General features: G+C 71.3%; 56 protein-coding genes (1 of these 56 only partly in view). 29 read left to right on the top strand and 27 right to left on the bottom strand.

Going from position 1 to position 55,218, the window contains the following annotated elements:
• The 4 genes in view from ABD932_RS33110 to ABD932_RS33095 are tightly spaced (at most 9 nt apart) and all read right to left on the bottom strand, a layout consistent with a single transcriptional unit that may run on beyond the window.
• Positions 1-379, bottom strand: the 5' end (the start) of a protein-coding gene (locus ABD932_RS33110; RefSeq protein ID WP_345018470.1) for an ABC transporter substrate-binding protein. It extends 554 nt beyond the left edge of the window; only the first 379 of its 933 coding nucleotides appear in the window; its start codon is at positions 377-379; its stop codon lies off the left edge, out of view.
• Positions 380-388: 9 nt separating this feature from the next.
• Positions 389-1,051: an ABC transporter permease gene (locus ABD932_RS33105; RefSeq protein WP_345018468.1), complete on the bottom strand. Its 663-nt coding sequence runs from the start codon at positions 1,049-1,051 to the stop codon at positions 389-391.
• Between the two features lies 1 nt (position 1,052).
• Positions 1,053-1,694, bottom strand: a complete 642-nt coding sequence (locus tag ABD932_RS33100) for an ABC transporter permease (protein ID WP_345018466.1) — start codon at positions 1,692-1,694, stop codon at positions 1,053-1,055.
• Entirely contained in the window at positions 1,691-2,725 is a 1,035-nt protein-coding gene (locus tag ABD932_RS33095) for an ABC transporter ATP-binding protein (protein ID WP_345018464.1), read from the bottom strand. The genes ABD932_RS33100 and ABD932_RS33095 overlap by 4 nt, the downstream gene beginning before the upstream one ends.
• A 141-nt stretch (positions 2,726-2,866) precedes the next feature.
• Between ABD932_RS33095 and ABD932_RS33090 the strand changes: the two genes are divergently transcribed.
• From ABD932_RS33090 to ABD932_RS33080, 3 genes are all read left to right on the top strand, one after another.
• On the top strand, positions 2,867-4,384 hold the full coding sequence (locus ABD932_RS33090) for an aromatic amino acid ammonia-lyase (RefSeq protein WP_345018462.1): 1,518 nt from the start codon (positions 2,867-2,869) through the stop codon (positions 4,382-4,384).
• A complete protein-coding gene (locus ABD932_RS33085) occupies positions 4,381-5,241 on the top strand; it encodes a MurR/RpiR family transcriptional regulator (protein WP_345018460.1) in 861 nt (286 codons plus the stop codon). Before ABD932_RS33090 ends, ABD932_RS33085 begins: the two co-directional genes overlap by 4 nt.
• Before the next feature lie 155 nt (positions 5,242-5,396).
• On the top strand, positions 5,397-5,951 hold the full coding sequence (locus ABD932_RS33080; RefSeq protein ID WP_345018813.1) for a hypothetical protein: 555 nt from the start codon (positions 5,397-5,399) through the stop codon (positions 5,949-5,951).
• 24 nt (positions 5,952-5,975) lie between these two features.
• On the opposite strand, the gene ABD932_RS33075 is transcribed toward ABD932_RS33080, so the two are convergent.
• The 5 genes from ABD932_RS33075 to ABD932_RS33055 all read right to left on the bottom strand — a co-directional run bounded on the left by ABD932_RS33075 (position 5,976) and on the right by ABD932_RS33055 (position 9,731).
• A complete protein-coding gene (locus tag ABD932_RS33075; protein ID WP_128431362.1) occupies positions 5,976-6,350 on the bottom strand; it encodes a roadblock/LC7 domain-containing protein in 375 nt (124 codons plus the stop codon).
• Positions 6,351-6,364: 14 nt separating this feature from the next.
• Positions 6,365-6,865, bottom strand: coding sequence for a roadblock/LC7 domain-containing protein (locus ABD932_RS33070; RefSeq protein ID WP_345018455.1), 501 nt, complete (start codon positions 6,863-6,865; stop codon positions 6,365-6,367).
• Between the two features lie 79 nt (positions 6,866-6,944).
• Positions 6,945-7,733 (bottom strand): transcriptional regulator, encoded by a 789-nt coding sequence (locus ABD932_RS33065; RefSeq protein ID WP_345018453.1) that lies wholly within the window; start codon positions 7,731-7,733, stop codon positions 6,945-6,947.
• A complete protein-coding gene (locus tag ABD932_RS33060; protein WP_345018452.1) occupies positions 7,730-8,122 on the bottom strand; it encodes a hypothetical protein in 393 nt (130 codons plus the stop codon). Before ABD932_RS33060 ends, ABD932_RS33065 begins: the two co-directional genes overlap by 4 nt.
• Before the next feature lie 181 nt (positions 8,123-8,303).
• Positions 8,304-9,731, bottom strand: coding sequence for a type III PLP-dependent enzyme domain-containing protein (locus ABD932_RS33055; protein WP_425587557.1), 1,428 nt, complete (start codon positions 9,729-9,731; stop codon positions 8,304-8,306).
• A 146-nt stretch (positions 9,732-9,877) separates the two neighbouring features.
• Between ABD932_RS33055 and hutU the strand changes: the two genes are divergently transcribed.
• The 4 genes from hutU (at position 9,878) to hutI (ending at position 15,571) form a co-directional block, all read left to right on the top strand.
• Positions 9,878-11,542, top strand: a complete 1,665-nt coding sequence (hutU, locus tag ABD932_RS33050) for a urocanate hydratase (RefSeq protein WP_345018448.1) — start codon at positions 9,878-9,880, stop codon at positions 11,540-11,542.
• Positions 11,543-11,697: 155 nt separating this feature from the next.
• Positions 11,698-12,900 carry an allantoate amidohydrolase gene (locus tag ABD932_RS33045; RefSeq protein WP_345018446.1) on the top strand — a complete coding sequence of 401 codons (1,203 nt, stop codon included), beginning with the start codon at positions 11,698-11,700 and terminating at the stop codon, positions 12,898-12,900.
• Positions 12,897-14,258: a formimidoylglutamate deiminase gene (locus ABD932_RS33040; RefSeq protein ID WP_345018444.1), complete on the top strand. Its 1,362-nt coding sequence runs from the start codon at positions 12,897-12,899 to the stop codon at positions 14,256-14,258. Before ABD932_RS33045 ends, ABD932_RS33040 begins: the two co-directional genes overlap by 4 nt.
• On the top strand, positions 14,255-15,571 hold the full coding sequence (hutI, locus tag ABD932_RS33035) for an imidazolonepropionase (RefSeq protein ID WP_345018442.1): 1,317 nt from the start codon (positions 14,255-14,257) through the stop codon (positions 15,569-15,571). Before ABD932_RS33040 ends, hutI begins: the two co-directional genes overlap by 4 nt.
• Here hutI and ABD932_RS33030 read toward each other — a convergent pair whose 3' ends face one another.
• Both ABD932_RS33030 and ABD932_RS33025 read right to left on the bottom strand, forming a co-directional pair.
• Positions 15,572-17,137: a ricin-type beta-trefoil lectin domain protein gene (locus ABD932_RS33030; RefSeq protein ID WP_345018440.1), complete on the bottom strand. Its 1,566-nt coding sequence runs from the start codon at positions 17,135-17,137 to the stop codon at positions 15,572-15,574. It abuts the gene before it with no gap.
• A 211-nt stretch (positions 17,138-17,348) separates the two neighbouring features.
• Entirely contained in the window at positions 17,349-18,302 is a 954-nt protein-coding gene (locus tag ABD932_RS33025; RefSeq protein ID WP_345018438.1) for an RNA polymerase sigma factor SigF, read from the bottom strand.
• Between the two features lie 239 nt (positions 18,303-18,541).
• On the opposite strand from ABD932_RS33025, the gene ABD932_RS33020 reads away from it, so the two are divergent.
• The 7 genes from ABD932_RS33020 (at position 18,542) to ABD932_RS32990 (ending at position 25,563) form a co-directional block, all read left to right on the top strand.
• A complete protein-coding gene (locus ABD932_RS33020) occupies positions 18,542-18,928 on the top strand; it encodes an STAS domain-containing protein (protein ID WP_345018436.1) in 387 nt (128 codons plus the stop codon).
• 254 nt (positions 18,929-19,182) lie between these two features.
• Positions 19,183-19,737 (top strand): ATP-binding protein, encoded by a 555-nt coding sequence (locus ABD932_RS33015; protein WP_345018434.1) that lies wholly within the window; start codon positions 19,183-19,185, stop codon positions 19,735-19,737.
• 350 nt (positions 19,738-20,087) lie between these two features.
• Positions 20,088-21,389 carry a serine--tRNA ligase gene (gene serS / locus ABD932_RS33010; RefSeq protein ID WP_345018432.1) on the top strand — a complete coding sequence of 434 codons (1,302 nt, stop codon included), beginning with the start codon at positions 20,088-20,090 and terminating at the stop codon, positions 21,387-21,389.
• Between the two features lie 163 nt (positions 21,390-21,552).
• A complete protein-coding gene (locus tag ABD932_RS33005) occupies positions 21,553-22,242 on the top strand; it encodes an LPXTG cell wall anchor domain-containing protein (RefSeq protein ID WP_345018430.1) in 690 nt (229 codons plus the stop codon).
• Positions 22,243-22,271: 29 nt separating this feature from the next.
• Entirely contained in the window at positions 22,272-23,108 is an 837-nt protein-coding gene (locus ABD932_RS33000) for a hypothetical protein (RefSeq protein WP_345018428.1), read from the top strand.
• A gap of 14 nt (positions 23,109-23,122) precedes the next feature.
• Positions 23,123-24,181 (top strand): hypothetical protein, encoded by a 1,059-nt coding sequence (locus ABD932_RS32995; protein WP_345018426.1) that lies wholly within the window; start codon positions 23,123-23,125, stop codon positions 24,179-24,181.
• Positions 24,182-24,183: 2 nt separating this feature from the next.
• A complete protein-coding gene (locus ABD932_RS32990) occupies positions 24,184-25,563 on the top strand; it encodes a hypothetical protein (RefSeq protein WP_345018424.1) in 1,380 nt (459 codons plus the stop codon).
• A 133-nt stretch (positions 25,564-25,696) separates the two neighbouring features.
• On the opposite strand, the gene ABD932_RS32985 is transcribed toward ABD932_RS32990, so the two are convergent.
• Both ABD932_RS32985 and ABD932_RS32980 read right to left on the bottom strand, forming a co-directional pair.
• Entirely contained in the window at positions 25,697-25,891 is a 195-nt protein-coding gene (locus ABD932_RS32985; RefSeq protein WP_345018422.1) for a hypothetical protein, read from the bottom strand.
• A gap of 160 nt (positions 25,892-26,051) precedes the next feature.
• Complete coding sequence (locus ABD932_RS32980) at positions 26,052-26,204, bottom strand: hypothetical protein (RefSeq protein ID WP_345018420.1); 153 nt, start codon at positions 26,202-26,204, stop codon at positions 26,052-26,054.
• A gap of 188 nt (positions 26,205-26,392) precedes the next feature.
• Here ABD932_RS32980 and ABD932_RS32975 point away from each other — a divergent pair, with 188 nt between their 5' ends.
• Together ABD932_RS32975 and ABD932_RS32970 are read left to right on the top strand one after the other, a co-directional pair.
• A complete protein-coding gene (locus ABD932_RS32975; protein ID WP_345018418.1) occupies positions 26,393-27,229 on the top strand; it encodes a helix-turn-helix domain-containing protein in 837 nt (278 codons plus the stop codon).
• Entirely contained in the window at positions 27,217-27,429 is a 213-nt protein-coding gene (locus ABD932_RS32970) for a DUF397 domain-containing protein (protein WP_345018416.1), read from the top strand. The genes ABD932_RS32975 and ABD932_RS32970 overlap by 13 nt, the downstream gene beginning before the upstream one ends.
• A gap of 79 nt (positions 27,430-27,508) precedes the next feature.
• Here ABD932_RS32970 and ABD932_RS32965 read toward each other — a convergent pair whose 3' ends face one another.
• Positions 27,509-29,020, bottom strand: coding sequence for a peptide MFS transporter (locus ABD932_RS32965; RefSeq protein ID WP_345018414.1), 1,512 nt, complete (start codon positions 29,018-29,020; stop codon positions 27,509-27,511).
• 420 nt (positions 29,021-29,440) lie between these two features.
• On the opposite strand from ABD932_RS32965, the gene ABD932_RS32960 reads away from it, so the two are divergent.
• Together ABD932_RS32960 and ABD932_RS32955 are read left to right on the top strand one after the other, a co-directional pair.
• Positions 29,441-30,118 (top strand): response regulator transcription factor, encoded by a 678-nt coding sequence (locus ABD932_RS32960; protein WP_345018412.1) that lies wholly within the window; start codon positions 29,441-29,443, stop codon positions 30,116-30,118.
• Between the two features lie 93 nt (positions 30,119-30,211).
• Complete coding sequence (locus ABD932_RS32955) at positions 30,212-31,486, top strand: ATP-binding protein (protein WP_345018410.1); 1,275 nt, start codon at positions 30,212-30,214, stop codon at positions 31,484-31,486.
• 173 nt (positions 31,487-31,659) lie between these two features.
• On the opposite strand, the gene ABD932_RS32950 is transcribed toward ABD932_RS32955, so the two are convergent.
• On the bottom strand, positions 31,660-32,226 hold the full coding sequence (locus tag ABD932_RS32950; protein ID WP_345018408.1) for a GtrA family protein: 567 nt from the start codon (positions 32,224-32,226) through the stop codon (positions 31,660-31,662).
• 162 nt (positions 32,227-32,388) lie between these two features.
• On the opposite strand from ABD932_RS32950, the gene ABD932_RS32945 reads away from it, so the two are divergent.
• From ABD932_RS32945 to ABD932_RS32920, 6 genes are all read left to right on the top strand, one after another.
• Positions 32,389-33,528: a 5-(carboxyamino)imidazole ribonucleotide synthase gene (locus ABD932_RS32945; protein WP_345018406.1), complete on the top strand. Its 1,140-nt coding sequence runs from the start codon at positions 32,389-32,391 to the stop codon at positions 33,526-33,528.
• Positions 33,525-34,064: a 5-(carboxyamino)imidazole ribonucleotide mutase gene (gene purE / locus ABD932_RS32940; protein WP_175647432.1), complete on the top strand. Its 540-nt coding sequence runs from the start codon at positions 33,525-33,527 to the stop codon at positions 34,062-34,064. Before ABD932_RS32945 ends, purE begins: the two co-directional genes overlap by 4 nt.
• A 5-nt stretch (positions 34,065-34,069) precedes the next feature.
• A complete protein-coding gene (locus ABD932_RS32935; protein ID WP_345018403.1) occupies positions 34,070-35,254 on the top strand; it encodes a dipeptidase in 1,185 nt (394 codons plus the stop codon).
• 36 nt (positions 35,255-35,290) lie between these two features.
• On the top strand, positions 35,291-35,563 hold the full coding sequence (locus ABD932_RS32930; RefSeq protein ID WP_345018401.1) for a type II toxin-antitoxin system Phd/YefM family antitoxin: 273 nt from the start codon (positions 35,291-35,293) through the stop codon (positions 35,561-35,563).
• On the top strand, positions 35,560-35,823 hold the full coding sequence (locus tag ABD932_RS32925; RefSeq protein WP_345018399.1) for a Txe/YoeB family addiction module toxin: 264 nt from the start codon (positions 35,560-35,562) through the stop codon (positions 35,821-35,823). The genes ABD932_RS32930 and ABD932_RS32925 overlap by 4 nt, the downstream gene beginning before the upstream one ends.
• A gap of 204 nt (positions 35,824-36,027) precedes the next feature.
• Positions 36,028-37,155 (top strand): dipeptidase, encoded by a 1,128-nt coding sequence (locus ABD932_RS32920; protein WP_345018397.1) that lies wholly within the window; start codon positions 36,028-36,030, stop codon positions 37,153-37,155.
• Between the two features lie 91 nt (positions 37,156-37,246).
• Here ABD932_RS32920 and ABD932_RS32915 read toward each other — a convergent pair whose 3' ends face one another.
• Complete coding sequence (locus ABD932_RS32915) at positions 37,247-37,633, bottom strand: VOC family protein (protein ID WP_345018395.1); 387 nt, start codon at positions 37,631-37,633, stop codon at positions 37,247-37,249.
• Positions 37,634-37,683: 50 nt separating this feature from the next.
• On the bottom strand, positions 37,684-38,043 hold the full coding sequence (locus ABD932_RS32910) for a VOC family protein (protein ID WP_345018393.1): 360 nt from the start codon (positions 38,041-38,043) through the stop codon (positions 37,684-37,686).
• Positions 38,044-38,160: 117 nt separating this feature from the next.
• Between ABD932_RS32910 and ABD932_RS32905 the strand changes: the two genes are divergently transcribed.
• Positions 38,161-38,661: a CGNR zinc finger domain-containing protein gene (locus ABD932_RS32905; protein ID WP_345018391.1), complete on the top strand. Its 501-nt coding sequence runs from the start codon at positions 38,161-38,163 to the stop codon at positions 38,659-38,661.
• 94 nt (positions 38,662-38,755) lie between these two features.
• On the opposite strand, the gene ABD932_RS32900 is transcribed toward ABD932_RS32905, so the two are convergent.
• The 6 genes from ABD932_RS32900 to ABD932_RS32875 all read right to left on the bottom strand — a co-directional run bounded on the left by ABD932_RS32900 (position 38,756) and on the right by ABD932_RS32875 (position 44,873).
• Positions 38,756-39,457, bottom strand: a complete 702-nt coding sequence (locus ABD932_RS32900; RefSeq protein ID WP_345018389.1) for a cupredoxin domain-containing protein — start codon at positions 39,455-39,457, stop codon at positions 38,756-38,758.
• Positions 39,454-39,978 (bottom strand): hypothetical protein, encoded by a 525-nt coding sequence (locus tag ABD932_RS32895; protein WP_345018387.1) that lies wholly within the window; start codon positions 39,976-39,978, stop codon positions 39,454-39,456. The genes ABD932_RS32900 and ABD932_RS32895 overlap by 4 nt, the downstream gene beginning before the upstream one ends.
• Positions 39,979-40,096: 118 nt before the next feature.
• Positions 40,097-41,155 carry a cupredoxin domain-containing protein gene (locus ABD932_RS32890; RefSeq protein ID WP_345018385.1) on the bottom strand — a complete coding sequence of 353 codons (1,059 nt, stop codon included), beginning with the start codon at positions 41,153-41,155 and terminating at the stop codon, positions 40,097-40,099.
• Between the two features lie 27 nt (positions 41,156-41,182).
• Positions 41,183-42,508 (bottom strand): copper resistance CopC/CopD family protein, encoded by a 1,326-nt coding sequence (locus ABD932_RS32885; protein ID WP_345018383.1) that lies wholly within the window; start codon positions 42,506-42,508, stop codon positions 41,183-41,185.
• Positions 42,505-43,158 carry a hypothetical protein gene (locus ABD932_RS32880; protein ID WP_345018381.1) on the bottom strand — a complete coding sequence of 218 codons (654 nt, stop codon included), beginning with the start codon at positions 43,156-43,158 and terminating at the stop codon, positions 42,505-42,507. Before ABD932_RS32880 ends, ABD932_RS32885 begins: the two co-directional genes overlap by 4 nt.
• Positions 43,159-43,529: 371 nt before the next feature.
• Positions 43,530-44,873 (bottom strand): UDP-glucose dehydrogenase family protein, encoded by a 1,344-nt coding sequence (locus ABD932_RS32875; RefSeq protein ID WP_345018380.1) that lies wholly within the window; start codon positions 44,871-44,873, stop codon positions 43,530-43,532.
• Positions 44,874-45,058: 185 nt separating this feature from the next.
• Between ABD932_RS32875 and ABD932_RS32870 the strand changes: the two genes are divergently transcribed.
• On the top strand, positions 45,059-46,216 hold the full coding sequence (locus ABD932_RS32870) for an acyl-CoA dehydrogenase family protein (protein WP_345018379.1): 1,158 nt from the start codon (positions 45,059-45,061) through the stop codon (positions 46,214-46,216).
• A 218-nt stretch (positions 46,217-46,434) separates the two neighbouring features.
• Entirely contained in the window at positions 46,435-46,797 is a 363-nt protein-coding gene (locus ABD932_RS32865; RefSeq protein WP_345018378.1) for a four-helix bundle copper-binding protein, read from the top strand.
• 107 nt (positions 46,798-46,904) lie between these two features.
• Here the strand turns inward: ABD932_RS32865 and ABD932_RS32860 are convergent, their stop codons facing one another.
• Positions 46,905-48,194 (bottom strand): LCP family protein, encoded by a 1,290-nt coding sequence (locus ABD932_RS32860; protein ID WP_345018377.1) that lies wholly within the window; start codon positions 48,192-48,194, stop codon positions 46,905-46,907.
• 119 nt (positions 48,195-48,313) lie between these two features.
• Here ABD932_RS32860 and ABD932_RS32855 point away from each other — a divergent pair, with 119 nt between their 5' ends.
• A complete protein-coding gene (locus tag ABD932_RS32855) occupies positions 48,314-48,871 on the top strand; it encodes an acyl-CoA thioesterase (protein WP_228473091.1) in 558 nt (185 codons plus the stop codon).
• Positions 48,872-48,961: 90 nt separating this feature from the next.
• On the opposite strand, the gene ABD932_RS32850 is transcribed toward ABD932_RS32855, so the two are convergent.
• Positions 48,962-50,416, bottom strand: coding sequence for an LCP family protein (locus tag ABD932_RS32850; RefSeq protein ID WP_345018374.1), 1,455 nt, complete (start codon positions 50,414-50,416; stop codon positions 48,962-48,964).
• Positions 50,417-50,559: 143 nt separating this feature from the next.
• On the opposite strand from ABD932_RS32850, the gene ABD932_RS32845 reads away from it, so the two are divergent.
• The gene (locus ABD932_RS32845) at positions 50,560-51,588 is read left to right on the top strand and encodes a glycosyltransferase family 2 protein (protein WP_345018372.1); all 1,029 of its coding nucleotides are present in this window, start codon (positions 50,560-50,562) and stop codon (positions 51,586-51,588) included.
• A 23-nt stretch (positions 51,589-51,611) separates the two neighbouring features.
• On the opposite strand, the gene ABD932_RS32840 is transcribed toward ABD932_RS32845, so the two are convergent.
• Together ABD932_RS32840 and ABD932_RS32835 are read right to left on the bottom strand one after the other, a co-directional pair.
• The gene (locus ABD932_RS32840; protein WP_345018812.1) at positions 51,612-53,201 is read right to left on the bottom strand and encodes an LCP family protein; all 1,590 of its coding nucleotides are present in this window, start codon (positions 53,199-53,201) and stop codon (positions 51,612-51,614) included.
• Positions 53,202-53,634: 433 nt separating this feature from the next.
• The coding region (locus tag ABD932_RS32835; protein WP_425587551.1) for an LCP family protein at positions 53,635-55,218 on the bottom strand (1,584 nt) is incomplete at its 5' end.

The raw sequence follows: 55,218 nt of genomic DNA, 5'->3' as shown, positions 1-55,218 counted from the left end.
TGGTGAGGGCGTTCTGCATCTCGCCCTCCTCGGTGGCGGTCGCCTTGGGGGCGACGTAGTGGAGCAGGGCGCCCTGGTACTCGGGGAGCAGGTCGATGTCGCCGCCCTTGAGGGCGGGGATGAGGATCTCGCGGGTGCCGAGGTTGGGGCGGACCGTCACCTTCACGCCGGCCTTCTGGAGCACGGCGGCGTACAGGTACCCGAGGACCTGGTTCTCGGTGAAGTTGGCGGTGCCGATGGTGATGCCGCCCTTGCTGGAGCCACCGCCGGAGCCGGAGCCGCCCTGGCCTTCCAGGGAGGTGATGCCGCTGGAGCAAGCGGCGAGGGCGGGGACGGAGGCCGCTGCGAAGAGGCCGCCGAGGAGAGTACGTCGGTTCATCGAGGGGTCCTAAGCGGTGCGGTGGCGGAAGAGGAAGCGCTGGAGGCCGGACAGGGCCAGGTCGAGGGCTACGGCGACCACGGCGACCAGCACCGCACCGCCGAGCACCTGCACGAGGTCGCGCTGGGCGAGGCCGTCGAAGACGTAGCGGCCCAGGCCGCCGAAGGAGACGTACGCGGCGATGGTCGCCGTGGCCACGACCTGGATCAGTGCCAGGCGCAGGCCCGTCATGATCAGGGGGAGCGCGAGCGGGAGTTCGACCTGGAACAGGACCTGGTGGCCGCGCATGCCCTGCCCGCGCGCCGCGTCCTTCACGTCCGGGTCGACGGCCGTCATCCCGGCGTAGGTGTTGGTGACGATCGCCGGGACCGCGAGGGCGACCAGGGCGACGTAGACCGGGAGCATGGACAGTCCGCCGGCCAGGAAGACCAGGACGACCAGGCCGACGGTCGGCAGGGCGCGGCCGAAGGACGCGAGGTTGATCGCGAGGAAGGCGCCCTTGCCGGTGTGGCCGATCAGCAGGCCGAGGGGGAGGCCGATCGCGGTCGCGATGAGGGTGGCGAGGAGGGAGTACTGGAGGTGCTCGGACAGGCGGTGCGCGATGCCGTCCGGGCCGGCCCACTGCTCGCCGCCGACCAGCCATGCGCCGAGGTTCTTGATGAGTTCGTACATGTCAGGCTCGCCGCCTCCGCCACGGGGTCAGGACGTACTGGAGGGCGACCAGAGCCGCGTCCGCGACCACGGCGAGCAGGAGGGTGAGGACCACTCCGACGATCACCGGGGTCGGGAAGTTGCGCTGGAAGCCGTCGGTGAAGAGCTGGCCGAGGCCGCCGTCGCCGATGTAGGTCGCGACCGAGACCAGGGAGATGGACATGACGGTCGCGATCCGGACGCCGGCCATGATCACGGGGAGCGCGAGCGGGAACTCGACGGTGAGGAGGGTGCGCAGGGGGCGTGTGCCCATCGCCTTCGCGGCCTCCTTCGCCTTCACGGGGACCGAGTCGAGGCCCTCGACCGTGTTCCGGAGAAGGACGACCAGGGTGTAGATCGTCAGGCCGATCACGGTCGTGGTGCGGGTGAGGCCGGAGACCGGCAGCAGGAGCACGAAGATCGCGATCGACGGGATGGTGAACAGGACGTTCGAGAGGCCGAGCAGGAAGCCGCGCAGGGGGCGGACCCGGTGGGCGATCACCGCGAGGGGGAGGGAGATCAGGACGCCCAGGAAGACGGCGGTGAGCGCGGCCTGGAGGTGGGAGATCGTCAGGGTGGTGAGGTCGTCGGTGTGGTCGCCGATCCACGACCAGTCGATCGTCATGCCGCCACCCGCGCCTCGGTGTGGGCCTGGCCCGCGTGCTCGTGGATGTCGTCGCGGGAGGAGACGCCGGTGAGGACACCTTCGGAGTCCACGCGGGCTATCAGGCCGGTGGGGGAGGCGATGGACTCGTTGAGCGCCGAGAGGAGGGAGTCCTCGTCCTTCAGCGGTCGTACGGGGATCTCGGCGTCCTTCGAGGCCCAGTGCAGCGGCTTGTCCGCCGCGTCGAGTACGAGGCTCCAGTCGCCGCCCTCCGGCGCCGGGCCCTTCGGGACGTCCGCCAGGGTCCTCAGCGACAGCAGCTTCAGGCCGCGCTCGGCGCCGAGGAAGTCGGCCACGAAGTCGTCGGCCGGGCGGGCGAGGAGTTCGGTGGGGGAGGCGCACTGGACGAGGTGGCCGCCGGTGCGGAAGATCGCGATCTGGTCGCCGAGCCGTACGGCCTCGTCGACGTCGTGGGTGACGAAGACGATGGTCTTGCTCAACTCCTTCTGGAGGCGGAGGAGTTCGTCCTGGAGCTGGGTGCGCACGACGGGGTCGACCGCGCCGAACGGCTCGTCCATCAGCAGCACGGGCGGGTCGGCGGCGAGCGCGCGGGCGACGCCGACGCGCTGCTGCTGGCCGCCGGAGAGCTGGTGCGGGTAACGCTTGCCGGCGTCGGCCGTGAGACCGACGGTCTCCAGCAGCTCCGCCGCGCGGGAGCGTGCCTTGCGGCGGCTCCAGCCGAGCAGCAGCGGCACGGTGGCGATGTTGTCGAGCACCGTGCGGTGCGGGAACAGGCCCGCCTGCTGGATGACGTACCCGATGGAGCGGCGCAGCTCGGCGGCGTCCTGGCGGGTGACGTCCTTGCCGCCGACGCGGATGGTGCCGGAGGTCGGCTCCACCATCCGGTTGATCATCCGCAGGGTGGTCGTCTTGCCGCAACCGGAGGATCCGACCAGGACGGTCACGCCGCCCTCCGGCATCTCCAGGGAGAGATCGTGGACTGCTGTCGTGCCGTTGGGGAAGCGCTTGTGGACCGCGTCGAACTGGATCATGAGATGTCCCTTGCCCGGCTGTATAACGTCATGCAGAGTTGTTGGTGCCTGAATAGGTTGTCAACGGGTTGGTGTAAATCCGAAGTAACGGATGACTGACGTGCGAGATCGGATGTCCGGATTGAGGGGTGTTTGGGCTTGATGTCGTCTCGAATCGTGGACGTGCCGGGTGTGGTGACCGCCGGGCACACCGGGCTGGTCGTCCTCGACGGGATCGGGCTCGGCGTCGAGGACGTCGCACGTCTCGCCGACGGGACCGCGCGGCCGGTGCCCGCGACCGACGCGATGAAGCGCGCCGAGGAGTCCTGGGACGCGGCCCGCCTCATCGCCGCGACCGGCCGCGTCTACGGCCGCTCCACCGGCGTGGGCGCCAACCGGAACGAGGACGTGCCCACCGAGGCCGCCGCCGAACACGGCCTGCGCCTGCTGCGCAGTCACGCCGGCGCCATCGGCGAGGAGCTGCCCGCCCGGCAGGTGCGGGCCATGCTCGCCGTACGGGCCAACCAGCTGCTGGCGGGCGGCGCGGGCCTGCGCCCCACCGTCATCACGGCGATGTGCGAGGCGCTGGAGAGCGGGGCCCACCCGGTCGTGAACGAGTTCGGCTCGGTCGGCACCGGCGACCTCGCGGCGCTGGCGCAGGCCGGCCTCGCGCTGGCCGGCGAGCATCCGTGGCGCGGCTCCGGCGCCCCCGAGGCGCAGCCGCTCGACAACAACGACGCCCTCGCGTTCATCAGCAGCAACGCCCTCACCCTCGGCCAGGCCGCCCTCGCCCTGCACGAACTGCGCGGCCTGGTCGCCGCCACCCAGGTCGTCGCCGCCCTGTCGCTGTTCGCCGTGGACGGCTCCCACGAGGCGTACGCCGCCCCCGTGCACGCCGCCCGCCCGCACCGGGGCAGCGCCGAGGTCGCCCGCCGGATGCGGGAGTTGATCGGTGCCGAGGACCGGCCGACCCCGCCGCTGGGCCGCATCCAGGACCCGTACGGCTTCCGCTGCCTGCCCCAGATCCACGGCCCCGCGCACGACGCCGCCGACGCCCTGGAGGAGGTGCTCGCGGTCGAGATCAACGCGGCCGCCGAGAACCCCCTCATCTCCCCCGAGGACATGGCCGCCTACCACCACGGCGGCTTCTACCAGGCCCAACTCGCCCTCGCCCTGGACCACTTCAGGCTGGCCCTGACCCAGGTGGCCCGCCTGTCGACGTCCCGCCTGTCCACCCTGAACGAGCCCGCCTACACCCGCCTCAAGCCCTTCCTCGCCGACCACGAGCCGGCCTCGTCCGGCGTGATGATCCTGGAGTACGCCGCCGCGGCCGCCCTCGGCGACCTGCGGGCCTTCTCCGCCCCCGCCTCGCTCGGCCACGCTGTACTCTCCCGGGGCGTGGAGGAGCAGGCCAGCTTCGCCTCGCTCGCCGCGCGGCAGACACTGCGCGCGTGCGGCGCGTACCGTCTCGTCGTCGGCTGCGAACTCGTCGCCGCCGTACGGGCGTTGCGCCAGCGCGACCTCAGGCCCGACCCTGAGCTGCCGGCGGGGCGGGCGATGGAGCTGGCCGAGTCGGTGCTCGACGACGACCTGGCCGACCGCCCGCTCACCGATGACGTGACGGCGGCGGCCGCACTGCTGGACCGGTTCACGGAGATCTGGAGGGGAAGCGCGGAATGAGCGCGGACAGGAACACGAACGGGACGGACAGCCCCGCCGCGCGACTTCAGGCGCTCTTCGAGGGGCACCGGCTCACCCCGACCCAGCGGCGCATCGCGCACAGCATGGTGCGGCGGGCCGCCGACGTGCCGTTCCTGTCCAGCGTGGAGCTGGCCGAGCTGGCCGGGGTCAGCCAGCCGTCCGTGACCCGCTTCGCCGTCGCCCTCGGCTTCGACGGCTACCCGGCGCTGCGCAAGCACCTGCGGGAGGTCGCGCCCGTCGAGCCGGCGGCCGACGCCGGTTCGTACAACGAGTACCAGCAGGCCGTCGAGGCCGAGATCGAGAACCTCAGGCATCTGGCCGAGGTGCTCGCCGACCCGCGCCCGGTGCAGAAGGCGGGGCGCCTGCTCGCGGCCTCGCGCCCGCTACCGGTGCTCGGCCTGCGCGCCGCGGCCTCCCAGGCATACGGCTTCTCGTACTTCGCCGCCAAGGTCCACCCGGACGTACGGCTGCTGCACGAGGGCGGCACGATGATCCACGACCGTATCGACGCCGCCGTCCGGGCGGGCGCCACGGCCCTGCTCTGCTTCGCGCTGCCCCGGCATCCCCGCGAGGTCGTGGACACGCTGGCGTACGCCAAGGAGTCCGGGCTGGCCGTGGTGACGGTGGCCGACTCCGCCTTCGCGCCGGTCGCCAAGGTCTCCGACCTGCTGCTGCCCGCCGCCGTCGGCACCGGCCTCGCCTTCGACACGGCCTGCGCGCCGATGCTGCTGGGCCGGGTGCTGCTGGAGGCGATGTGCGACGACCTGCCGGACGCGCAGGCGCGGCTGGAGGAGTTCGACGCGCGGGCGGTGGCGCGCGGGCTGTTCGTCGAGTGACTTCCTGAGGTCCGGGCAGCACATCCGCGCGGCGGGGCCGGGCGGCTTCTTAAGGCTTGTCTCACGTTGAGTGGCTAGCGTGCGCTCACAGCATCTGGACAGACGTGGACGGGAGGCCGGACGTGGTGCGCGCAGGAGGACAGGGGCTGGCTCGGGTGGCCGTCGTCGTACGGGCCGGGGCGGGGCCGTTGTGGTGGCTCGGGGTGTTCGCGGCGGGCATCGGGGTGCTGGTGCCGGGGCTGACGGGACGCCGGATCGGGGTGCTGGCCGGGGCGGCGCTCTTCATCGTCGCCGCGGCGGTCGTGGCGTACGCCCGCCGCAAGCGGTACACCGCCCTGACCCGCTCGGCCGCCCGCGCCGGCAAGCACGACGTGCTCCAGGACCGCGCGGTGACCGCCCGCAACTGGCGCCGGGGCCACCGCTGGTGGCTCGCGTTGGCCTTCGCCGCCGCGCTGGGCGGCGCGTTCGCCGTGCCCGCCGCGGGCGGGATGCTGCTGGCCGGGTGCGGGGCGGGGCTGTGGCTCAAGGCCGGGTGGCTCGGGCGGCGGGAGCGGGCGGAGAACGCCCTGCTGTGGGTGCGGGTCGACTGGCTCGACGGACGGGCCGGCCGGCCGGCGGGCAAGGCGGTGAAGGCCTACCGCAGTACGGGCATCGCGGCGGGCGACGCGGCCCCGGGCGGGGCCCGCCGCCGCACCGCGGCGCTGGTGTAGCTCAGCCCTCCCGGCCGGTGCGGGTCAGACCTCCAGGTCCTCCTCGATCTTCTTCAACTGGTGCCTGGCCATGGCCAGGTTGGCCCGCTTGGCGTCGAGCACCAGGTACAGGAAGAGGCCGTTGCCCCCGCGCCCGGTGATCAGCCGGATCAGGTGGTACTGGTCGGAGAGCGTGATCAGGATGTCCTCGATGCCGCCCTTGAGGCCGAGGTGCTCCATCGTGCGCATCTTGGCGCGGACGACGTCGGTGTTGCCGGCGGCGGCGACATTGAGGTCGAAGGTCTTGCTGCCGCCCAGCGTGCCGAGCGCCATCCCGCTGGTGTAGTCGACGAGCGCGGCCCCGGTCGCCCCCTCGATCGAGGCGAGGCATTCCTTCAGAGTGGTCTCGGTGTTGGCCATGACGTGTGTTCCTCTCAACTCTCGGTAGTGGTACGCGCGTTGGCCGTGGTGGTGCGTGCGGAACGCGCGTTTCTCGTGCGGGTGGGCATGGGTTTGGCGGGCTCCTTGGCGGAGCTCTTGGCAGGGCTCCGCCTGGGCGGCTCCGCGTTCGCGTCGACGAGCTCGCCGATGCGGGCACCGGCGCGGCGGCCCTCCAGATGCAGCCGGCCGACGTTGACGCCGTCCGAGGCGAGCAGCGTCAGTACGGCGGTGCGGCCCGCCGCGTACGTCGCCACGTAGCCGTCCTTGCCGCGTACGAGCAGTTCGCGGAAGTCGCCCCGGCCGGTCGCGTCCGTCACCCGCATCGCGACGCCGAGTGCGGCCGCGGTGAGCGCGGCGAGGCCGTCGGGTTCCACGCCGGGGGTGTCGTGGGCGAGGACGAGACCGTCCACGCCGGCCGCGAGTGCTCCGGTCAACTGGGGCACGCGGGCTCTGAGCCGACGGAACTCGTCGAGTATCGGGGCCTCGGCCGCCATCAGGTTTCTCCTTTCGGCACGGGACCGCTGCGGCGGGCGAGGCACCCCGGCCGGCGCGCGGTCCTCGAAGGGTTTGCGGTCAAAGGGCCTCCAGCGCATCCCTGACCCTCTTCAGCAGCGCGACATAGGGATCGGCGGCGTCGGGTGGGTGGTCGTCGACGGGGGGCGGCTGCGAGGACACGAGCCCCGCAGCGGCCAGCCGTCTGATGTGCACCAGCGTGTGGAACGCCGGTCTGCCCAGCTCCCGCGCGATGTCCGTGGCCCTGCGCACGCCGTCCACCTGTTCCAGCACGGCGGCCTGCCGGGACGGCACCGCGGGTGCCGAGACCGGATCGGCCCGGATCAGCGGCGCGACGTCCGTCGCCGGGTCGGGCCAGATGCGGCGCAGCAGGGCGCGGCGGCGCAGCGTCTCGCGCTCCAGGTCGGCGACCGGCACGGGATGCACCGAGGCGAGCCAGTGCGCGGCGCCGTAGCGGAAGCGGCCGGGCGTGCTGCTGGGGGCGAGGGCGAAGTACGCCGCGTCGTACAACGCGCTCACCTGGGCCAGCTCCAGCGCGCCCGGGGTGACGCCGTGCCGCAGGAGCCGCCCCTCGTCGGCACTGTCCTCGGCGTCCTGCCAGGAAGCGGCGTCGAGGGCGCCGTGGGCCGTGAGGAGCGTGCCGAGGCTGGGCGCGAGCGGGCTCTCGGCGTGCACGACCCGGCCCTCGGCGAGGTGGAGCGTGCCGTGCTCGCGGTCCAGGACGCCGGTGGCCCGCTCCTCCGCGAGCCGGGTCAGCATCGGCGAGACGCAGCCCGGGCTGCGCTCACCGGCCGCCGTCCGGTCCCGGACCGGCAGCCGGGGCGGCGGGGTGGTTCCGACCACGGTCATGCCAGCACCAGCCGTTCGGCCATCTCGCCCAGCCGGATGCGGGCCAGCGCGAGGTTGCCGTCCGCACGGGCCAGCCACAGGTACAGCACCACGCTGCTGTCGAAGGTCGTCGGCACGAACCGCAGCACGTGGTAGCTGTCCCGGTTGCTGAGGATCACGTCCTCGACGGGCGGATCCGTGGCGTCGGCGTCGTCACCGGGCCCGAACGCGTGCTGCTCGGCCGCGAGCCGCGCCAGCTCCGCCGCCTCGGCCGCCGCCGCCTCGTGGTCACCACCCGGAGGATCGCCCACGGTGCCCAGGGCCAGACCGCTGGTCCAGTCGACCAGCGCGGCGCCCCGCGCACCGGGCAACCGCATCGTCTCCAGCAAGCACTCGTCGATTCCGGGCACCGTCGCTCCCCTCCCGCCTGGGGTTCGGCTGAGTGACGGCCAAACTACGCAACGTGTGTGCGGCGAGTGAGCGTTCGGGCATTTTCCAGTGGAACATGCGCGGAGTGACTAGGGTGGGTCAACTGGGCCGGTTTTCACGTGACTTGATCGCGTATGGCATACCGCTGCCCTGTGGCCTACGTCAACGGCGCTTCGGCGCGCGCAGAGTGGTGAGCGAGGCCGCGTGCGCCCCTCCGGATTCGGCCACGATCTCGTCGAGCGACTGCGTCTCCCGCACGGTCGCGAAGGCGACGCCCCCGGCGCCGTCCGGCGCGAAGCCGTAAACGCCGGGCCGGGCAAGGGAGTTGTAGGCGTAATGGTGCGCGAAGTAGTACGCCCCCGTGTCCAGCGCCGCCGCGTAGTCGCCCTGCTCCAGCAACGGCAGCGCGGACGCCTCGGCCAGCAGGTCGCCCGAGAAGCAGGCCGGCCCGGCCACGTCCTGCACCACGGCCGGACCCTCCTTCGGGCGCCCCTTGCCGTCGTACGCGGCGATCCGCAGCGGCCAGCTCCCCGGCACGTACACCGTCCGTGTCGCGACCTGCACGCCCGCATGCGTCACCGCCACCGGACGGCCGCCCGCGCTCTTGGCGTACTCGACCCGCGCCACGATCGTCCCGTGCTTGGCCAGCAGCGACCGCCCGAACTCGGTGACCAGCCCGTACCGCCCGTCGAACAGCCCGGGCACCGCCTCGCTCAGCAGCCGCGCGTACTGCGCGTACGTCGGCGCGGTCGCGTCCGACGCGAAGTTCACAGGCAGCCCACCGCCGATGTCGAGCGTGTCGATCTGCCGCCACCCGATCCGCCGGTTGATCTCCTCCGCGAGCGCGTACGTCTCCGCGACCCCCTGCGCCATGAGCGACAGCGGAATGCCCTGCGACCCGGTGTGCGCATGCAGCCGCGTCAGCCACGGGCGGTCCTGATACGCCCGTACGACCCACTCCCGCGCCCCCTCGTCGCGCAGCGCCACCCCGAACTTCGACGTCGCCGTCGCCGTGGACGTCGCCTCGATGGAACCCCCGCCGACCTGCGGATTCACCCGGATTCCGAGCGGGGAGCGGCTGGTGGCGATGGGGGTACCTCCCACGCCTTTCGGGCTGTGGGGGAGCATCAGGACGTCGATGCGGTCCAGCTCCTGCGGGTTGTCCGCGTTGACGGCGATGCCCAGCGCCAGCGCCTCGCGCAGCTCGGCCGGCGTCTTCGCGGGCGAGTCCAGCACCGTCATCTCCGGTCGCAGCCCCGCTGCCCGCGCCAGCGCCAGCTCACCCGGACTGGCCACCTCCGCGCCGATGCCCTCCTCGCGCAGCAGCCCCAGCACCGGCACCAGCGGGGTCGCCTTCACCGCGAAGGCATGCAGCACGGGCGTGCCCGGCGCCGTCACCGCGTCGAACGCCGCCCGCAGCGCCGCCGCCGACTCCCGGATGCCGGTCACGTCGAGCAGCCCGACGATGGGGGCGTCGGGCCCCAGCAGCCCCTGCTCCACGGCGGCCCGCACCGCGTCGTCCCGCCGGACGACCCGGGCCGCGTCGTCTCCCGGGACCTCGAATCCGTTGTCCACAACATCCCCCGTCATGTCGTTGTACGAGCCCATGCATCCAGCCAAACACCCGGGACGCGGCCTTGCTGGGGCACGCATGTATTGACTAGTTCTATTCAGGCAGCCAGGATGTGAATATCCACCTCAACAGTTCGCAGTCACAGTCCGCTGGGAGGCAGACCATGTCAGGACCCCGCCCCGTCCGAGCGCCGCGCGGTACGGAACTGAGTGCCCTGGGATGGCAGCAGGAAGCCGCCCTGCGGATGCTGCAGAACAACCTCGACCCCGAGGTCGCCGAGCACCCCGACAAGCTCGTCGTCTACGGCGGCACCGGCAAGGCGGCCCGCGACTGGCGCTCCTTCGACGCGATGGTGCGCACCCTGAAGGGGCTGAAGCAGGACGAGACCATGCTCGTCCAGTCCGGCCGTCCCGTCGGCGTCATGCAGACCCACGAGTGGGCCCCGCGCGTCCTCATCGCCAACTCCAACCTCGTCGGCGACTGGGCCAACTGGGAGGAGTTCCGCCGGCTGGAACAGCTGGGCCTGACCATGTACGGCCAGATGACGGCCGGCTCCTGGATCTACATCGGCACCCAGGGCATCCTCCAGGGCACCTACGAGACCTTCGCCGCCGTCGCCGCGAAGAAGTTCGACGGCACCCTCGCCGGCACGATCACCCTCACCGCCGGCCTCGGCGGCATGGGCGGCGCCCAGCCGCTCGCCGTGACCATGAACGACGGCGTCGCCATCTGTATCGACTGCGACCCCCGCGCCATCGAGCGGCGCATCGAGCACCGCTACCTGGACGTGAAGGCCGACAGCCTGGAGCACGCCCTCCAGCTCGCGGTCGAGGCCCGCGACGCCCGCCGCCCGCTCTCCATCGGCCTGCTGGGCAACGCCGCCGAGCTGCTGCCCCGCATGCTCGCCGACGGCGCCCCCATCGACATCGTCACCGACCAGACCTCGGCGCACGACCCGCTGGCGTACCTGCCGCTGGGCGTCGACTTCGACGACATGGCCTCCTACGCCGCCAAGGACCCGGCCGGCTTCACCACCCGGGCCCGTGAGTCCATGGCCAGGCACGTCGAGGCCATGGTCGGCTTCATGGACGCCGGCGCCGAGGTCTTCGACTACGGCAACTCGATCCGTGGCGAGGCCCAACTCGCCGGGTACGAGCGGGCGTTCGCCTTCCCGGGGTTCGTGCCGGCCTACATCCGGCCGCTGTTCTGCGAGGGCAAGGGCCCCTTCCGCTGGGCGGCCCTCTCCGGCGACCCGGCCGACATCGCCAAGACCGACAAGGCGATCCTGGACCTGTTCCCGGAGAACGAGTCCCTCGCCCGCTGGATCAAGATGGCCGGCGAGCGGGTGCACTTCCAGGGGCTGCCCGCGCGTATCTGCTGGCTCGGCTACGGGGAGCGGGACAAGGCCGGCGAGCGGTTCAACGACATGGTGGCGTCCGGGGAGCTCGCCGCGCCGCTGGCCATCGGGCGCGACCACCTCGACTGCGGTTCCGTCGCCTCGCCCTACCGCGAGACCGAGGCCATGCTCGACGGGTCGGACGCGATCGCCGACTGGCCGCTGCTGAACGCCATGGTGAACGTGGCTTCGGGCGCCTCCTGGGTGTCCCTCCACCACGGTGGTGGCGTGGGGATGGGGCGGTCCATTCACGCCGGGCAGGTGACGGTGGCCGACGGCACGAAGCTCGGCGGGGAGAAGATTCGCCGGGTGCTGACGAACGACCCTGGCATGGGCGTCATCCGGCATGTCGATGCCGGGTACGACATCGCGGAGTCGGTCGCCGATGAGCGGGGTGTCCGGGTTCCTATGCGCGAGGGTGACGACGCGTGACGCAGAACGACAGTGGGCGCAGCGGCAACTCTCCGGTGGGGGCTGAGGCCTCGTCGCCGGGTGCGGGTTCGGCTGTGCCCACCCGTTCCACTCTGCGGAACGACTGCCCACAGCCTGGACCAGCGCCGGCACCTGCCGGTGGTTCCTTCCACGACATGTGGCGCGACCTCCTCCCCATCGGCCGCCACCCCGACTCCCACGGCTACCGTCGCTTCGCCTGGACCGGTGCCGATCTCGACTGTCGGGCCTGGTTCAAGGAGCAGGCCGAGGCGCGGGAGCTCGGATACGAGGTAGACCGGAACGGGAACCAGTGGGCCTGGCTCGGGGACCCCGCTGCCGGGGACGCCGTCGTCACCGGATCACATCTCGACTCGGTGCCGGACGGGGGCGCCTTCGACGGGCCCCTCGGCGTCGTGTCGTCCTTCGCCGCGCTCGACGAACTGCGCGGCAGGGGCGTGGACTTCGCCAAGCCGCTCGCCATCGTCAACTTCGGCGACGAAGAGGGCGCCCGGTTCGGGCTCGCCTGCGTCGGGTCGCGGCTCACGGCCGGGCAGCTCACCGTCGAGGGAGCCCACAAGCTGACCGACGGGGACGGGGTCAGCCTGCCCCAGGCGATGGAGGCCGCCGGGTACGACCCCGACGCCATCGGCGCCGACCCCGAGCGGCTCGCCCGCATCGGTGCCTTCGTCGAGCTGCATGTCGAGCAGGGCCGGGCGCTGGACCTGTCCGGTGACCGGGTCGGCATCGCCAGCGCGATCTGGCCGCACGGCCGGTGGCGGTTCGACTTCCGGGGCGAGGCCAACCACGCGGGGACCACGCGGCTCGTGGACCGGCGTGACCCGATGCTGTCGTACGCCGAGACCGTGCTGGCCGCACGCCGGGAGGCCGAACTCGCCGGCGCCGTCGCCACCTTCGGCAAGATCGCCGTCGAGCCGAACGGCGTCAACGCCATCCCCTCCCTCGTGCGCGGCTGGCTCGACTCCCGTGCCGAGGACCAGGCCGCCCTCGACCGCGTCGTCGGCGGCATCGAGAAGGCGGCGCGGGAGTACGCGGCAGCGCACGGCATCGACCTCGACGTCGTGCGCGAGTCCTTCACGCCCGTCGTCGAGTTCGACCACGCCCTGCGCGACGAACTGGGCCGCATCCTGGGCAAGGACACCGACCTCACCGTCCCCGTTCTCGGTACCGGCGCCGGACACGACGCCGGAATCCTGTCCGGGAGCATCCCGACCGCCATGCTGTTCGTACGCAACCCCACGGGCGTCTCGCACTCCCCGGCCGAGTTCGCCGCCGAGGACGACTGCGTCGCCGGGGTCCTCGCACTCGCCGACGTACTGGAAGGGCTGGCCTGCAGGTGACATCCAAGACCTACTGGCTGGAGCACGCCTGGCTCGACACCCACGTCGAGCCGGGTGTGGCCGTGACCGTGTCCACCAGCGGCTCCGCCACGGGGGCGGACGGTCGTATCACCGCCCTCCGGACCGAGGTCCCCACCCCGCCCCCGGGCGCCGAGATCCTCCGGGGGCTGACGCTGCCCGGACTGGCCAACGCCCACTCGCACGCCTTCCACCGCGCCCTGCGCGGCACCGTCCAGGTCGGCTCCGGCACCTTCTGGACCTGGCGCGAGGTCATGTACAACACGGCCGACCGGCTCACCCCGGACACCTATCACGCCCTCGCCCGCGCGGTGTACGCCGAGATGGCGCTGGCGGGGATCACGGCGGTCGGCGAGTTCCACTACGTCCACCACGCGCCCGGCGGCACCCCTTACGCCGACCCCAACGCGATGGGCGAGGCCCTCGTCGCGGCCGCCGCCGAAGCCGGTATCCGCATCACCCTCCTCGACACCGTCTACCTCTCCTCCGGCTTCGGACAGCCGCCCACTGCCCACCAGCTCCGCTTCTCCGACGGGAACGCCGAGGCCTGGGCCGAACGCTGTTCAGTTCTCAAGGAGCAGGATCACGCGCGGATCGGAGCGGCCATCCACTCCGTACGGGCCGTGCCCGCCGACCAGTTGGAGACCGTCGCGCGGTGGGCCGAGGAGCGGCGGGCCCCGCTCCATGTGCACCTGTCCGAGCAGACCGCGGAGAACGAGGCCTGTCGGGAGGTCCACGGCTGCACCCCGACCCAGCTCCTCGCCCTGCACGGCGTCCTCGGACCGCGCACCACCGGCGTGCACAACACCCACCTCACCGCCGAGGACATCTCCCTGATCGGCGGCAGCGGCACCGGAACCTGCATGTGCCCGACGACCGAGCGGGACCTCGCCGACGGCATCGGACCGGCCGTCGCCCTGCAGAACGAGGGCTCCCCGCTCTCCCTCGGCTCCGACAGCCACGCCGTCATCGACCTGCTCGAGGAGGCGCGCGCGATGGAGCTCAACGAGCGCCTGCGCACCCGCACGCGAGGTCACTGGACGGCGGCGGCCCTCCTGCGGGCGGCCTCGGCCGACGGCCACGCGGCCCTCGGCTGGGACGACGTGGGCACCCTGGAGCCGGGCGCACGCGCCGACTTCACGACGATCGCGCTCGACTCGGTCAGGACGGCAGGGCCGCTTCCGCGGCTCGGGGCCGAGACGGCCGTATTCGCCGCGTCGGCAGCAGACGTGTCGCATACGGTCGTGGGAGGTCGGCACGTCGTGCGGGACGGGGTCCACACCCTCGTCCCCGATGTGCCGAAAGCCCTCGCGGACGCCGTCGAAGCCCTGCGCGGATGACGACCGCGGGCCGCCCACCCGCGCGGCCCGCACGCGCACCAGCACCCGCCTCCGCCCCCGAACCCGACCCCACCGCCGACCAGGCCACCAAGGACGCCATGAGCAACGCGACGACCGTCAGCCCCGCCCACTCCGCGAGCACCGCCAGCACGCTCATCACCAACATCGCCGCCCTGGTCACCAACGACCCCTCCCTCGGTGACAATTCCCCCCTCGGACTGATCCAGGACGCGGCCGTCGTCATCGAAGGCGACCGCGTCGCGTGGACCGGTGATCAAAGCAAAGCACCCGCCACTGACAATCGGGTCGACGCAGGTGGGCGGGCGGTCATCCCCGGCTTCGTCGACTCCCACTCGCACCTCGTCTTCGCGGGCGACCGCACGCAGGAGTTCAACGCCCGCATGTCCGGCCGCAGCTACACCGCCGGCGGCATCCGCACGACCGTCGCGGCCACACGGGCGGCGAGCGACGAGGAGCTGGAGCGCAACCTCACCCGCTACCTCGCCGAGGCCCTGCGCCAGGGCACCACCACCTTCGAGACCAAGTCCGGCTACGGCCTGACCGTCGAGGACGAGGCCCGCGCCCTGCGCATCGCCGCCGCCCACACCGACGAGGTCACCTACCTCGGCGCCCACATCGTCTCCCCCGACTACGCCGAGGACCCGGCGTCGTACGTCGCCCTCGTCACCGGCGAGATGCTCGACGCCTGCGCCCCGTACGCCCGTTGGATCGACGTCTTCTGCGAGAAGGGCGCCTTCGACGGCGACCAGGCCCGCACGATCCTCACCGCGGGCAAGGCCAAGGGCCTGCACCCCCGCGTCCACGCCAACCAGCTCTCCTACGGCCCCGGCGTGCAACTGGCCGTCGAGCTGGACGCGGCCAGCGCCGACCACTGCACCCACCTCACGGACGCGGACGTCGACGCCCTCGCGAACGGCAACACGGTCGCCACCCTCCTCCCCGGCGCCGAGTTCTCCACCCGCGCCCAGTGGCCGAACGCCCGCCGCCTCCTCGACGCGGGCGCCACCGTCGCCCTCTCCACCGACTGCAACCCGGGCTCGTCGTTCACGTCCTCCGTCCCGTTCTGCATCGCGCTCGCGGTACGGGACATGGGCATGACCCCGGACGAGGCGGTCTGGTCCGCCACGGCGGGCGGCGCCGCGGCCCTGCGCCGCGACGACATCGGCCGCCTCATCCCGGGCGCCCGCGCGGACCTGCTCCTCCTCGACGCACCGAGCCATGTGCACCTGGCGTACCGGCCTGGGGTGCCGCTGGTCAGCGAGGTGTGGCGGCGCGGCGTACGCGAAGCCTGATCAGGCGGCCCCCGCCTTCCACCGCTGCTCCGCACCCCCACCCACCGACTCCAGCGACAACCCGTCCCCGGCCCCACCCCACGGCGTCACCGCAGTCTCCACCGCGATGGCCGGCCGGATCACCCCGTCGCCGTCCACCACGAACTTCAGGTTCTGCCCGTTGGACCCGTGGACCGACGCGCACTCCCAGATCCCGACGCCCCGGTCCGTCGAACCCCGGCTGTCCAGGCAGAAGTCGGGATCGGCGGCCGACTGCAGCACACCGCGTGCGGAGTCGACCCGCCAGCGCTGGGTGCTCGACGAGCTGCACGGGGCGGTGACCACGTCCGTCCCCTTGAAGAAGGCGCCGCCCACGTCCAGGCACAGTCCGGAGGAGACGTTCACGACCTGGGCGTACGCGCTGCCCGGCGGGCGCGTGGGGGAGGGCGACGGCTTCGGGCGCGTCGTCCTCGTCGGCGTCGGACTCTTCGTGGGGGACGGCGACTTGGAGCTGCGTGACGGTGAGGGCGAGGGCGACGGGGAGGCCGACGTCGGTGTCGCCGACACCGTGGCCGTCACCGTCACCGGCGGCGGCACGCTCACCGGCGTGCCGACCGAGCCCACCGGATCCTGCGTGGACGATCCACCCTGTGCCGCCAGGAACGCCACCAGCGGCAGCAGGGCCACTCCGAGCGCCGCCGACACCAGCACGATCCGGTGCCGGTCCGACGACCGGGCCCGCTCCGGCCAACTCCCCCGCGCGGGTGGGCCGACGGTCTCCCCCTCTCCCGCGCTCCCCGCCGCATACGCCGTCCCACCCCACGGCAGCAGCCCCTCCGCCAGCGCCGTGCGCGGCGCGTCCCGCAGGGCCGACAGCTCCTCGTACGCCGTCGTGCAGTGCGGGCAGTTCGTCATGTGGGCGTGCAGGTCGGCGCTGGCGCGCGGGCTGTCCGGACGTACCGACTCCTCGATGAGGCGGCCGAAGTCGGGACAGGCGGGGTCGTCGGAGGCGGCGAGGCGGGTGCGCAGACAGGCGCGGGCCAGCTGCTGGAGCGCGGGGGCGGTGCCGTACCGCACGTCCTCGCGGGTGAGGCCGAGGAGACCGGCCGTCCGTTCCCCCGGCTCCTCCTCCACCACGCCGTACCAGATCAGGCCCTGCGTGCGGGACGACAGGGTCTGGAACGCCGTGAGCATCGGCGGGACCGGGCCGGACGGGCCCGTCGTGTTCAGGACGAGCAGCAGGCCCGCGTCGAGCCCGGCGGCCCGCTCGTCCATGGCCCACGTCCCGGCCGTCCGGGCGGTCAGCAGCAGGAGCCGGAGCCGCCAGGGCAGGCCCGGGTCGACGCCGCGCGCCGTCTGACGGGCCGCCAGCGCGAACGCCTGGGCCGCCAACTGCCGTGCCATGGAGGTGTTCGGGGTGCACAGGTGGGCGTAGCCGAGGACGGGTGCGTGATGGCGGGCGCGGAGTTCCTGGAGCGCCGTGTACGCGGTGGCCGTGTCGGCGCGCAGCAGTTCGGTGAGCCGTGCGTCGGACGCGCCCGCGTGCACCCGTGGGCCAGAGTCCCTGCCGTCGTCGGCCCGAGCCATCCGCCTGCCTCCTTGCAGCCGTGCGACCCGTCCGGAGACCTGACTTACCGGCGGGTATGACGGCTCATAGTGGAGGAAGGGAAGCTCTGGGGAAAGGGTTTCTGTGGGTAACCCCTGAATGCGCTGTGCCCGGTGCCCTGCCGACGAATTCGGCGGGGCACCGGGCACAGCGCTGGTCGGTGCGAAGGAGCGGTCACCGCTCCTCGACCGGTCATTCCTCGACCGTCAGCCCTTTTCGGAGCCGGATCAGTGTGCGCGACAGCAGCCGCGACACATGCATCTGCGAGATGCCGAGTTCGTCGCCGATCTCCGACTGCGTCATGCCCGCGACGAACCTCAGGGAGAGGATCTTCCGGTCCCGGGGCGGGAGTTCGGCGATGAGCGGCTTCAACGACTCGACGTACTCGATGCCTTCGATGCCGTGGTCCTCGTAGCCGATGCGGTCGGCCAGCGCGCCCTCGGCGTCGTCCTCCTCGGGCTGGGCGTCCAGCGACGAGGCGGTGTACGCGTTCGACGCGGCCATGCCCTCGACGACCTCGTCGTTGGTCAGATCGAGGCGCTCGGCCAGTTCCGCCACCGTCGGGGCGCGGTCCAGCTTCTGGGCCAGCTCGTCGCCGGCCTTGGCCAGGTCGAGCCGGAGCTCCTGCAGCCGGCGCGGTACCCGCACCGACCACGAGGTGTCGCGGAAGAAGCGCTTGATCTCGCCGATGATGGTCGGCATCGCGAAGGTGGGGAACTCCACGCCGCGGCTGAGCTCGAAGCGGTCGATCGCCTTGATCAGGCCGATGGTGCCGACCTGGATGATGTCCTCCATCGGCTCGCTGCGCGAGCGGAAGCGGGAGGCGGCGAACTTGACCAGGGCGAGGTTGAGTTCGACGAGCGTGTTCCGGACGTACGAGTACTCGTGGGTCCCTTCCTCCAGCGACTCCAGCCGCTCGAAGAGAGTCTTCGACAGGGCCCGCGCGTCCACCGGCCCCACCTCGTCATAAGGGGGGATGTCCGGAAGCCCGGCGAGTACGTCGTCCTGCCCGAACTCCTGACCGAAGTCCGGTTCGGGGTGTACGTCGTTGCTCTGCTCGATGGGATCCAGATGTTCCGGTCGGGGTGCCGACGTCGCCTTCTGGGTATGCGATGCGTCGAGCCGGGGTGACATGATGTCCTCCATCGTTCTCGGCATATGGCTGCCGAAGCCTGTGTGTGCACTGCGGTGTGCGGCGCCTCCAAAGCCGGCCGAGTCGGTTACGTGTCTCTACTAGCCCTACCCGCTTTCGGGAGCCCACCGCAAGTGCGCTGTGTTCCGAAATGTCCGTTTCTGGGTGGATGTTCGGGTGTTGGGGGGCGTAGGGAAGGCGTAGTGTTCGAGAGCGTGAGTCAGCAGCCACGACGTCGGGAGTGAGAGACGGCATGGACCGCGGGACCGTCGGCAGCGCACAGTCTGGCCGACTTCTGGTCGAGGTGCGGGAAGAGGGCTCCAGCGCCGTCGTGACCCCGGCAGGTGAGTTGGATCACCACACTGCCGATTTGTTGCGTGAGCCACTCGATGACTGCCTCGCCAAGGGCTTCAGCCGGCTGGTCGTCGACTGCTCGCGGCTCGAGTTCTGTGACTCCACGGGGCTGAACGTACTGCTCGGCGCGCGTCTGAAGGCGGAGGCCGCCGGCGGCGGAGTGCATCTCGCGGGCATGCTGCCCGCCGTTGCGCGTGTGTTCGAGATCACCGGGGCCTCGGCGGTCTTCACGGTCCACGACTCGCTCGACGACGCCCTGGTCGACGAGGCCGACGGGCCGGGCTGACCCCTCACGTCCGACGCCGCATCAGACGTCACATCATTTGTGCCGAATACGGGGGTGTTCCCTCGCCGCGGTCGGGCAGGAGACACCCTGAACCTGTCGGCTGTGATGTCGGCCACCGGGGGGTGGGGACTGTGACCGACGCGTCAGGCAAAGGGCCGGCCGTGTACAGGCGTACTGACTCTGCGTACTGACTTGTGAATCGTGTGAATGTTGAACTGGTACTGGTATCGGTGAATCGGTGAGGTGAAGCGCTGATGAGCACCACCCGGCCCTTCTCGCCGGGCGACCGCGGCCCTGAGCCGAGCGGCGCTTCCGGGGCGTCCGAAAGGCCCTCTGGGGCGCCCGAGGGGTCCTCCGGGGCACCCGACGGGCCCGAGTCGTCCGCCGAGCCGTCCGCGGGGCGGCAGGTCCGGCGGCTGGACTTCGCGGGCCAGAGCGGCGTCGTCCCGCTCGCCCGTGACTTCGCCCGCCAGGCGTTGTACGCGTGGGGCTGGCTGCCCGCCGCCACCGCCGACCAGCGGGCCGCCGCCGAGGACGTGCTGCTCGTGGTCTCCGAGCTGGTCACCAACGCCTGCCTGCACGCCGAGGGACCGGCCGAGATGTGGATCGCCTGCGACAACAAGGTCATCCGCGTCGAGGTCTCCGACAGGGGCACGGGCCAGCCGGCCCCCCGCACCCCGCACCGCGCGGGCCGCCCCGGCGGCCACGGCATGTTCATCGTGCAGCGGCTGTGCCTGGACTGGGGGGTCGTACGGTCGCCGGGGGTCGCGGGCAAGACGGTGTGGGCGGAACTGGGAGCACCGGCCTAGGACCGCCCGCCACGCCGTACCGAAAAATCGGTTCCGTGCCGCTGACGTGCTGCTCTACGCTCTCCCGCAACGCGCTGACGGAGACAAGTAGCCCGGGTCCGTGAGCCGAGAGAGCCGCCGGTCGTTGTGAAGGCGGCCTCGCGCCCGGGCGAATCCACTCCCGAGTGCGGGGAGGAAATGCCCCGCCGGCCGGCCCCCGTCATCGGGCCCGAACGAGACCGGCGTACGGCCACGCAGTAGTCGTACGGCGGTGAAGGCGTGGTGGCACCGCGAGCACCCTCTCGCCCACGCCCCGAGGGACCACCCCGGGGCGGACCGTGCGCCCCGGCCGACCGGACGGAGCGGGCACCATGCTCGACGTCACCCTCATCCGACAGCACCCCGACCAGGTCCGCGACGGCCTGCGCAAACGCGCCGTGGACGCCGACATCCCGGCCTTCCTCGCCCTGGACACCGAGTTCCGCGAGGCCCGTACCGCCGTGGAGCGGCTGCGCGGCGAGCGGCGGCGGATCTCGGCCGAGGTCGCCGTACGACGCCGTACGGACGCCCCCGCGGACGAGCTGCGGGCCGAGGCCAAGGCCCTGACCGACCGCCTCACCGAAGCCGAGGCAGGCCTCGCCCGCCTCGCCGCCCGCCACCGGGAGTTCCTCGACGCCCTGCCCAACCTGCCCGACGACGACGTGCCGGCGGGCGGCAAGGAGAACAACCAGGTCGTCCGGAGCGTGGGCGCCCCGCCCGCCTTCGGCTTCGCCGCGAAGGACCACGTACGGCTCGCCCAGGAGCTGGGCCTCGTCGACTACGAGCGGGGCACGCGCCTCGCCGGCAACGGCCACTGGATCTACCGGGGCGAGGGCGCCGCCCTGGAGTGGGCGCTGCTCAACCACTTCCTGGACGCCCATCGCCGGGCGGGCTACGAGTTCGTGCTGCCGCCGCATCTGCTGACGTACGAAGCCGGGTACACGGCGGGCCAGTTCCCGAAGTTCGCCGAGGACGTCTTCGTGGTCGAGGAGGGCGAGGCCGCGCCCCGCCGGGAGGCCGGCCGCCCCCAGCGGTTCCTGCTGCCCACCGCCGAGACCGCCCTGGTCAACCTCCACCGCGGCGAGACGCTCGACGAGCGGGAACTGCCGCGCAAGTACGTGGCCTACACGCCCTGTTACCGCAGGGAGAGCGGCAGCCACCGCACGGCGGAGCGCGGGACGCTGCGCGGGCACCAGTTCAACAAGGTGGAGTTGTTCCAGTTCGCCCGGCCCGAGGACTCGGACGCCGCGCACCTCGAACTCCTGGCCCGGGCGGAGGAACTGGTGGCCGGACTGGGCCTGCACCACCGGGTCACCCAGCTCGCCGCCGGGGACACCAGCGCCGCCCAGGCCAGAACGTACGACGTGGAGGTCTGGCTGCCCAGCCTGGGCGCGTACGCCGAGGTCAGCTCGGTGTCGAACGCCCGCGCCTACCAGGCCCGGCGCGGCGGTATCCGGTACCGCCCGGCCGGCGGGGGCAAGGCGGAGTACGTCCACACCCTCAACGCCTCGGGGCTGGCCACCAGCCGCCTGCTGCCCGCGATCCTGGAGCAGCACCAGCGGGCGGACGGGACGGTGGCCGTGCCGGAGGTGTTGCGGCGGTGGGGGCTGCCCGAGGTGCTGGGCCCGGCCTGACCCCGTGTTACCCAGGGTCACCCTGAGGGGGTCGTTCTCCACCCGAACCCCCTCGCGCGCACGCCGGATCGCCACAACTCCGGCGTGCGCCGTGTCTTCCTTCCTCGAGGCCCCGGGCGTACCTTGACGGCCGATCTGATGTGCCGTCAGGAATGAGGGGACCGTGTCGAAGCAGAAGCGAACCGCCGCGCTCGCGACCGCCGCGGCCCTGGCCGGATCGGCGGTGCTGATGGCCGCCCCCGCGGCCCGGGCCGAGGTCGTCGACGTCAACTACGCCTGCAAGACGCCGATCGGCGACAAGAGCGCCGTCTCGCCCATCGACATCAAGGGCGTCAAGAGCGGCAGCGGCTACAAGATCACCATGTCGTGGCAGAAGGGCGTCTCGTCCAGCCCGGTCGAGCTGGGCAAGGGCGCGATGAACCCGAGCGCCACCATCAAGCTGGGCGGCGCCGACAGCGGCACCCTGTCGGTGACGGGCCCCGCCAACCAGGAGGCGATTCCCGCCAACACCCCCATCAAGATCAATGACCTCACGGGCACGTACACCCCGAAGAAGACCGGCAAGGTCACCTTCACGGCGGCCGTGCTCACCATCAAGGCCCTCGGTACGACGACCACGTGCACGCCCACCAACAGCCCCGGACCGTCGCTCACCCTCGACGTGACGGCCGCGGGCGGTGGAGGCGGCGGCGGAACCCAGAGCGGCTCCGGCTCCGGCGCCGAGCTCCCGCAGACCGGCCCCGAGGACTCGGCGATCGCCCTGGGCACCCTCGGCGGCACGGTCCTGCTGGCGGGCGCGGCGGGTGCGCTGTGGCTGACGCGGAGGGGGCAGGGGCAGACGGTACGCCGCTGACCGCTTTCGTCTGACTGCTGGAGCCGCCGATGTCGTCAGCCGCCCGTGTCCTGTGCCTGTCCCTGCTGCTTCTGCTCGCGGTGTCCCCTGCCGCCACGGCCGCCGAGCGGTGGTCCCTCGCGCCCTCCGGCGGTGGGCGACCGTCCTTCTACGGCGAGGGTCCGGCGGGGACGGTCCTCGAGGACACGGTGTCCGTGACCAACCGGAGCGGCGCGCCGGTCACGGTCCGCCTGCGCGGCGCCGGTGTCACGTTCAAGGACGACACCGTGCGCGTCCCCGCCCGCACCCGCGCCGACGTTCCCTTCACGGTGACCGTCCCCACCACCGACCGAGCCGTCGAGATCGTGGCCCGCGACACGGACGGCGACGAACGGCGGGTGCGGGGACAGCTCCGTGTCACCGTCCCGGAGCTGTCGGCGCTGACCGTCGAGCAGGTGCGGGTGAGCGGTGACCGCATCGCGTACGAGCTGGTCAACCGCGGTACGACGCCCATCGCCCCGAGGCTGGCCGTCCGGGCCGACGGCGTCTTCGGCCGTGTCCTCGACCGGGCCCCGCGCACCCTCCCCGTCGAGCTTCCCCCGGGCAGCCGGACGAGGCTCGACGAGCCGTGGCCCGACCGGCCGGCGCTCGACGCGGTCGACGTGCGGCTGACGGTGACGGCGGCGGGCGGGGTGCGCGACACGGCGCAGGTGTCGGTGCGGTTCGTGCCGTGGGGCGCGGTGACCGGGGTCGCGGGGTGCGCGGGGGCGGCGCTGGGCGCCTGGTCGGTCGTACGGCATCGAAGGCGCCGTAGGCCCTACGACGGCGAGGTCGCCGAGGCCGAGCGGCCGGACAGGCAAGCCGAGTTGACGGGAGCGGGGACGTGAACGGCAGGGTGCGAATGGCTGTGTTGCTGGCCGTGCTGGCGCTGCTGCTGGCGCCGACCCCTGCCACGGCCGCCGATCCGCCCGCCGTGAAGCTCTCCAAGTCGCAGGCGGGGACGGGCGGTTCGATCACCGTGACCGGCAGCGGTTGGCGGTCGAAGGCGCTGCTGATGATCCTCGTCTGCGGCCAGTCCGTGCCGTCGACCGGTGTGACCGGCGGCACCAACTCCTGCGCCAACGCGGACGGCAGGGCCGTGACGACGGACGCCGAGGGGCGGTTCAGCCGGAAGCTGCCGGTGGCCGAGCCGCCGGTGCCGTGCCCGTGCGTGGTGCACGTGGCGACGGTGACCGGGGCGAAGGCCGAGGCCGACGCGATCTTCCAGGTGGCCGGGCACGCGGTCGAGCCGCTGCCCGCGGAGCCGGCGGGCGGCCGCCTGTCGGTCCTCACGGACACCCGCCTCGACGGCTCCGGCGGTCTGCTGACCTGGTTCGGCGCACCGCCGGCACGGACGCTGGTGTTCACCGTCGGCAATGTCGGTACGTCGCCGGTCAAGAACCCCGTCTTCCAGGTCGGCACCTCCCACGGCGTGTTCGCCCCGGAGTGGGAGGAACAGCAGTGGCGCGGCACGATCCAGCCGGGCAGGAAGGCACGGATCGAACTGCCGGTGGAGCTCACCGCCGGAGCCCACGGCGACTACACGGTCTCCCTGAAGTACGGCGGCAAGGTGATGGCCGAACAGCCCTGGGGCGTGGGCCGGCCCTGGGGCGTGACGCTGTTCTGGGTACTGGTCTGCCTGGTCGTACCGGCGGCTCTGTTCCGCGCCGGGATGGCGGTGGTGGACCGGGTACGGCCACGGCAGACGTCCCGCCGCCGCGGTTTCCGCATGCCCGAAGTGGCCCTGCGCATACCGGGGCTGCGGCCCCGGCAAGAGGCGAGGCACGCCTCGCCCGCTCCCTCGACCCTGCCGTGGTTCACCCCGGACAACGCCCCGGGCGCGGCCGGTCGGCTCTCCGCACCGCACGACGACGACAGACCGACGAGTCCTACGACTCCCATCAGGAAAGGACCCCCGTGAGCATGCGAAGGAGAGTCACACCGGCACGTCCTCGGAGAGCGACCGCGGCGGGCGCCGCCCTGATGCTCGGCGGTGCGGGCATCCTGCTCGGCGTCGCCGCCGCACCCGCGCAGGCGGCCGAGGTGGCGTACGCGACCGAGTGCATCCCGCCCGCCATCTCCGGGCTGCCGCCGGTCCAGGGCACGACCAAGGTGGAGATCACCGCGCCCGCCGAGGCGAAGGTCGGCGACGAGGTGGAGGTCGTCTGGAAGTTCGTGCAGGCGGCGTCCAAGAACCCGAACATCCTCGACCTGGAGCAGAACACGGTCCAGCCGACCGGCACTCTGAAGGCGGCCGGTGCGCAGACGGCGGACATCGCGATGCAGGGGCCGCGCGAGAACCCGCCGATCCCCAAGAACAGCGACATGAAGCTGTCCGACATGAAGGGCAAGCTGAAGCTGACGGCACCGGGCGAGGTGACCCTGACGCCGGACGCGTACAACATCAACGTCAACAAGCCGATCTCCACGGACACCAAGTGCACGCCGAAGGAGACGGTGCAGAAGGCGGCGACGATCAAGGTGACGGACGGGGGCGGGGGCCCGGGCGGTACGACGGGTGGGTTGCCGACGGTCGTACCGACGCTGCCGACGGGTGTGCCGACCGATCTGCCTACGGGCCTGCCGACCGGCTCGTCGAGCCCGAGCCCGACGCCGAGTGAGAGCGAGACGGGCGGGGACGCCGGCGGTTCCAGCACCGGTGGCGGGGGCGGTGACGGCGGCCAGAGCGACTTCACGGGCAAGGAGGTCCAGGTCCCGTACGAGTGCAAGACGCCCATCGGCGACAAGGAGGCGACCTCGCCGGTCCAGATCGACGCCAAGAAGAACGGCGGGAGCTTCGACCTCACGGTCCAGTTCAAGAAGTCGGTGATGGACAGCCCCGCCGACATCCCCAAGGACTCGGTCAAGCCGTCGATGGAGGTCGTCCTGGGCGGCGCGGACAAGGGCACGGTCCACGTCGAGGGCCCGACCAACTCCGAGGCCATCAAGGCGGGCGACCCGATCGAGATCCCGGACCTCACGGGCACGTACAAACCGGGCGCGAGCGGGGAGTCGACGCTGTCGCCGGGAGTGCTGACGATCGAGGCCCTCGGTACGACGACGACGTGCACGCCGGCCAAGACGGAGGTGTCGTTGACGCTGGACACGACCGAGCAGGCGAGTGGGGCTTCCGGTGGCGGCTCGGCCGGGGGTTCCGCCGGAGGTTCGTCGACCGACGGTGGCTTGGCGGCGACCGGTGCGGAGGACCAGGGCTCGCTGAAGGCGCTGGGGCTGGTGGCGGGGACGGCGCTGCTGCTGGGTGGCGCGGTCTTCACGTTCATGCCCGGGCGTCGTCTGCGTTAGGCTCCGCCGGTAGTGCCGGGAAAGGGGCGCCGGTTGTCTGCGGGGAAGTTGTGGCTGGTCGCGCCCGCGCGGCGGAGCCGCATATAGACACAGTCCCGCGCCCCTTTGGGACGCTGCCGTTGCCGGCAGTCGGTCAGTGGTCCAGGCGTAGATGCGATCGCATCATCACGTTCGCGTCGGCCACCGCGCTGTAGTCGAACGCGGTCCGCGCCGCCGCTCGCCGTGCCGCCAGGTCCCGGCAGGACTCGCAACCGGCCACGGGGACGGGAGAGCGGCTCACGTCGAACGACGGCTTCGTCCGGGGCGGCGGCTCGATCACCGCGTACACCCCCGTCCGACGCTCCTGTGCTCCCTCAACTCCCGTTCGCAGGCGCTGACTTCGGCGGTCCGGCCCGCCTCTCTCGCCGCGTCCCGCTGGGCCGTTAACGCCCCGCACACGTCACAGGTGGGCGGGGGCGGGGGCGCCGCCACCCGTGCCTCACGCGTGGTCACGCGGACCACCGCGCGAGCGCCGATTCCATCGCCCGCAGCACGGAGGGCGTCGGCCGAGCCCAGCCACCGCGCGGCGTCCAGGTGGCGGCGGCCGGGCGGGTCGGGCGGGTGCGGCGCGGGAGGCGGGGGAGCGTCGTGGGCGTGATCATGGCTCACTCCTTGAGGGGCGATTCAGGGGAACGCCTGTGCTGTACGCATCCGCTGGATTACGGTGCGTGTTCAGGTGCAGATACGAGCATGCCGTGCCGGGGACGCGAAAAGGCTGTTGAGACGCGCTAGTTCCACGCTCGGCTCTCCAAATTCCACAAATTCCACAGCCCGGCCGAGGGGAAACAGGGTGCCGCAGCGACGGAGGGTGACGAGCCGCAGCCACGAGCCGCGATTGAGGTACGCGGAGGAGGTACGGAGGCTGCGCGAGCAGAGAGGGGTCACCCTGCGGCAGCTCGCGGAGCAACTGGGCTGGGACTATTCGACGCTGGGGAAGCTGGAGCGGGGCCAGTCGCTGGGGAGCCCCGAGATGGCGCAGTCGCTGGACGAGTTCTACGGGACGCCAGGGTTGTTGCTGGCGTTGTGGGAGCTGGCGGTGGGGGATCCGACCCAGTTCAAGGAGCAGTACCGCAGGTACATGCTGCTGGAGGCCGAGGCGGAGAGCCTGTGGCACTTCGGCGTCACCCGAGTGCCGGGCATGCTTCAGACCAGGGGATACGCGACGGAGGTCCTCGCGGCGGGCGAAATCGAGGGGGACGTACTCGTCCAGCAGGTGGAAGCGCGACTCGGACGCGCAGAGTTGCTCATGGGGGACGGCGGCCCGCGCCTCCGCACCATCCTGTACGAGGCGGTGCTGCGCATGGCGCTGCGTGACCCGGCGGCGTGGCGCGAGCAGATGGAGCACCTCTTGGAGGCCGCCGAGCATCCGAGGATCACGATCCAGCTGCTGCCGTTCAGTGCCGGACCGTGCGTCCTGGACAGCACGGACGTGATGTTCCTGCGGATGGCCGACGGGCGTACCGTGGCCTACACGGAGACCGCTTATCGGGGCGAACTGATCGAGGAAGCAAGCCAAGTTGGGCGGTTGCAGCTCGCATACGATTCGATGCGCGACCTGGCGCTGTCCCCTGCCGAGTCGCGGAAGTTCATCGGGCAGATGCTGGAGGAAGCACCGTGCGATCCATAGACCTGATCGGCGTGACGTGGCGCAGGAGCAGCTACAGCAACTCCGACGGCGGCCAGTGCCTCGAAGTCGCCGACAACCTCCCCGCCCCCGTCGTCCCCGTCCGCGACTCGAAGAACCCCCACGGCCCCGCCCTGATCCTCCCCGCGGCCGCGTGGGCCTCCTTCGTCACGGCCGTACGACGCAACGAGCTGCCGAACTGACCTGACCCGCAAAAGCCGGAGGCCGCCGCACCAACCCTCGGTGCGACGGCCTCCGTCGGTTCAGCCCAGCCGCAGGCGCTTAGCGGACGTTGCCCATCAGTGCGCGGATCTTGCGGCCGGCGATCATGAAGGCCAGACCGGCGGCCACGGCGATGACGGCCCACAGGCTGTAGTAGAGCGCGTCACCCAGCGGACCGTTGAGCTGGGTGGTCCAGCCGTTGAGGGCGTTGCCCGTCGCGACGGCCAGGAACCACAGGCCCATGATCTGGCCCACGAACTGCTTCGGCGCCAGCTTCGTCGAGAGGGACAGGCCCACCGGGGAGAGGCACATCTCGCCGAGGGTCTGCGCCAGGTAGACGCTCAGCAGCCAGAAGACGGTGACCTTGCCCGTGTCGCTGTTCGCGGCGGCGGCGCCGGCCAGGCCCATGATGCCGAACGAGCCACCGATGAGGAGCATCGCCAGGGCGAACTTCATGGGCGTGCTGGGCTCACGGTTGCGCTTCGCCAGCTTCACCCACAGGGCGGCGAAGATCGGGGCGAGCACGATGACCATGGCCGGGTTCACCGACTGGTACCAGGACGCCGGGAACTCCCAGCCGCCGATCATGCGGTCGGTCTTGGTGTCCGCGAAGATCGTCAGCAGCGAGCCGGACTGGTCGTAGATCATCCAGAACAGCACGGCGGTGGCGAAGAACCAGGCGAAGGCCTTGATCTTCGGCTTGTCCTCGGTGGTCAGGGCCGGGCTGCGGTACATCGTCACGAAGTAGACGATCGGGACCACGATGCCGAGGACCGCGAGCACGTTGACGATGTGCTCTATGTCGTACGTGCCCAGCGCGATGTCCGCGACCAGCGCGGCGACGGCGATGCCGCCCCACAGCGCGACCTTGCGCAGCGCGGTGCGCTTCTCCTCGGGGGAGGCAGGGGTGCCGGGCTCCTTGCCGATGTCGCCGAGGTGGCGGCCGCCGAGGACGTACTGGATGACGGCGAGGGTCATACCGACACCGGCGACACCGAAGCCGAGGTGCCAGTTGACGTTCTCGCCGAGGTAGCCGACGAGCAGCGGGGCGACCATGCCGCCGATGTTGATCGCCATGTAGAAGAGCGTGAAACCGGCGTCGCGGCGGGCGCTGGACTGGCCCTCGTAGAGGCCGCCGACCATCGCGGAGATGTTCGGCTTCAGCAGGCCGGTGCCGATCGCGATCAGGCCGAGACCGCAGAAGAAGGCGATGTCCGAGGGGATCGCCAGCGTGAAGTGGCCGGCGGCGATGACGATGCCGCCGACGAGCACGGCCTTGCGGGCGCCCCAGAGGCGGTCCGCGACCCAGCCGCCGGGCATGGCGGCCATGTACACGACCGCGTTGTACACACCGTAGATCGCGGCGGCCAGGGCTTTCCGGTCCTCCAGGGGGCCGTCGAGGACAGCCGCGATCAGGTAGAGGGTGAGGATGGCGCGCATCCCGTACCAGGAGAAGCGCTCCCACATCTCGGTCATGAAGAGCGTGGCCATACCGCGGGGGTGGCCGAAGAAGGTCTTCTCGGAGCCGGGGGTGCCCGGGGAGGCCGAGTCCTTCGTCAGGCTGGACGCCATGGTCGATCCTTGCTGGTCGGGACGCGCGGCGACGTTGGGGGGTCACGCGCCCGGTGGGGGGCGGCCGGCTCCGGCGGGTTCGGCCGCCCGGCCACAACTCATTCCTCGGATCCTTGATCCGCAACACGGCCCGCACACAAAAGAGACCCTCGGCGTCAAGTGAGCCGAAGGTCCCCGCAGTGCTACGGGCGTAGATTCACCATACGTCAGGACACAGGCGGAAATGGAAGGACTTGAGACTGGGATCACAGGTGTCGAGGGAACCGCGAGCACCCTTTCCAAGGTCCTTTCCAGGATCGCACCTCGTAGGCATAGGTCTGTACCAGAGCGGGCGAAGGTAAGAGACGGGCCAGAGGGCGGTAAGAATCAAGGGGTCCGATCACACCCCAGCTCTTGTCATGGGCGGACTACCATCAGCTCATGACCCGAGTACTGCTCGCCGAGGACGACGCGTCCATTTCGGAGCCGCTGGCCCGCGCACTGCGCCGGGAAGGGTACGAGGTCGAGGTGCGCGAGGACGGACCCTCCGCGCTCGACGCCGGCAATCAGGGCGGCGTGGACCTGGTCGTGCTGGACCTCGGCCTGCCCGGCATGGACGGACTGGAGGTGGCCCGGCGGCTGCGTGCCGAGGGCCACGCCGTGCCGATCCTCATCCTGACCGCGCGCGCCGACGAGGTGGACACCGTCGTCGGCCTGGACGCTGGCGCCGACGACTACGTCACCAAGCCGTTCCGGCTCGCCGAGCTGCTCGCCCGGGTGCGGGCCCTGCTGCGGCGCGGTGCGGCCGAGCCGCAGCAGCCGCCGGCCACGCACGGGGTGCGGATCGACGTCGAGTCGCACCGGGCGTGGATGGGGGAGGAGGAACTCCAGCTCACGGCGAAGGAGTTCGACCTGCTGCGGGTGCTGGTGCGGGACGCCGGGCGGGTGGTCACCCGGGACCAGCTGATGCGCGAGGTCTGGGACACGACGTGGTGGTCGTCGACCAAGACACTCGACATGCACATCTCCTGGCTGCGCAAGAAGCTCGGCGACGACGCGGCGAACCCCCGCTACATCGCCACGGTGCGCGGCGTGGGCTTCCGCTTCGAGAAGAGCTGAGCCCCGAGCCCTCGGGCCGCCACAAGTCACGTCACCCAGCCGTACCGGCCGCCACGCCGCACGGTAACCACGCAGTACAGGTGAGTAGAGGACATGCGCCGCCGACTGATCCAGTCCACCCTCGCCGTCGTTCTCGTCGTGATCGCCGTCTTCGGCGTGTCGCTCGTCATCGTCGAGACGCGGACCATCACCAGCACCGCTCAGGAGCGGGTGGACACCGAGGCGGTCCGGCTGGTCAGCATCGTGGACAGCCGGCTGCTCGGGGACGAGACCGTGGACGCCTCCGTGCTGCGGGAGCAGATCCAGGGGGATCGTTACGCCGAGATCCGGATCCCGGGGAAGCCGGCGATCGAGGTGGGCACCAGGCCGACCGGTGACGTCATCAGCGCCCGTGAGACGGGCGAGGAGGGCGAGACGGTCACCGTGCAGGAGCCGCGGTCGTCGGTGACGCGGGAGGTCGGCCGTACGTTGCTGATCATCGGGGCGGTGGCGCTGCTCGCGGTGATCGCGGCGGTCCTGCTGGCGGTGCGCCAGGCGAACCGGCTGGCCTCGCCGCTGACCGACCTCGCGGAGACGGCGGAACGTCTCGGCTCGGGCGACCCCCGCCCCCGGCACAAGCGGTACGGCGTCCCGGAGCTGGACCGTGTGGCCGACGTCCTCGACTCCTCCGCCGAGCGCATCGCCCGCATGCTCACGGCGGAGCGGCGGCTGGCCGCGGACGCCTCCCACCAGCTGCGCACCCCGCTCACGGCACTCTCGATGCGCCTGGAGGAGATCACCCTCACCGACGATCCCGACACGGTGAAGGACGAGGCGACGATCGCCCTGACGCAGGTGGAACGCCTCACGGACGTCGTCGAACGCCTCCTCACCAACTCCCGCGACCCGCGCAACGGGTCCGCCGTCACCTTCGACCTCGACGAGGTCATCCAGCAGCAGCTGGCGGAGTGGCGGCCGGCGTACCGCAGTGTCGGGCGGGCGATCGTCACCTCGGGCAAGCGGCATCTGGAGGCCGTCGGTACGCCCGGTGCGGTGGCGCAGGTCCTCGCCGCGCTGATCGAGAACTCCCTCATGCACGGTGGCGGCACGGTGGCCCTGCGCACCCGCGTCACCGGCAACCAGGCGGTCATCGAGGTCACCGACGAGGGCCCGGGGATCCCGGCCGACCTCGGTGCCCGCATCTTCGAGCGCGCCATCAGCGGCCGCAACTCCACGGGCATCGGCCTCGCGGTGGCCCGCGACCTCGCAGAGGCGGACGGCGGCCGCCTGGAGATGCTCCAGGCGAAGCCGCCGGTCATCGCCCTGTTCCTGTCCCGCACCCCGCCGGCGAAGAAGGCGGCGGAGGAATCGGGGGCGACGGTCAGGTAGGGGCGGCGGGGCTGGATTTCGCCGGACCAGGCAAAGTCAGCCCGTCCGGCGTTTGAGGACGAGGCCCTTTAAGGGCCGAAGCGGGGGCCTGGGGGCGGCAGCCCCCAGGGACGGGACGGGTAGGGGCGGCGGGGGCGAAAACCCTCTGGGCCGGCCCCCACGCCGGGACCGTCTCAGCCGACCCGCTGCTTGACTCGCTGCTCCGGCCGCTGCCGCCGCGGCTCCAGGAACGATTCCGCGCCGGAGGCAGCCGCCGCCTGCTCCTTCTCCGAAGGAAGCGCCCGGAACACCCACGTCCGGTACGACCAGAACCGGAACAGCGTCGCGACACCGATGCCGAGGAACTTGAAGACGTTGCTCTGCAGCGGGCTGTCCCACCCGAAGCCGTACGTCGCCGCGTACAGCACACCGTTCTCGATCACCAGACCGACCGCGCTGAACAGCAGGAACAGACCCAGTTCCTTCGTACGGCGACCCTTGTCGCGGTCGCGGTACGTGAAGTACCGGTACCCGATGTAGTTCGTGAGGGTCGCGACCAGCGTCGCGATCACGCTTGCCCGCACCACCTGGAGGTCGGTCACATGCCGCACCAGGTTGAAGACGAGGAAGTTGACCAGGACCCCCGATCCTCCCACCGCCCCGAACTTGGCGAGCTCACGCATCAGCCGGTCGAAGCGCTGTCGGACGGCACTCTGAGGTACCGGAGGCGCCGCATGAAGCCCCGAGGAACCACGTCCCATGGTCGTGAAGGCTCCTGTCGGTCGATTTGTCGGACGGTTTCGTCAACCCAGCCATGCTAACCACCCCCCTCCGTGATTGCCTGTGCGCCGGCTCATAGGTCGGGAAGAGACCCGGAAAACTCCGGTAAGAGGGGCACTCCGGTCGGCCGATACCCTAGGCACGTGACGTTCCCGGTAGTCGGCATGGTCGGCGGGGGCCAGCTCGCTCGTATGACACACGAGGCAGGCATCCCGCTGGGCATCAGGTTCAAGCTCCTCAGTGACACCCCACAGGATTCCGCGGCGCAGGTCGTCAGCGATGTCGTCATCGGCGACTATCGCGACCTGGACACGCTGCGCGAGTTCGCGCGCGGTTGCGATGTGATCACCTTCGATCACGAACACGTACCCACAGAGCACCTCAGGGCCCTGGAGGCGGACGGCATCCCCGTCCGCCCCGGCCCCGACGCGCTCGTGCACGCCCAGGACAAGGGGGTGATGCGCGCAAAGCTCGACGCGATCGGCGTCCCGTGCCCACGGCACCGGATCGTCGCCGATCCGGACGACGTGGCGGTCTTCGCCGCCGAGGGCGACGGCTTCCCGGTCGTCCTGAAGACCGTCCGCGGCGGCTACGACGGCAAGGGCGTCTGGGTCGTCGACTCCGTCGAGGAGGCCGCCGAACCGTTCCGCGCCGGCGTCCCGGTCCTCGCCGAGGAGAAGGTCGACTACGTACGCGAACTCGCGGCGAACGTCGTCCGCTCCCCGCACGGCCAGGCGGTCGCGTACCCCGTCGTCGAGTCCCAGCAGGTGGCCGGCGTCTGCGACACCGTCATCGCGCCCGCCCCCGACCTCGACGAGACGCTCGCCCTGAAGGCCGAGGAGATGGCGCTGACCATCGCCAAGGAACTCGGCGTCGTCGGCCACCTCGCCGTCGAGCTGTTCCAGACCCGCGACGGCCGCATCCTCGTCAACGAGCTGGCGATGCGCCCGCACAACTCGGGCCACTGGACCCAGGACGGGGCCATGACCTCGCAGTTCGCCAACCACGTCCGGGCCGTCCTCGACCTCCCCCTCGGAGACCCGCGCCCGCGCGCCAGGTGGACGGTCATGGTCAACGTCCTCGGCGGCGACTACCCGGACATGTACTCCGCGTACCTGCACTGCATGGCCCGCGACCCCCAGCTCAAGATCCACATGTACGGCAAGGACGTGAAGCCGGGCCGCAAGGTGGGCCACGTCAACACCTACGGCGACGACCTCGACGACGTGCTGGAGCGCGCACGTCACGCAGCCGGCTACCTGAAGGGCACGATCACCGAATGAGCACCGCTGCCGGCCCCGTCGTGGGCATCGTCATGGGTTCGGACTCCGACTGGCCCGTCATGGAGGCCGCCGCCCAGGCCCTCGACGAGTTCGAGATCGAGTACGAGGTCGACGTCGTCTCCGCGCACCGCATGCCGCGCGAGATGGTCACGTACGGCGAGCAGGCGGCCGAGCGCGGCCTGAAGGTGATCATCGCCGGGGCCGGGGGCGCCGCCCACCTCCCCGGCATGCTCGCCTCGGTCACACCGCTGCCGGTCATCGGCGTCCCGGTGCCGCTGAAGTACCTCGACGGCATGGACTCGCTGCTCTCGATCGTGCAGATGCCGGCCGGCGTGCCCGTGGCCACCGTCTCGGTGGCCGGCGCCCGCAACGCCGGTCTGCTCGCCGCCCGCATCCTCGCCGCCCACGACGAGGACCTGCAGCAGCGGATGCGGGAGTTCCAGCAGGACCTGAACGACCAGGCCACGGAGAAGGGCAAGCGCCTGCGCGCGAAGGTAGAGGGATCGGGCGGCTTCGGCTTCGGCACGGGGAAGTGACGACGATGACCTCTGTGGAGGCAGCCCGGGAACTCCTGCGCGAGTTCCCGGTCGTCGACGGCCACAACGACCTCCCGTGGGCGCTGCGCGCACAGGTCCGCTACGACCTCGACGCCCGCGACATCGCCGGCGACCAGGCAGCCCACCTGCACACCGACATCCCCCGCCTGCGCGAGGGCGGCGTGGGCGCGCAGTTCTGGTCGGTGTTCGTGCGGTCGGACTACGCCGGGGACAAGGCGGTCAGCGCCACCCTCGAACAGATCGACTGCGTACGGCAGTTGCTGGCGCGCTACCCGGCCGACCTGCGCCGAGCGCTGACGGCGGCGGACATGGAAGCGGCCCGCGCCGAGGGCCGTATCGCCTCCCTCATGGGCGCCGAGGGCGGCCACTCGATCGCCGACTCCCTCGCCACGCTGCGGGCGCTGTACGCGCTCGGCGTCCGCTACATGACCCTCACCCACAACGACAACATCGCGTGGGCGGACTCGGCGACGGACGAGCCGGGCGTGGGCGGACTGTCCGCCTTCGGCCGCGAGGTGGTCAGGGAGATGAACCGCGAGGGCATGCTCGTGGACCTCTCGCACGTGGCGCCCTCGACGATGCGCGACGCGCTCGACACCTCCACCGCCCCGGTGATCTTCTCCCACTCGTCCTCGCGCGCGGTGTGCGACCACCCGCGCAACATCCCGGACGACGTCCTGGAGCGCCTGCCCGGCAACGGCGGCATCGCGATGGTGACCTTCGTGCCGAAGTTCGTGCTGCAGGCGGCGGTCGACTGGACGGCCGCGGCCGACGAGAACATGCGCGCCCACGGCTTCCACCACCTCGACACGACCGCCGAGGCGATGAAGGTGCACCGCGCCTTCGAGGAGAGCACCCCGCGCCCGATCGCCACGGTCTCCACGGTCGCCGACCACCTGGACCACATGCGTGAGGTCGTCGGCGTCGACCACCTCGGCATCGGCGGCGACTACGACGGCACGGCGTTCACCCCCGACGGCCTGAACGACGTCTCCGGCTACCCCAACCTGCTCGCCGAACTGCTGGACCGCGGCTGGTCCAAGCCCGACCTGGCCAAGCTGACCTGGCAGAACGCGGTGCGGGTACTGGGTGCGGCGGAGGACGTGGCGCGGGATCTTCAGGCGACGCGGGGTCCGTCCAACGCGACGATCGAGGAACTGGACGGCTGATCGGTCAGCGGTACCGGATCGAAGGGGTGGCCGCACATGACCATAAGCGCCAGCGAAGCCCGTCGGGACCTGTTTCCCCTCATCAAGCGCGTCAACGACGACCACACCACGGTCCGCATCGCTTCCAAGGGCGGCGACGCGGTCCTCATGTCCGCGGACGACTACGAGGCCTGGCAGGAGACGGTCTACCTCCTGCGCTCGCCCGCGAATGCCCGGCGCCTGATGGAGGCCGTTGCCCGCGATCGGGCCGGTGCGGCCACCGTCGCCAAGACGCTGGAGGAACCGCAAGGCCTGGCGGGGGATGAGTGAGAAGCGTCCACTTCGATCCGGACGGCTGGGAGGACTTCCTGTTCTGGCTCGGCGCGGACCGCAGGATGGCGCGTCGGATCACCCGCCTGATCGGCGAGATCCAAGGGGACCCTTTCGGCGGCATCGGGAAGCCCGAGCCCCTCAAGGGTGACCTGTCCGGCTACTGGTCCCGCCGGATCGATGACGAGCACCGACTGGTGTACCGGGCCGACGACAAGGAAGTGAAGGTCCTCAAGGCCCGTTACCGCTACCACGACTGAGAGCAAGGCCGTCGCCGCCACCCTGGACGGGGTGACCGAGGCGGCCCAGGAAGGCCGATCGCCGCCCTGTACCCCTGAAGGCGCCTCTCCACGCGGATCGCCGCGCCTTACCCCCGAACGGACCGTCCACCAGGAAGCCGTTCCGGGTCCGTGCGACGGTGACGTTACTGCTGATCAGGACACCGATCGCGTACGGAGACCGCCATGGCCGACCTCAAGGACGAACTGGACACCAGCCCCGAGGTCGGCGAACTCGACGGCCTGCCCGACCCGCTGCCCGGGGACCGGCCCGCGTCCGTCTCCGGCCCGGCCGACGCCACCGGCACCGACCTCCTCGACCGTGCCCACGCCCTCCTCGTCGCCCACCCCGTGGCCGACGGCTACAGCGGACTGCCGTGGGCGCTGCGTCACCTGCCCTGGTTCGACCTGGAGCTCGGTGAGAGCGCCGTCGACACGGACATACCGCGGATGCGCGAAGGCCACGTCGGCGCGCTGTTCTGGGCGCTGCACCTGCCCGAGGGACTGGACGGGGACCAGGCGGTCAGTGCCACGCTGGACCAGCTGGACCTGGTGAAGACCGTCGTACGGTCCCATCCCGAGGGCCTGCGCCTCGCCTGCACCCCCGGACCGATCACCGACGCCCGCCACAGCGGCCGCATCGCCGTCCTGCCCGGGCCCGCGGGAGCCGCCGCCCTCGGTGACTCGCTCGGCATCCTGCGCTCCCTGCACGGGCTCGGGCTGCGCGCCCTCACCCTGTCCGGCACGTCCTGGGCGAGCGAGGCGGGGATGACCCGGTTCGGCGAGGAGGTGCTGCGCGAGATGAACCGGCTCGGGGTGGTGGCCGACCTCTCCGGCGCCTCCGCCGACACCGTCCGCCGTGCCTGCGCGGTCTCCAAGGCTCCGGTCCTGTGCGCCCGCTCCGCCGCCCGCGCCCTGCGCCCCCACCCCGCCAACCTCCCCGACGACCTGCTCACCGAGCTGGGCGCCGTCAAGGGCGTGTGCATGGTGCCGCTGACCGCCGAGCAGACCGGCCCGTCCGTCCGGGACGTCGCCGACCACCTCGACCACGTCCGTGCGGTCGCGGGCCCGGAATGCGTCGGCCTCTCCGGCACCTACGACGCCGGCACCGCCCACCCCCAGGACCTCGCCGACGCCTCCCGCTACCCCCACCTCATCGCCGAACTGCTGCGCCGGGGCTGGTCCGAGGCCGACATCGCGCTGCTGACCTGGGGAAACGTGCAGCGGGTGCTGCGCGAGGCCGACTTCACGGCGCGGGAGGCGCAGCGGCGGCGGGAGCCGTCGACGGCGAAGATCGCGGATTTCGACGGCTGATCAGGGACTGGTGGTCAGGGACTGGTGGTCAGGGACTGGTGGTCGGGGGCCGGTGGTCAGGGGCTGATCAGGGGGGGGCATCAGGGGTTCATCAGGGGTGCTCGATCAGGCAGAGGCAGAAGGGGTGGCCCGCGGGGTCGGCGTACACCCGCCAGCCCTCCTTGTCCTCCGCCTGCAGCAGCCGCGCCCCCAGCGCCAGCACCTTCTCCTGGGCCGCCTCGACCTCCTCCCAGGTGGACCCGGCGTCGAAGTCGAGGTGGAACTGCTGCGAGTTGCGGTCGGCGCGCGGCCACTCCGGCGGGGTGTACCCGGGCGCCGGCTGGAAGGCCAGCCGTGGCCCGTCCGGGAGCTGGAGCACGACCCATTCGGGGTCGTCGTCCTCCGGCGTACCGCCCGCGACATCGGCGTAGAAGCGGGCCAGGGCGCGCGGGTCGGGGCAGTCGATGGCGACGGTACGCAGGCGTGCCACGGGGGCCATGGATTCCTCCGGCGGTCGAGGTGTGAGACGTGTGATCAGCGGTGGTGTGATCAGCAGGCGCACAGGCAGAACGGGTGCCCCGCCGGATCCGCGTAAACCCGGAAGCTCCGCGAGTGGTCCTCGGCGTCCAGCGGCCTCGCGCCCAGGGCCAGGACCTCCTTCTCGGCCGTGTCCAGGTCCTCGACGGTCAGGTCCAGATGGAACTGCTGCGAGCGATCGGGCGCGGGCCACTTGGGCGGTACGAAGCCGGGGGCGGCCTGGAACGCCAGCGACTGACCGCCGGACACCTTCAGGTCCACCCAGTCGCCCTCGCCCTCGACGCTGCCGCCGAGCACGCGTGCGTAGAAGTCGGCGAGGGCGCGGGGGTCGGGACAGTCCAGGACGACGACGCCCAGTTCGGCGATGGCCATGACTTCCTCCTCGAAGTCTTGGTTACCTGCAATCGGCTGCAACAGGTAACCGCGTTACCGCATGGTCCCGCATTGGCGGTAACGTCGCAAGGGGACAGTCGGAGGTAGCGTGCAGCCATGAGTGAGAGATCGCCCGCGCCCGGGGGCCTGGAGCTGGTCCAGTCCCTGGTCAACACGCTGGACATCGAGTCGGGGGCCGACTCGCTGGACACCGTGGAGGGGCGGGCGCGGTTCGGGGTGGCCGAGGAGGATCTGGCGCAGGCGCGGGAACTGCGGGAGTCGCTGCGGGTGGCGTTGCTCGCGCATGCGGGGCATGTGCCGCATCGGGTGGTGACGCCGCTGGGTGATCTGCTGGCGGCGAGCGCGCTGGTGGTTGCGGTCGGCCCCGCCGACGGTTCGGCGACGCTGGCTCCCGCCGACGGGGGGCCGCTGCTCTCCCGGGTCGCGGCGGCGATAGCCCAGGCCCTGGTGGAGGGCACCTGGATGCGGCTGAAGGCCTGTGAGGCGGTCGACTGTCACTGGGCGTACTACGACCGGAGTCCGGCGGGGCGGGGGCGGTGGTGCTCCATGCAGGTGTGTGGGGCGCGGGCGAAGATGCGGCGGTATCGGGCGAAGTGACGCCCACCGGGGTGCCGAGGTTTGTCGTCCTGCGGCAGCCGCGCGGTTGGGGCCGGTCGCGCAGCCTCCCCGCGCCCTGAAGACGGGCGTGCTGCTAGGCCTCCTCCTCGCGCGACCGCGCTGCCCGTGAGCCCACCAGCAGGAGGCACAGCACCGCTACACCCGCGACCATCCCGGTCAGGACGAGCAACGGGTCCAGTGGGCGGGTTGTCGAGGCGACGACCTGGGTCTGGGGTGCCGGGGACTCGGTGGTCGTCGGTGTGGGGGACGGGGGCGGCGACTGAGCGGCGGCCTGCCGTGATGTGGACGGTGTGGACCGTGGGGACGAGGACGACGGTGAGCGTGTCGCCGCCGTCCGGCTCGGGGTGGTCGCGTGGTGGCCGGAGGACATCCCCGCCTCCGAGTGATCGTGCGTCGGCGCCGCCGCCGAGGTCGCCGGTGCCGCCGCCTGGACCACGATCCGGGCCGTCATGTTCGGGTGGACCGTGCAGTAGTAGGCGTACGTCCCCGGCGTCGTGAAGGTGAAGCTCCAGCTGCCGCCCTCGTTCAGCATGGGGGAGTGGACGGCGGCCGGACCGGACGTCGTCTTCACGTCGTGCGGTGCGGTGTCCTGGTTGGTCCAGGTCACCGTGGAGCCGGCGGGGATCGTCAGGGTCGCGGGGCTGTACGCGTACCCGCTCATGGTCACCCGGTACGTCGCCGCCGACGCCTGACCGCCCGGCACCACGAACACCATCCCGAGCAGGATGGACAGGGCGAGCACGGCCCCCTGGACCGCTCGCCGGGCCGCCCTCACGCGAACTCCCCGGCGATCAGCAGCCGCAGCCGGGTGGCCGGACGCAGCCGGCCGAACCGGAAGCCGGTGGCGCGCCGCAGCAGCCGGTACGGCAGCCGGGCCACACCCACGCCGAGCAGCCGGTCGTCGGCCCGCTCGACGACCCGCAGCCGCAGCAGCACGGGGAAGTCGGTGGCTTCGGGACCGTCGGGGCCGTCGGAATCGTCGAGGCGAAGGTCGCCGGTCAGCTGGGCGGTGCCGGAGGTCTCGTGGGCTTGGTCGAGGGTGAGGACGCCCTTGAGGTGGGTGTCGTCGAACTCGAATCGGAGGGTGGGGTGTCCAGGGGTCTCGGGCACCGTGAGCGTGGCCTCGGCGAGGGTGAGGCGACGACGCCGTACCGGCAACGGGCCGCAGAGAGCGGTGAGTTCGACCAGCGAGCGGCCGGGGGCCACCTTGTAGTGGCCGGGCAGCGGCAGCCAGGGGGCGGCCGGACCGGGGGCCCCGGGCGGGGTCGGTTCGGTGGGGAGGGTGACGGTTGTCATCCCGGTCTCCTTGGAAAGCGGTTCCGTCAAAGCGGCGGTGACGGGGACAATGGGGGGAGCGCCGGTCCGGCCGACTGAGCCTCGGCCGGACCGGCGTCCGTCTTCCGCGCGGGCGGTGTCAGCAGCTGGTGGTGAGGTAGCTCTCGGTGGGCGCGAGCAGGTGCTCGGCCCAGACCGTGTGCATCTGCACGTAGCTGTCGACGTTCAGCAGATCGGTGACCTGCTGCCCGGGCGACTCCTCCAGGTGCGCCTTGTTGATGTGGTTCAGCAGCACGCTGAGCGTGTCGTCGACGACCGTGCCGCCGTCCTCGACGGCGGGCGACAGGATGCTCTCGACCCACACCGTGTGCAGCTTGATGTACGAGTCCAGCGCCAGCGCGTCCTGCACCTGCTGGCCCGGGGACCGCTCCAGGTGGGCCGCCTTGAGGTGCTGGAGGATCGGCAGCAGCACGTTCTGGACGCTGCTGCACTGCTCGCCGCCGTCACCGGAGCCACCGCCCGACGTACCGCCTGAAGTACCGCCCGACGTGCCGCCCGTCGAACCGCCGGAGGTGCCGCCCGTGCTGCCACCGGACGTACCGCCGGAGGTGCCGCCCGATGTGCCGCCGGTGCTGCCACCGGACGTACCGCCCGAGGTGCCGCCGGACGTCCCGCCGGACGATCCACCTGACGAACCGCCGTCGTCGGCCGCCACGACCTTCACCGACGCCACCATGTCCGGGTGCACCGCGCAGTAGTACTCGTACGTCCCGGCCGTGGTGAACGTGTACGACCACGAGTCGCCCTGCTCCAACGTGCCCGAGTCGAACTTCTTCGGGCCCTTGGTCGTGGTGACCGTGTGCGGCACGCTGTCGTGGTTGGTCCAGCGGACGGTTTCGCCGACCTTGACGACGAGCTGCTTCCCGTCGCCGAACTTGTTGTTCATGATGTCGACCTGGTGGTCCGGCGCCGCTTCGGCCGCCGGCTGGGCCGCCGCCGCGGCGGCCGCGGGCGCCTGAGCCGCGCCCGCGTCCGCCGTGGAGGACGCCCCGGAGGCCGAGCTGCCCGCGGCTGCCTGGAGCAGCCCCAGGCTGAGCACCGCGGTCAGCGCCGCGCCGAGTCCGGCGACCAGCAGACCCCGGTTGCCCGAGGGCGCCCGGCGGCGCGGTGCCGCGTCGCTCTCATTACGTCGTTTCAACGCAACTCCTTTGATTTTCCTGGGAGTTCACTGGCCAGGGTTGGCCGTGACCAGCAGACTCGTCACGGCCAGCACGACGAGGACGAGCCCCGTCTCGGCCGCGACCGAGTAACCGAAGGGCCGCACGGTGGCGGCGTCGCCGCGCAGCAGCACGGCGAGATCGAGGCGGGTACGCACCCACTGACGGCTGGCGAGGGCGGCGAGCAGGACGACGCCGAGGAGGCCCGTCTTGAGCAGCAGCAGCTGCCCGTACGAGGTGTGCAGCAGGGCGTCGTACGACCCCACGACCTGCCACGCCAGCACCAGCCCGGCCACGACGATGCCCGCCACGCTCACCGCCGCCAGCCGCGAGTAGCCCGGCACCACCCGCGCGAGCTCCCCGGCCCGGCGCCGCGGCAGCACCGCCAGCGCGAGCATGGCCAGCCCCCCGATCCAGAGCGATACGCCCAGCAGATGGACGAGGTCGGCGAGCGCACCCCAAGTGGGCTCGCTGCCCTCGGAGTTGTGGCCCGCCATGCCGGTCGCCCGCAGCAGCCCGAGGCAGACGGCGAGCGCGCCGACCCGCCAGCCGGGGGAGCGGGAGGTGCGGGGCCCGCCCTGCAGCAGCGCGCTCAGCACCACGGCCGCGAGCACCCACAGCAGCACCCGGGCGGCGAGCACGACACCGGGTTCGGTGGTCAGGACGTCCACGTACGTCTCGGCGCGCAGCGCGTCGCGCAGGCCGCCGAGTGCGCCGTACGCGCCCTGCAGGACGATGCCCGCCACCGACGCCAGCAGCCCGCACGTCCAGGCCAGTCCCAGCAGCGCCCGGGCCCGCGGCTCGTGCGCGCCGCTCGGCCACAGCAGCGTGACGAAGGCGAGGCCCCCGATGAACAGCGCCAGCGACAGATAGCCGGCCCAGCGGGCGGCGACGAGGCCCTTCCGCACCAGGGGGGACGGTGCGGGCGCGGCCTCGTCGCCGCGGTCCTGGGCGGCGGCGGGCGTGCCGGTGCCGATGCCGAAGTCGAGCCTGCCGGAGGAGGCGTGTCCGTCCTCCTCGTCGACGACCGACCAGACGACGGCGAAGTCGCCGTCCGCCGGGTGCCCGAGGGCGGCCCGTACGACCTCGCCCTTGCGGCCCGGTACGAGGGTCACCGGGAGCCGGTCGCCGTCCAGGGTCATCACGCGCACCTCGGCCACGTCGACGGCCTCGTCGAAGGTGAGGGTGAGGCCGTCGGGAGCCTTCTTCAGCTCGGCGCCGTTCGCGGGGCTGGAGGTGACGAGCTCGGTGTGGGCGGAGGCGGACGGGGTGCCGAGGAGGACGTGGAGGAGCGGGGTGAGGACGAGGAGGACGAGGGTGCGGCGGAGGGTCACGGCGTCGCCTCCGGGGAGGGGGTGATGACGCCGCCGAGGAGGGAGGGGAGCGGGGCGAGGCCGACGCAGGGGGAGGGCTGCGGGGTCGGGGAGGCCTCGTCGGTGGGGTTCTGGGCCGTGGGGTCCTCGGCCGTGGGGTTGAGGAGACCGAAGACCGGCTCGGCGAGACCGGTCAGGAGCGGTCGGGCGAGGCGGACCTCGCCGTCCTCGCAGGTGGTGGCGTCGTCGGTGGGCGGGGTGGTGCCCGGCGCGGACGGGTCGGGGCCGGGGGAGGACGGGGACGTGGGGTCGGAGGGCGTGGGGGAGTCGCCGTGGCCCGTGTGGCCCGTCCCGCCGGAGGTGCCCGTGTGGCCGGTGTGGTCCGTGCCGCCCGTGCCGCCGGGGTAGTAGATGCCGGTGACCGGCAGCGTCCCGGTCCCTGCCGCACCTCCCGCGGCTCCGCCCGAGGCGTCGCCCGGGGTCTGCGGTGGGGTGGTCGCGCTCGGGGACGAGGGTGCGGTGGCCGCGGGCGGCGGTGCGGCGGTCGCGTCGGCGGGTGCGCCGATACCCGACGCATAGCCCAGCACGACGACCACGGCGCCGACGAGCGCGCCCGCGACGAGCTCGTCACGGTGGTCCTGCGGCCACAGGGCGCGGCGGAACAGGGGCATGGGTCACTCCTGGCATGGTCTGTTCAAAACCAGCGAATGACGACCAGTGGAGTGGCGAGCGAATTCCGCAGGGCTACGCGTCAGTTAAAGGGCTGTTGCCTGCCTCTCTTCAGGGGGTACCCCCACTGTGAGAACGGGCTAGATCAACGTTATTCCGCGCAATGCGGCTGTGGAGAATTCGGGGAAGTGTTTTTCTTTTCCCTCACGCTACTCGAATAGAATTCGAAGAGCGGTGGGGATTTCGAGGAGAGCGGCATATGCCGTTGTGCGCGACCGGTGAAGGCGGCGGGCGCAGGGAGCGGCCGGGGCGGCGGCCGCTCCCCCGGGGCCGGGGGAGCGGGGTGAATTTCCCTGCCGGAAAGGCCCTTTTCTCAGGCCGTCGGCCGCCCCATCGCGCGATAGGTCCAGCCGGCCTTCCGCCACACCTGAGGGTCGAGCGCATTGCGCCCGTCCAGAACGACCCGCGCCGCCGCGACCTCACCGAGTTCCGCCGGATCCAGCTCGCGGAATTCCCGCCATTCCGTCAGATGCAGTACGACATCGGCACCCCGCACCGCCTCGACCGCGCTGTCGGCATAGCCGAGGGTCGGAAAGAGCCGACGGGCGTTCTCCATGCCCTTGGGGTCGTAGACCGTGACCTGGCCGCCCTGGAGGTGGATCTGGCCGGCGACGTTCAGCGCGGGCGAGTCCCGTACGTCGTCGGAGTCCGGCTTGAAGGTGGCGCCGAGCACCGCGACCCGCTTGCCGAGGAACGGCCCGCCGCCCAGCGCCTCCCTCGCGAGCTCCACCATCTGCCCGCGCTGGCGCATGTTGATGGAGTCGATCTCGCGCAGGAAGGTCAGCGCCTGGTCGGCGCCCAGCTCGCCGGCGCGGGCCATGAAGGCGCGGATGTCCTTGGGCAGACAGCCGCCGCCGAATCCGATCCCGGCCCGCAGGAACTTCTTGCCGATCCGGTCGTCGTAGCCGATGGCCTCCGCGAGCTTGGCGACATCGCCGTCGGCGGCCTCGCACACCTCGGCCATCGCGTTGATGAAGGAGATCTTGGTGGCGAGGAAGGAGTTGGCGGAGGTCTTCACCAGCTCGGCGGTGGGGAAGTCGGTGACGACGAACGGGGAGCTGTCGGCGATCGGGGTCGCGTACACCTCGCGCAGCAGCTCCTCGGCCCGCTCGCTGCGCACACCGACCACGATCCGGTCCGGGTGCAGCGTGTCCTCGACGGCGAAGCCCTCACGCAAGAACTCCGGGTTCCAGGCCAGCTCGGCGTCCTCGCCGGCCGGTGCGTGCTCGGCGAGGTAGGAGGCGAGGCGGTCGGCGGAGCCGACGGGGACGGTGGACTTGCCGACGACGAGGGCGGGACCGGTGAGGTGCGGGGCGAGGGACTCGAAGGCGCGGTCGACGTACGACATGTCGCAGGCGTACTCACCATGCCGCTGAGGCGTGTTCACGCACACGAAGTGCACATCGCCGAACGCGCCGACCTCGGCGAAGTCCATGGTGAACCGGAGCCGCCCGGTGGACCCCTCGATGCCGGCGACGTGCTTGCGCAGCAGTTCCTCGAGTCCCGGCTCGTACATCGGGACCTCGCCGCGCCGGAGCATCTCGATCTTCTCGGGCACCACGTCCAGCCCCAGTACCTCGAAGCCCAGCTCGGCCATGGCGGCGGCATGCGTCGCGCCGAGATAGCCGGTGCCGATCACGGTGATCTTCAGGGCCATGGGGACTCCAGGAACGGGGACGGGGCAGTGCGCGCCCGAGCATAGTCGGCGGGTCTGACGGGCAACTTCCCCCCTGTCGCCAAGCTCACGTATCACTCCCGTGAGCCGCCCTCTAAAATTTGAGTTACTTAACGGTAATTAGCACCAGCGCACTTACAACCAGCGTCCTTGGAGCGTGAGAGACCTTGGCCGGATCGGCTGACTTCGACCTGTACCGCCCGTCCGAGGAGCACGACATGCTCCGTGACGCCATCCGCTCCCTGGCCGAGGCGAAGATCGCGCCGTACGCCGCCGCGGTGGACGAGGAGGCGCGCTTCCCGCGGGAGGCGCTGGACGCGCTGGTGGCCAACGACCTGCACGCCGTCCACGTACCCGAGGAGTACGGCGGTGCCGGCGCCGACGCGCTCGCCACGGTGATCGTGATCGAGGAGGTGGCCCGCGTCTGCGCGTCCTCCTCTCTCATCCCCGCGGTGAACAAGCTGGGCTCGCTCCCGGTGATCCTCTCCGGCTCCGAGGACCTGAAGAAGCGGTACATGACCCCGCTCGCCAAGGGCGACGGCATGTTCTCGTACTGCCTCTCCGAGCCCGACGCCGGTTCCGACGCGGCCGGCATGAAGACGAAGGCGGTCCGCGACGGCGACCACTACGTCTTGAACGGCGTGAAGCGCTGGATCACCAACGCGGGCGAGTCCGAGTACTACACGGTGATGGCCGTGACCGACCCCGCCAAGCGCTCGAAGGGCATCTCGGCCTTCGTCGTCGAGAAGTCCGACGAGGGCGTCTCCTTCGGCGCCCCCGAGAAGAAGCTCGGCATCAAGGGCTCCCCGACCCGCGAGGTCTACCTGGACAACGTTCGCATCCCCGCGGACCGCATGATCGGCGAGGAGGGCACCGGCTTCGCCACGGCGATGAAGACGCTGGACCACACCCGCATCACGATCGCCGCCCAGGCCCTCGGCATCGCCCAGGGCGCCCTGGACTACGCCAAGGGCTACGTCCAGGAGCGCAAGCAGTTCGGCAAGCCGATCGCCGACTTCCAGGGCATCCAGTTCATGCTCGCCGACATGTCCATGAAGATCTCGGCCGCCCGCGCGCTGACGTACCAGGCGGCGGCCGCCTCGCAGCGCGTCGACGCCGACCTCACCTATCTGGGCGCCGCCGCCAAGTGCTTCGCCTCGGACGTGGCGATGGAGGTCACCACGGACGCCGTCCAACTCCTCGGCGGCTACGGCTACACCCGTGACTACCCGGTCGAGCGCATGATGCGCGACGCCAAGATCACGCAGATCTACGAGGGCACCAACCAGGTCCAGCGCATCGTCATGGCGCGCAACCTGCCGTAACCCCGGGGGATTTGACGTCGAAGGGTGTCCGGGTCTCCCGGGCACCCTTCACCCGTTCGGTCCGGCATCTCCCCCTCCGGGGGAACACGGAGGTCCGTGCCCTGTGCGGCATCCGATGCGGATTGCTCCCGTCCGCCCGATGGCGCCCCGCGCCCGGCGGGCGTAGGACGGAAGGGCACGGGGCCCGCCCTGGGCTCCCGCACCCCCCAGGAGGAGCCATGACCCAGCCCGGAACCATGAACGCCATGAGCAAGGAGATGCAGGCCTGCGTGGACGCGTGCATGTCCTGCCACGTGGTCTGCGAGGAGACGATGAGCTCCTGCATGCAGATGGGCGGTCAGCCGCAGATGCAGATCATGCGGGCGCTCATGGACTGCGCCGAGACGACCCGCATGTGCGCGGACATGATGATGCGCCGCTCGCCCATGTCGGCCGAGATGTGCGCGATGTGCGCCAAGGCCTGTGAGATGTGCGCCGAGGCGTGTATGTCCATGCCGGACGACCCCCAGATGATGCGCTGCGCCGAGGCGTGTCGCCGCTGCGCCGAGTCCTGTCGCACGATGGCGGGCGCCACGATGTGACGTGCGCCGTGTGACGTGCACCGGGGACGGTCACCCTCTGACGACCGCCCGACAGCACGCGAGGGCACCCCTCGGGGTGCCCTCGACATGTGCGCGGTGCGCGCCGCTCACTTGCTGGAGACGGTCACCGTCTCGTCGTTCTTCAACTGCTCCACCAGCTGCTTCACCTTCGCGGTGTCCCACTGGAGGTTGCCGTTCGCGGAGTTGCCCGAGATCGGCATGTTCATGGACGTGCCCTCGCCGCCGCTGACACCCTTCATCGCCCAGAACATGGACGCCAGGTCGTACAGGCCCATGTCCTTGTCGACGATCAGGGAGTCCAGGCCGGCGCCCATCGTCGGGTACAGCTTGAACGGGTTGAGAACCGTGCCCGGCGTCGCCACCTGGTTGGCCAGCGCCGAGAGGAACTTCTGCTGGTTCTTCGTACGGTCCAGGTCGGAGCCGGCCAGCGCGTACCGGGTGCGGACGAAGGCGAGCGCCTCCTCGCCGTTCAGGGTCTGCTTGCCCTTCTTGAAGTCCGCGCCGGACTTGGAGTCCTTGATGTCCTGCGGGATGTCGATCTCGACGCCGCCGACCGAGTCCACGATGTTCGCGAAACCGGCGAAGCCGATCTCGACGTAGTGGTCGATGTGCAGACCGGTGTTGGCCTCGACGGTGCGGACCAGCAGTTCGGGACCGTCCTCCGCGTACGCCGCGTTCAGCTTCACCTGACGGCCGGTGCCCTGGTAGAGCTTGCCGGAGTCCGAGCCCTTGAACGACGGGATCGTGACGTTCGAGTCGCGGGGCAGCGAGATCAGCGTCGGGCCGTTGCTGCCGGTGTGCAGGATCATCATCGAGTCCGTGCGCTTGCCCTCGGCGGACCCGGTGTGCAGCTTCTTCTTCTCCTCGGCGGACATGCCCGCACGGCTGTCGGAGCCGACGATCAGGTAGTTGGTGCCCTCGCCCGCCTCCGGCCGCTCGATGACCTTGGACAGGTCGACCTCGCGGTTGAGCTTGGAGTCGGCCCAGAAGTAGGTGGCGACGGTCGTCACGAGCAGCAACGTCACGAGCGTGATCGAGGTCACCTTTATCCGGCGCCGCCAGTTCGGCGCGGGCCGCGGCTCGCGCGTCCCTCTGCCGCCACCACCGTCACCGCCACCGCCGTAGACCTGGCCGGTGTTGTAGCCGCTGTCGTACCCGTCGTCGTAGCCGCTGTCGTTGTGGTAACCGCCGTGGCCCTGGCCGTTCACGTACGACGGCTGCGGCGGCACCCCGCCGTAGCCCTGGCCGGGCGGGGCCGCCTGGCCGCGGCGGACCTGCCGCATCACGCGCGCGCCCTCGGGCTGTGCGCTCGCGCTGCCGCGTCCGTAACGGTTGCCGCGGTTGTCGTCGGACCATGCCTGGGGCCAGTCATTCATGCGCCCCAGTGTGCAGGGCATGGCCATGCCTCTTACAAGGTTCGGCGGAAAATAGAGGCACGGCTGTTGCGAACCCAACACAAAGTCCGCGAATGTCAGCTCGGCATAAGGTGGAGGCCATGACAGACCAGGTCACCACAGCGGAGTCGGGCACTCCGGAAATCCCGGGCAAGCCGATATCCGCATCCCGCACCACCCTCAGCCACATCATGACCCACAACGACACCAACCTTCTGGGCACGGTGCACGGCGGTGTGATCATGAAGCTCGTCGACGATGCCGCGGGTGCGGTGGCCGGCCGGCACAGCGGCGGACCCGCCGTCACCGCGTCCATGGACGAGATGGCCTTCCTGGAGCCGGTCCGCGTCGGCGACCTCGTCCATGTGAAGGCCCAGGTCAACTGGACCGGCCGCACCTCGATGGAGGTCGGCGTACGGGTCCTGGCCGAACGCTGGAACGAGTCGGCGCCGCCCACCCAGGTCGGCTCGGCCTACCTGGTCTTCGCGGCCGTGGACGCCGACGGCAAACCGCGCCGGGTCCCGCCGGTGATACCGGAGACCGAGCGCGACAACCGCCGCTACCAGGAGGCCCAGATCCGCCGGACCCATCGCCTGGCCCGCCGGCGCGCGATCAAGGAGCTGCGCGAGAAGCGGGCGGCGGAGGGGTACGAGGACTGAGGGGTACGAGGGCCGAGAGGGACGAGGGCCGAGAGGTACGAGCGCCGCGAGGCCTGGACTTCCGGGCAGGTCACCCGGGTGCGCCCGGAGCTACGAGCACACCGCCTCGTCCCCCCGCACCACGATCGACTCACCCTGCGTCGGATCCTCGGAGCGCACCTTCCTGACCTGCCTGAAGTCCTCCCCGACGATCACCTTCAGCGTCGGCCCCAGCCCCTTCACCGGCCGCAGTTGGCTCCCCGGCAGCGCGGCCGCCAGCGACTTCGCCGAGCGGTCCCAGCGAGGGTCGTGGGCGACGACCGTCCGTGGCACGGAGCGGTTCGCCCCGTCCACCGGCCGCCCGGTCGTCCGGAACCCGGTCGCCGCCAGCGCCGTGTCGACGCGTTTGGCGAGGCCCTCCGTCTTCGTGCCGTTCTCCACCTGGACGTGGATCTCCTGCGGGGCCACCTCCACCGGGACCACCCTGCTCCGCACCCGCTGAGTGGCCAGCGGCTGGTCCTCGCGCAGCGCCCGGAAGAGCCGCTCGGCCTTCTCGGAGTCCCACTTCACCGTGGAGCCGATGCCCTTCACGGTGTACCCCATCTGCCCGATGGGCACGGTCGTGAACTCCGACGACGACGGCGAGAAGTTCCGCATCGCCCGCCCGAGATCCAGCAGCTCCCCCGTGCCGAAGCCCTTGTCGGCCCGCACCGAGCCGAGCACCGCCCGCGTCACGTCCCGGAACCGCATCGGGTTCAGCAGGATCCCGGACGACGTCGCCCGCTCGATCAGCGCCGCCATGAAACGCTGCTGCCGCTGCATCCGGCCCAGGTCGGAGCCGCTGTCGATGTGCCGCGCGCGCACGTACTGCAGCGCCTCGCCGCCCATCAGGCGGTGCGTGCCGGCCGGCAGGTCGAGTCCGGTGTACGAGTCCTTCAGCGGCTCGGCGGTGCAGATCTGCACGCCGCCGACCACGTCCACCGTCTTCATGAAGCTGGTGAAGTCGACCTCCAGATAGTGGTCGATCTTGACGTGGGTCATGTGCTCGACCGTGCGCACGGTGAGGTTCGGACCGCCCTCCGCGTACGCCGCGTTGATCTTGATGGGGTGCGCCTCGCGCCCCTCGCCGTCGGGCACCTCGGCGTACGAGTCGCGCGGCAGGCTCACCACGCTCGCCCGCTCCCGGTCCTCCGAGATGTGCACGATCATGATCGTGTCGGTGCAGTGACAGGGCGCCCCGCCCAGCCGGTACTTGCGCCGCTCCTCCGCGCTGATGCGGTCGCGGCCGTCCGTGCCGACGAGCAGGACGTTCATCCCGGTCCCGGCCTGCGGCCGGTTCTTCATGTCCTTGAACGGGTCCACCCGCTCGATCTTCGCGTCCAGGCTGGTGACCACCGCGTGCCCGATCCCCGCCGAGGCGAGGATCACGACGGACAGCGTGGTCACCGCACGCATGGCCCACCGAGGCCTCTTCCGCCGTACCGGCGCGACCGGCCGCGCCCCGCGGCGGGACGGCTGCGGACGGCGCTGCGCGGGGGAGGGGGACTGGCGGGGCGGCGTGGGCATGGGGGAGATACCTCCGCTGTCGCTTGCCCTGGGGGCCGTACGTGGGATCCGTGAGCACCGTAGGCCCATACGATCTCCTGCCCGGTGCAGCGACCCCGGCGGCGCGCAAGGGTGTCCCCCGTTCGCGGTAACGTGAGCCCCCTATGAACGCCAATCCCGACGTGCAGCTCCCCGCCGTGTCCGTCATCATGCCCGTCCTGAACGAGGAGCGGCATCTGCGCGGAGCAGTCCAAGCGATCCTCGCGCAGGAGTACGCCGGCGAGATGGAGGTCGTGATCGCCCTCGGTCCGTCCACGGACCGCACGGACGAGATCGCCGCCGAGCTCGTGGCCGAAGACCCGCGCGTTCACACCGTCCCGAACCCCACCGGCCGCACCCCCGCCGCCCTCAACGCCGCGATCAAGGCCTCCCGGCATCCGGTCGTCGTCCGCGTCGACGGCCACGGCATGCTCTCCCCGAACTACATCGCCACCGCCGTACGGCTCCTGGAGGAGACCGGCGCGCACAACGTCGGCGGCATCATGCACGCCGAGGGCGAGAACGACTGGGAGCACGCCGTCGCGGCCGCGATGACCTCGAAGATCGGCGTCGGCAACGCCGCCTTCCACACGGGCGGCGCGGCCCAGCAGGCCGAGACCGTCTACCTCGGCGTCTTCCGGCGCGAGGCGCTGGAGCAACAGGGCGGCTACAACGAGGAGTTCATCCGCGCCCAGGACTGGGAGCTCAACTTCCGGATCCGGGAGGCGGGCGGGCTCATCTGGTTCTCGCCCGAGCTGAAGGTGTCGTACCGCCCCCGTCCTTCGGTGCGCGCCCTCGCCAAGCAGTACAAGGACTACGGCCGCTGGCGCCACGTCGTCGCCCGCTACCACGCCGGCTCCATCAACCTGCGCTACCTCGCCCCGCCGACGGCCGTGTGCGCGATCGCGGCGAGCCTCGTGGCGGGCGCCCTGGTCACCCCGTGGGCCCTGCTGATCCCCGGTGGCTATCTCGCGGCCATCACCGCCGGTTCGGTCCCGGCCGGCAAGGGCCTGACCCTGAAGGCACGCCTCCAGATCCCGGTCGCCCTCGCCACCATGCACATGTGCTGGGGCTACGGCTTCCTGACCAGCCCGCGGTCCCTGGCGAAGAAGGTCATCGCCTCGCGGCGCCCGGCGGTACTCAGCACCAACTGAGCACGCCGGGCTCCGGCCCGCCGCTACGACCAGGTGAAGTCCGGGTCCACCTTCATGCAGGCCTTGGTGTCGGAGGCGTTCAGCGCCTCCGCCGTGTCCGGCGTCTTGTCGTCCTGCTTGGGCGCCTTGTACGCCGTGCCCTCCCGCCAGTCGGCGCCGACGACGAGCGTGACACCGGAGACGTCCGTGGACTTCTCCACGGCGCTGGTCGGGATACCGAGGGCCTTGGCGACCCGCTGGGCGTCGCCCTGGAGGTCGGCGGACGGGTAACGGACGAGTGTCGTGTCCGCGGTCGGCGTGTTCGACGAGTCCGCCACGGCCTGCGTGAAGCCCTTGCCGACGAGCAGCCCGGCGACGGTGGTCGCGCGGCCCTGGGCCGCGGCGAGGGCCTCGGTGCGGGTGCCGTTCTGCACCTGGACGGCGATCTTGTCGTCCGCCGCGGCCGGGTCGGTGGAGGCCTTCTCCTTGGTGGACTTCTTCTTGTCCTTGCCGTCGAGCGCGATGTCCTCACGGACCAGCCGGAACAGCTTGGTCGCGTCGTCGGTCGGCACCACCCGGCCGGTCTGGATCGTGTCGTACTCGTTCGGCATCGTCGTCATGGTGATGCGCGAGGTCGGCACCTTCTTGAGCTCGCCCGCCAGGTCGTACAGCTTGGCCACCGTGCCCAGACCCGGGTCGACGGTGAGCGCGTTGGTGGCCGACTCGGCGAGGGCGCGCAGCTTGCCCGGATTGCTGAGCTTGGCGTTCTTGCGCAGCTCGCGGACCATCGAGTTCATGTACATGTGCTGCGCCTTGGCGCGGGCCAGGTCGCTGCCGTCCTCGAAGCCGTACCGGGTACGCAGCCACTGAAGCGCCTGCTCGCCCTTGACGTACGTCGTGCCCTCCTCCAGCTTCAGCCCGGAGCCGTGGCCCTTGCTGTCCTTGGAGTGGATGTTGGCGTTCACGCAGACCGGGACGCCGCCGATCGCGTCCGCCATCGACACCACACCCGAGAAGTCGATCATCATGAAGTGGTCGATGTGGATGTCGGTCAGCTTCTCCCACGTCGCCACGGAGCACCCCGGTCCGCCGCGGCCGAGCGAGCGGTTCGTCATCTCGCGCTCGCGGGCCTCGTAGACGTCCCCGCTGTCCGGGTCCGTGCACTTGGGGATGTCCACCAGCGTGTCGCGCGGCATGCTCACGACCGACATGTTGGTGCGGTCGGCGGAGACGTGCAGCAGCATCTGCACGTCGGCGAGCGGGGTGGCGCCGAACGTCTCCTTGGCGCCGCCGAGCTTCTGGTTCTCCTTGCTGTCCCGCGCGTCCGAGCCGATCAGCAGGATGTTCAGCGGCGTCTGACCGGCCGCGTTCGCCTCGGTCCTGGCGGCGCGGTCCTTGGCGTCGCCGATGTTGAGGTCGTCCTTCTTCAAGTTGTCGTTGAGGTGCTGGTAGTAGAGATAGCCGGCACCCGCGGTGCCCAGTATCACCACCGCCAGAACCGTCGCCGACCAGCGCAGCACACGCCGTCTGCGGCGCCTGCTGTCGGCTCCCCGGCCGCCCCTGCGTCGCCCGCCGCCGTGCCGGCCGCCCTGGTCGGCCGGCGTGTCCTGGTCGGCCTGCGGAGTGAGCGACATGGTGTCGTCCACCGCAGGGGCCTCCCCTCGCACACTGCTCTGCGCCAACTCTCTGCCCTTCCCCACCCTTAGCCCGACACGGCTTCGCGCCGCGCCGGACCTCCCTGTCCGGTGCGGAGCGCACCATGTCAGACCTCCCTGTCCGACACCGGTTCGCACCCTGTCAGACCACTGTGGGTCCGAACGGGGTTGGCCACGTGTCGGCAAAATCCACGCCCGGCACGGCCGTGCGGTGTGTCGGACGAACGGCGCCTGAATCAACCACCGCCGCCGCCTGACACAACCACGTCCTGTGTCAGACCAACGAGCGTGCGCCACAGTTGCGTTCCCGGCCGGAGTTTCGCTGCCGGAGCTTCTGTGCCGGAGGTGCCGTACCGACAACGGGTCCGTCTTCAGCCCAAGTCGGCTGTGGGACGGACCCGTTGGGCCGGCACTACTTCGCGCACTCGACCTTGTCGGCGGTGGACTTCTCCACGTCGGGCGCCTTGGTCGGCGCCGTCAGGGAGACTCCCGCCCCCTTGAAGTCCTTGCCCAGCGTCAGTGTCATCGTGGGCAGACCCTGGGAGTTGGTCACGCTCTTGCCGGGCTTCATCGCGGACCCGGAGAGCCCCATGATGGCGGCGAGCCGACGTGCCTGGTCCGCCTGGTCCGGCGCGTACTCCAGCGTCGTCTTCGCCAGGGTCGCCGGGGCGTTGCCCGCGTTCTCGGACTTGGTCACGCCCTCCTCGGTCTGCAGCCAGGTGAGCGTCGACGACGCGCTGCCGGCGACAGCACCGCCGTTGAGGATCCGCACCCGCACCTCGGAGGCGTCCGCCTTGGTGCCCTTGAGCCGGGCGGCCACGGCGGCGGCCTCCTTCTTCTTCTGCTGCTTGACCTCGGTGAAGGAGACGTCGTTCTGGATGGCCTGGAAGACCTGGGGGGCCGTCGTCTCGTTGAGCACGACGGTCGACTTCACCTTCTCGGCCGGGTTGTCGATCACCGGAATCGTCGTGAAGGTGAGGTTCTTGGTGTTGAGCTTGCCCAGCTCCAGGCCGAGGTCCTTCAACTTGTCGATGCTGTCGAGGTTGCTGTCGACGGTCAGCGCCTTGGTGCCCGCCTCCGCCAGCTTGATCATCTTGGTCGGGCTGGTGAGCGTGTCGTTGGACTTCAGCTTCCGCATCAGCGCGCTGAGGAACTGCTGCTGGAGCCCGATCCGGCTCAGGTCGCCGCCGAAGCCGACGGAGTGCCGGGTGCGGACGAAGGCCAGCGCGTCCTCGCCCTCGATCACGTGCTCGCCCTTGGTGAGGTTGAGCTTGGAGTCCGGGTCGTTGATGTCCTTGGCGAGGCACACCTCGACGCCGCCGACCGCCGTCGTCAGCGTCTTCACCGCGTTGAAGTCGGCCACCATGAAGTTGTCCGGCTTGATCCCCGTCAGCTCGGTGACCGTACGCATGGTGCAGCTGGGCGTACGGCCCTCCTGGCCGAGGCTGGTGTTGAAGCGCTGGCCGGTCTCTCCCGGAATGACCTTCTGGGTGCCGTCCTCCAGCGTGGTCTGGCAGTCCGGGATGTCGACGATCAGGTCGCGCGGGATGCTGAGCGCCGTCGCGTTCGAGCGGTCCTTGGAGACGTGCAGCAGGATCGTGGTGTCGGCGTGCCCGGCGCTGCCCGAGTCGCCGTACTTGTCGTTGCCCGCGCCCGTGCGCTTGTCCGTGCCGATGAGCAGGATGTTGATGGCCTTGTCCTTCGAGAAGCCACCGGTGCTCGCGCCGTCGTCGGAGACGGACTGGATGTTGTCGTTGAGGTGCTCGATGTAGAGATACGCACCGGCAGCGGCGGCGACGACCACGAACGCCATTATTCCGCCGGTCCAGAGCACGGCCTTCTTCGCCTTGCTCTTCTTCTTCACCGGCCGGCGACCGCGCCGCCCCGGCAACGGCTCCTCGGGCGCGCCCCGGCGCCGGCGCTGCGCCGGCACCTCACGTCCCGGCGCCGTCCGCGTCTCGCGTTCCGGAGCGGCGGTGCGGTTGCGTACCGCGCC

The sequence above is a fragment of the Streptomyces shaanxiensis genome (assembly GCF_039537145.1).
GTDB classification, from domain to species: domain Bacteria; phylum Actinomycetota; class Actinomycetes; order Streptomycetales; family Streptomycetaceae; genus Streptomyces; species Streptomyces shaanxiensis.
This window is presented reverse-complemented; position numbering and strand designations above follow the sequence as displayed.

Bases quoted from the DNA above. Each gene is read 5' to 3' on its own strand.
- ABD932_RS33030 (WP_345018440.1), bottom strand. From the start codon at position 17,137: ATGGCTCGGGCCGACGACGGCAGGGACTCTGGCCCACGGGTGCACGCG.
- ABD932_RS33085 (WP_345018460.1), top strand. From the start codon at position 4,381: ATGAGCGCGGACAGGAACACGAACGGGACGGACAGCCCCGCCGCGCGA.
- ABD932_RS32935 (WP_345018403.1), top strand. From the start codon at position 34,070: ATGACCTCTGTGGAGGCAGCCCGGGAACTCCTGCGCGAGTTCCCGGTC.
- ABD932_RS32955 (WP_345018410.1), top strand. From the start codon at position 30,212: ATGCGCCGCCGACTGATCCAGTCCACCCTCGCCGTCGTTCTCGTCGTG.
- ABD932_RS33100 (WP_345018466.1), bottom strand. From the start codon at position 1,694: ATGACGATCGACTGGTCGTGGATCGGCGACCACACCGACGACCTCACC.
- ABD932_RS33095 (WP_345018464.1), bottom strand. From the start codon at position 2,725: ATGATCCAGTTCGACGCGGTCCACAAGCGCTTCCCCAACGGCACGACA.
- ABD932_RS32860 (WP_345018377.1), bottom strand. From the start codon at position 48,194: ATGAATGACTGGCCCCAGGCATGGTCCGACGACAACCGCGGCAACCGT.
- ABD932_RS32845 (WP_345018372.1), top strand. From the start codon at position 50,560: ATGAACGCCAATCCCGACGTGCAGCTCCCCGCCGTGTCCGTCATCATG.
- ABD932_RS33045 (WP_345018446.1), top strand. From the start codon at position 11,698: ATGTGGCGCGACCTCCTCCCCATCGGCCGCCACCCCGACTCCCACGGC.
- ABD932_RS32980 (WP_345018420.1), bottom strand. From the start codon at position 26,204: ATGATCACGCCCACGACGCTCCCCCGCCTCCCGCGCCGCACCCGCCCG.
- ABD932_RS32895 (WP_345018387.1), bottom strand. From the start codon at position 39,978: ATGACAACCGTCACCCTCCCCACCGAACCGACCCCGCCCGGGGCCCCC.
- purE (WP_175647432.1), top strand. From the start codon at position 33,525: ATGAGCACCGCTGCCGGCCCCGTCGTGGGCATCGTCATGGGTTCGGAC.
- ABD932_RS32905 (WP_345018391.1), top strand. From the start codon at position 38,161: ATGAGTGAGAGATCGCCCGCGCCCGGGGGCCTGGAGCTGGTCCAGTCC.
- ABD932_RS32865 (WP_345018378.1), top strand. From the start codon at position 46,435: ATGACCCAGCCCGGAACCATGAACGCCATGAGCAAGGAGATGCAGGCC.
- ABD932_RS32950 (WP_345018408.1), bottom strand. From the start codon at position 32,226: ATGGGACGTGGTTCCTCGGGGCTTCATGCGGCGCCTCCGGTACCTCAG.
- ABD932_RS33000 (WP_345018428.1), top strand. From the start codon at position 22,272: ATGTCGTCAGCCGCCCGTGTCCTGTGCCTGTCCCTGCTGCTTCTGCTC.
- ABD932_RS32995 (WP_345018426.1), top strand. From the start codon at position 23,123: ATGGCTGTGTTGCTGGCCGTGCTGGCGCTGCTGCTGGCGCCGACCCCT.
- ABD932_RS33065 (WP_345018453.1), bottom strand. From the start codon at position 7,733: ATGACCGTGGTCGGAACCACCCCGCCGCCCCGGCTGCCGGTCCGGGAC.
- ABD932_RS32880 (WP_345018381.1), bottom strand. From the start codon at position 43,158: ATGCCCCTGTTCCGCCGCGCCCTGTGGCCGCAGGACCACCGTGACGAG.
- ABD932_RS33055 (WP_425587557.1), bottom strand. From the start codon at position 9,731: ATGACGGGGGATGTTGTGGACAACGGATTCGAGGTCCCGGGAGACGAC.
- ABD932_RS32910 (WP_345018393.1), bottom strand. From the start codon at position 38,043: ATGGCCATCGCCGAACTGGGCGTCGTCGTCCTGGACTGTCCCGACCCC.
- serS (WP_345018432.1), top strand. From the start codon at position 20,088: ATGCTCGACGTCACCCTCATCCGACAGCACCCCGACCAGGTCCGCGAC.
- ABD932_RS32990 (WP_345018424.1), top strand. From the start codon at position 24,184: ATGCGAAGGAGAGTCACACCGGCACGTCCTCGGAGAGCGACCGCGGCG.
- ABD932_RS32875 (WP_345018380.1), bottom strand. From the start codon at position 44,873: ATGGCCCTGAAGATCACCGTGATCGGCACCGGCTATCTCGGCGCGACG.
- ABD932_RS32920 (WP_345018397.1), top strand. From the start codon at position 36,028: ATGGCCGACCTCAAGGACGAACTGGACACCAGCCCCGAGGTCGGCGAA.
- ABD932_RS32850 (WP_345018374.1), bottom strand. From the start codon at position 50,416: ATGCCCACGCCGCCCCGCCAGTCCCCCTCCCCCGCGCAGCGCCGTCCG.
- ABD932_RS32855 (WP_228473091.1), top strand. From the start codon at position 48,314: ATGACAGACCAGGTCACCACAGCGGAGTCGGGCACTCCGGAAATCCCG.
- ABD932_RS33090 (WP_345018462.1), top strand. From the start codon at position 2,867: ATGTCGTCTCGAATCGTGGACGTGCCGGGTGTGGTGACCGCCGGGCAC.
- hutI (WP_345018442.1), top strand. From the start codon at position 14,255: ATGACGACCGCGGGCCGCCCACCCGCGCGGCCCGCACGCGCACCAGCA.
- ABD932_RS32915 (WP_345018395.1), bottom strand. From the start codon at position 37,633: ATGGCCCCCGTGGCACGCCTGCGTACCGTCGCCATCGACTGCCCCGAC.
- hutU (WP_345018448.1), top strand. From the start codon at position 9,878: ATGTCAGGACCCCGCCCCGTCCGAGCGCCGCGCGGTACGGAACTGAGT.
- ABD932_RS33075 (WP_128431362.1), bottom strand. From the start codon at position 6,350: ATGGCCAACACCGAGACCACTCTGAAGGAATGCCTCGCCTCGATCGAG.
- ABD932_RS32930 (WP_345018401.1), top strand. From the start codon at position 35,291: ATGACCATAAGCGCCAGCGAAGCCCGTCGGGACCTGTTTCCCCTCATC.
- ABD932_RS33070 (WP_345018455.1), bottom strand. From the start codon at position 6,865: ATGGCGGCCGAGGCCCCGATACTCGACGAGTTCCGTCGGCTCAGAGCC.
- ABD932_RS33015 (WP_345018434.1), top strand. From the start codon at position 19,183: ATGAGCACCACCCGGCCCTTCTCGCCGGGCGACCGCGGCCCTGAGCCG.
- ABD932_RS33025 (WP_345018438.1), bottom strand. From the start codon at position 18,302: ATGGAGGACATCATGTCACCCCGGCTCGACGCATCGCATACCCAGAAG.
- ABD932_RS32840 (WP_345018812.1), bottom strand. From the start codon at position 53,201: ATGTCGCTCACTCCGCAGGCCGACCAGGACACGCCGGCCGACCAGGGC.
- ABD932_RS33020 (WP_345018436.1), top strand. From the start codon at position 18,542: ATGGACCGCGGGACCGTCGGCAGCGCACAGTCTGGCCGACTTCTGGTC.
- ABD932_RS32965 (WP_345018414.1), bottom strand. From the start codon at position 29,020: ATGGCGTCCAGCCTGACGAAGGACTCGGCCTCCCCGGGCACCCCCGGC.
- ABD932_RS33105 (WP_345018468.1), bottom strand. From the start codon at position 1,051: ATGTACGAACTCATCAAGAACCTCGGCGCATGGCTGGTCGGCGGCGAG.
- ABD932_RS32960 (WP_345018412.1), top strand. From the start codon at position 29,441: ATGACCCGAGTACTGCTCGCCGAGGACGACGCGTCCATTTCGGAGCCG.